Source organism: Leucothrix pacifica (assembly GCF_003172875.1).
Lineage (GTDB): Bacteria > Pseudomonadota > Gammaproteobacteria > Thiotrichales > Thiotrichaceae > Leucothrix > Leucothrix pacifica.
Genome location: NZ_QGKM01000008.1, coordinates 1 through 57,671, shown reverse-complemented (window position 1 = coordinate 57,671; position 57,671 = coordinate 1). Strand labels below are relative to the sequence as shown.

General features: G+C 46.4%; 52 protein-coding genes and 1 pseudogene (1 of these 53 running past the window's edge). 32 read left to right on the top strand and 21 right to left on the bottom strand.

Annotation, left to right across the window (positions count from 1 at the left end):
* The 5 genes from DKW60_RS04745 to DKW60_RS04725 all read left to right on the top strand — a co-directional run.
* A protein-coding gene (locus DKW60_RS04745; protein WP_109836519.1) for a hypothetical protein crosses the window boundary here: on the top strand, window positions 1–777 show its 3' portion. The gene continues 117 nt to the left of window position 1, outside the view; the window shows 777 of its 894 coding nt (coding positions 118–894); its start codon lies off the left edge, out of view; it ends in the stop codon at window positions 775–777.
* Between the two features lie 97 nt (window positions 778–874).
* On the top strand, window positions 875–2,422 hold the full coding sequence (gene pelF / locus DKW60_RS04740) for a GT4 family glycosyltransferase PelF (RefSeq protein WP_181389585.1): 1,548 nt from the start codon (window positions 875–877) through the stop codon (window positions 2,420–2,422).
* The gene (gene pelG / locus DKW60_RS04735) at window positions 2,403–3,782 is read left to right on the top strand and encodes an exopolysaccharide Pel transporter PelG (RefSeq protein ID WP_109836518.1); all 1,380 of its coding nucleotides are present in this window, start codon (window positions 2,403–2,405) and stop codon (window positions 3,780–3,782) included. Before pelF ends, pelG begins: the two co-directional genes overlap by 20 nt.
* Window positions 3,783–3,920: 138 nt before the next feature.
* On the top strand, window positions 3,921–4,862 hold the full coding sequence (locus tag DKW60_RS04730; protein ID WP_109836517.1) for a class I SAM-dependent methyltransferase: 942 nt from the start codon (window positions 3,921–3,923) through the stop codon (window positions 4,860–4,862).
* A 222-nt stretch (window positions 4,863–5,084) separates the two neighbouring features.
* A complete protein-coding gene (locus tag DKW60_RS04725) occupies window positions 5,085–8,105 on the top strand; it encodes a polysaccharide deacetylase family protein (RefSeq protein WP_109836516.1) in 3,021 nt (1,006 codons plus the stop codon).
* A gap of 37 nt (window positions 8,106–8,142) precedes the next feature.
* Here the strand turns inward: DKW60_RS04725 and DKW60_RS04720 are convergent, their stop codons facing one another.
* Window positions 8,143–8,931: a TatD family hydrolase gene (locus tag DKW60_RS04720; RefSeq protein ID WP_109836515.1), complete on the bottom strand. Its 789-nt coding sequence runs from the start codon at window positions 8,929–8,931 to the stop codon at window positions 8,143–8,145.
* Between the two features lie 72 nt (window positions 8,932–9,003).
* Between DKW60_RS04720 and DKW60_RS04715 the strand changes: the two genes are divergently transcribed.
* The gene (locus DKW60_RS04715; RefSeq protein WP_181389584.1) at window positions 9,004–10,674 is read left to right on the top strand and encodes a mucoidy inhibitor MuiA family protein; all 1,671 of its coding nucleotides are present in this window, start codon (window positions 9,004–9,006) and stop codon (window positions 10,672–10,674) included.
* Between the two features lie 73 nt (window positions 10,675–10,747).
* Here the strand turns inward: DKW60_RS04715 and DKW60_RS04710 are convergent, their stop codons facing one another.
* From DKW60_RS04710 to DKW60_RS04700, 4 genes are all read right to left on the bottom strand, one after another.
* A complete protein-coding gene (locus DKW60_RS04710) occupies window positions 10,748–11,737 on the bottom strand; it encodes an SGNH/GDSL hydrolase family protein (protein WP_109836513.1) in 990 nt (329 codons plus the stop codon).
* A 78-nt stretch (window positions 11,738–11,815) separates the two neighbouring features.
* Window positions 11,816–11,968, bottom strand: coding sequence for a DUF5989 family protein (locus tag DKW60_RS23595; protein ID WP_181389583.1), 153 nt, complete (start codon window positions 11,966–11,968; stop codon window positions 11,816–11,818).
* The gene (locus tag DKW60_RS04705) at window positions 11,968–12,384 is read right to left on the bottom strand and encodes an SxtJ family membrane protein (protein ID WP_109836512.1); all 417 of its coding nucleotides are present in this window, start codon (window positions 12,382–12,384) and stop codon (window positions 11,968–11,970) included. Before DKW60_RS04705 ends, DKW60_RS23595 begins: the two co-directional genes overlap by 1 nt.
* A 2-nt stretch (window positions 12,385–12,386) precedes the next feature.
* Window positions 12,387–14,243, bottom strand: a complete 1,857-nt coding sequence (locus DKW60_RS04700; RefSeq protein WP_109836511.1) for a carbamoyltransferase family protein — start codon at window positions 14,241–14,243, stop codon at window positions 12,387–12,389.
* Between the two features lie 315 nt (window positions 14,244–14,558).
* Here DKW60_RS04700 and DKW60_RS04695 point away from each other — a divergent pair, with 315 nt between their 5' ends.
* On the top strand, window positions 14,559–14,975 hold the full coding sequence (locus DKW60_RS04695) for a hypothetical protein (RefSeq protein ID WP_109836510.1): 417 nt from the start codon (window positions 14,559–14,561) through the stop codon (window positions 14,973–14,975).
* A 163-nt stretch (window positions 14,976–15,138) separates the two neighbouring features.
* On the opposite strand, the gene rpmA is transcribed toward DKW60_RS04695, so the two are convergent.
* A complete protein-coding gene (gene rpmA, locus DKW60_RS04690; RefSeq protein ID WP_109836509.1) occupies window positions 15,139–15,399 on the bottom strand; it encodes a 50S ribosomal protein L27 in 261 nt (86 codons plus the stop codon).
* A gap of 44 nt (window positions 15,400–15,443) precedes the next feature.
* On the bottom strand, window positions 15,444–15,755 hold the full coding sequence (gene rplU, locus DKW60_RS04685) for a 50S ribosomal protein L21 (protein ID WP_109836508.1): 312 nt from the start codon (window positions 15,753–15,755) through the stop codon (window positions 15,444–15,446).
* 179 nt (window positions 15,756–15,934) lie between these two features.
* Between rplU and ispB the strand changes: the two genes are divergently transcribed.
* The 4 genes from ispB (at window position 15,935) to DKW60_RS04665 (ending at window position 19,132) form a co-directional block, all read left to right on the top strand.
* Window positions 15,935–16,903, top strand: coding sequence for an octaprenyl diphosphate synthase (gene ispB / locus DKW60_RS04680; RefSeq protein WP_109836507.1), 969 nt, complete (start codon window positions 15,935–15,937; stop codon window positions 16,901–16,903).
* A gap of 111 nt (window positions 16,904–17,014) precedes the next feature.
* Window positions 17,015–17,443, top strand: a complete 429-nt coding sequence (locus DKW60_RS04675) for a hypothetical protein (RefSeq protein ID WP_109836506.1) — start codon at window positions 17,015–17,017, stop codon at window positions 17,441–17,443.
* Window positions 17,444–17,493: 50 nt separating this feature from the next.
* Complete coding sequence (locus DKW60_RS04670) at window positions 17,494–18,441, top strand: T6SS effector amidase Tae4 family protein (RefSeq protein WP_109836505.1); 948 nt, start codon at window positions 17,494–17,496, stop codon at window positions 18,439–18,441.
* Between the two features lie 13 nt (window positions 18,442–18,454).
* Window positions 18,455–19,132, top strand: coding sequence for a hypothetical protein (locus tag DKW60_RS04665; protein WP_109836504.1), 678 nt, complete (start codon window positions 18,455–18,457; stop codon window positions 19,130–19,132).
* Window positions 19,133–19,137: 5 nt separating this feature from the next.
* Here DKW60_RS04665 and DKW60_RS04660 read toward each other — a convergent pair whose 3' ends face one another.
* The 7 genes from DKW60_RS04660 to gshB form a co-directional block, all read right to left on the bottom strand.
* Window positions 19,138–19,680, bottom strand: coding sequence for a DUF4360 domain-containing protein (locus DKW60_RS04660; protein ID WP_109836503.1), 543 nt, complete (start codon window positions 19,678–19,680; stop codon window positions 19,138–19,140).
* A gap of 114 nt (window positions 19,681–19,794) precedes the next feature.
* Window positions 19,795–20,100 carry a hypothetical protein gene (locus DKW60_RS04655; protein WP_109836502.1) on the bottom strand — a complete coding sequence of 102 codons (306 nt, stop codon included), beginning with the start codon at window positions 20,098–20,100 and terminating at the stop codon, window positions 19,795–19,797.
* Between the two features lie 299 nt (window positions 20,101–20,399).
* On the bottom strand, window positions 20,400–21,029 hold the full coding sequence (locus DKW60_RS04650; RefSeq protein ID WP_109836501.1) for a DUF4360 domain-containing protein: 630 nt from the start codon (window positions 21,027–21,029) through the stop codon (window positions 20,400–20,402).
* Window positions 21,030–21,205: 176 nt separating this feature from the next.
* Window positions 21,206–23,554: a serine/threonine protein kinase gene (locus DKW60_RS04645; protein WP_109836500.1), complete on the bottom strand. Its 2,349-nt coding sequence runs from the start codon at window positions 23,552–23,554 to the stop codon at window positions 21,206–21,208.
* A complete protein-coding gene (locus DKW60_RS04640) occupies window positions 23,527–24,054 on the bottom strand; it encodes an ECF-type sigma factor (RefSeq protein ID WP_109836499.1) in 528 nt (175 codons plus the stop codon). The genes DKW60_RS04645 and DKW60_RS04640 overlap by 28 nt, the downstream gene beginning before the upstream one ends.
* Before the next feature lie 193 nt (window positions 24,055–24,247).
* Window positions 24,248–24,673, bottom strand: coding sequence for an OsmC family protein (locus DKW60_RS04635; protein WP_109836498.1), 426 nt, complete (start codon window positions 24,671–24,673; stop codon window positions 24,248–24,250).
* Window positions 24,670–25,635: a glutathione synthase gene (gshB, locus tag DKW60_RS04630; protein WP_219988635.1), complete on the bottom strand. Its 966-nt coding sequence runs from the start codon at window positions 25,633–25,635 to the stop codon at window positions 24,670–24,672. The genes DKW60_RS04635 and gshB overlap by 4 nt, the downstream gene beginning before the upstream one ends.
* A gap of 381 nt (window positions 25,636–26,016) precedes the next feature.
* On the opposite strand from gshB, the gene DKW60_RS04625 reads away from it, so the two are divergent.
* The 11 genes from DKW60_RS04625 (at window position 26,017) to DKW60_RS04570 (ending at window position 38,604) form a co-directional block, all read left to right on the top strand.
* Window positions 26,017–26,613: an RNA polymerase sigma factor gene (locus tag DKW60_RS04625; RefSeq protein ID WP_109836497.1), complete on the top strand. Its 597-nt coding sequence runs from the start codon at window positions 26,017–26,019 to the stop codon at window positions 26,611–26,613.
* 11 nt (window positions 26,614–26,624) lie between these two features.
* Entirely contained in the window at window positions 26,625–27,383 is a 759-nt protein-coding gene (locus tag DKW60_RS04620; RefSeq protein ID WP_109836496.1) for a hypothetical protein, read from the top strand.
* Entirely contained in the window at window positions 27,325–28,755 is a 1,431-nt protein-coding gene (locus DKW60_RS04615) for a S8 family peptidase (RefSeq protein WP_109836495.1), read from the top strand. The genes DKW60_RS04620 and DKW60_RS04615 overlap by 59 nt, the downstream gene beginning before the upstream one ends.
* A gap of 42 nt (window positions 28,756–28,797) precedes the next feature.
* Window positions 28,798–29,379 carry a signal peptidase I gene (gene lepB / locus DKW60_RS04610; RefSeq protein ID WP_109836494.1) on the top strand — a complete coding sequence of 194 codons (582 nt, stop codon included), beginning with the start codon at window positions 28,798–28,800 and terminating at the stop codon, window positions 29,377–29,379.
* Window positions 29,376–30,035 (top strand): dethiobiotin synthase, encoded by a 660-nt coding sequence (gene bioD / locus DKW60_RS04605; RefSeq protein ID WP_109836493.1) that lies wholly within the window; start codon window positions 29,376–29,378, stop codon window positions 30,033–30,035. Before lepB ends, bioD begins: the two co-directional genes overlap by 4 nt.
* 35 nt (window positions 30,036–30,070) lie before the next feature.
* On the top strand, window positions 30,071–31,963 hold the full coding sequence (gene mnmG, locus DKW60_RS04600) for a tRNA uridine-5-carboxymethylaminomethyl(34) synthesis enzyme MnmG (protein ID WP_109836492.1): 1,893 nt from the start codon (window positions 30,071–30,073) through the stop codon (window positions 31,961–31,963).
* Window positions 31,960–32,586 carry a 16S rRNA (guanine(527)-N(7))-methyltransferase RsmG gene (gene rsmG / locus DKW60_RS04595; RefSeq protein ID WP_109836491.1) on the top strand — a complete coding sequence of 209 codons (627 nt, stop codon included), beginning with the start codon at window positions 31,960–31,962 and terminating at the stop codon, window positions 32,584–32,586. Before mnmG ends, rsmG begins: the two co-directional genes overlap by 4 nt.
* Before the next feature lie 254 nt (window positions 32,587–32,840).
* Entirely contained in the window at window positions 32,841–33,752 is a 912-nt protein-coding gene (gene glyQ / locus DKW60_RS04590; protein WP_109836490.1) for a glycine--tRNA ligase subunit alpha, read from the top strand.
* A gap of 12 nt (window positions 33,753–33,764) precedes the next feature.
* On the top strand, window positions 33,765–35,840 hold the full coding sequence (gene glyS, locus DKW60_RS04585) for a glycine--tRNA ligase subunit beta (RefSeq protein ID WP_109836489.1): 2,076 nt from the start codon (window positions 33,765–33,767) through the stop codon (window positions 35,838–35,840).
* A 612-nt stretch (window positions 35,841–36,452) separates the two neighbouring features.
* Complete coding sequence (locus DKW60_RS04575; RefSeq protein WP_109836487.1) at window positions 36,453–37,094, top strand: precorrin-8X methylmutase; 642 nt, start codon at window positions 36,453–36,455, stop codon at window positions 37,092–37,094.
* 205 nt (window positions 37,095–37,299) lie between these two features.
* Entirely contained in the window at window positions 37,300–38,604 is a 1,305-nt protein-coding gene (locus DKW60_RS04570) for an ankyrin repeat domain-containing protein (RefSeq protein ID WP_109836486.1), read from the top strand.
* Window positions 38,605–38,616: 12 nt separating this feature from the next.
* Here the strand turns inward: DKW60_RS04570 and DKW60_RS04565 are convergent, their stop codons facing one another.
* Window positions 38,617–40,122 (bottom strand): YifB family Mg chelatase-like AAA ATPase, encoded by a 1,506-nt coding sequence (locus DKW60_RS04565; protein WP_109836485.1) that lies wholly within the window; start codon window positions 40,120–40,122, stop codon window positions 38,617–38,619.
* 184 nt (window positions 40,123–40,306) lie between these two features.
* Between DKW60_RS04565 and gpmI the strand changes: the two genes are divergently transcribed.
* Together gpmI and DKW60_RS04555 are read left to right on the top strand one after the other, a co-directional pair.
* Entirely contained in the window at window positions 40,307–41,845 is a 1,539-nt protein-coding gene (gpmI, locus tag DKW60_RS04560; RefSeq protein WP_219988634.1) for a 2,3-bisphosphoglycerate-independent phosphoglycerate mutase, read from the top strand.
* 69 nt (window positions 41,846–41,914) lie between these two features.
* Entirely contained in the window at window positions 41,915–42,550 is a 636-nt protein-coding gene (locus DKW60_RS04555; RefSeq protein ID WP_146203430.1) for a pathogenesis-related family 1 protein, read from the top strand.
* Here DKW60_RS04555 and DKW60_RS04550 read toward each other — a convergent pair.
* Window positions 42,547–43,188 carry a DsbA family protein gene (locus DKW60_RS04550; protein WP_109836484.1) on the bottom strand — a complete coding sequence of 214 codons (642 nt, stop codon included), beginning with the start codon at window positions 43,186–43,188 and terminating at the stop codon, window positions 42,547–42,549. The genes DKW60_RS04555 and DKW60_RS04550 overlap by 4 nt on opposite strands.
* Before the next feature lie 24 nt (window positions 43,189–43,212).
* Between DKW60_RS04550 and DKW60_RS04545 the strand changes: the two genes are divergently transcribed.
* Window positions 43,213–43,554, top strand: coding sequence for a hypothetical protein (locus DKW60_RS04545; RefSeq protein WP_109836483.1), 342 nt, complete (start codon window positions 43,213–43,215; stop codon window positions 43,552–43,554).
* A 96-nt stretch (window positions 43,555–43,650) separates the two neighbouring features.
* Entirely contained in the window at window positions 43,651–44,079 is a 429-nt protein-coding gene (locus DKW60_RS04540; protein WP_109836482.1) for an Mpo1 family 2-hydroxy fatty acid dioxygenase, read from the top strand.
* Between the two features lie 36 nt (window positions 44,080–44,115).
* Here DKW60_RS04540 and DKW60_RS04535 read toward each other — a convergent pair whose 3' ends face one another.
* The gene (locus tag DKW60_RS04535; RefSeq protein ID WP_109836481.1) at window positions 44,116–44,460 is read right to left on the bottom strand and encodes a P-loop NTPase family protein; all 345 of its coding nucleotides are present in this window, start codon (window positions 44,458–44,460) and stop codon (window positions 44,116–44,118) included.
* 136 nt (window positions 44,461–44,596) lie between these two features.
* Between DKW60_RS04535 and DKW60_RS04530 the strand changes: the two genes are divergently transcribed.
* Window positions 44,597–45,379 (top strand): helix-turn-helix domain-containing protein, encoded by a 783-nt coding sequence (locus DKW60_RS04530; protein WP_181389582.1) that lies wholly within the window; start codon window positions 44,597–44,599, stop codon window positions 45,377–45,379.
* 217 nt (window positions 45,380–45,596) lie between these two features.
* On the opposite strand, the gene DKW60_RS04525 is transcribed toward DKW60_RS04530, so the two are convergent.
* Complete coding sequence (locus tag DKW60_RS04525; RefSeq protein WP_109836479.1) at window positions 45,597–46,043, bottom strand: DUF2852 domain-containing protein; 447 nt, start codon at window positions 46,041–46,043, stop codon at window positions 45,597–45,599.
* Window positions 46,044–46,214: 171 nt separating this feature from the next.
* Between DKW60_RS04525 and DKW60_RS04520 the strand changes: the two genes are divergently transcribed.
* Both DKW60_RS04520 and DKW60_RS04515 read left to right on the top strand, forming a co-directional pair.
* Entirely contained in the window at window positions 46,215–46,838 is a 624-nt protein-coding gene (locus DKW60_RS04520; RefSeq protein ID WP_109836478.1) for a TetR/AcrR family transcriptional regulator, read from the top strand.
* Between the two features lie 10 nt (window positions 46,839–46,848).
* Entirely contained in the window at window positions 46,849–47,727 is an 879-nt protein-coding gene (locus DKW60_RS04515) for a GHMP family kinase ATP-binding protein (RefSeq protein WP_181389580.1), read from the top strand.
* On the opposite strand, the gene DKW60_RS04510 is transcribed toward DKW60_RS04515, so the two are convergent.
* Window positions 47,717–49,840 (bottom strand): molybdopterin-containing oxidoreductase family protein, encoded by a 2,124-nt coding sequence (locus DKW60_RS04510; protein ID WP_245929585.1) that lies wholly within the window; start codon window positions 49,838–49,840, stop codon window positions 47,717–47,719. The genes DKW60_RS04515 and DKW60_RS04510 overlap by 11 nt on opposite strands.
* 206 nt (window positions 49,841–50,046) lie before the next feature.
* On the opposite strand from DKW60_RS04510, the gene DKW60_RS04505 reads away from it, so the two are divergent.
* Window positions 50,047–50,676 (top strand): MBL fold metallo-hydrolase, encoded by a 630-nt coding sequence (locus DKW60_RS04505; RefSeq protein WP_109836476.1) that lies wholly within the window; start codon window positions 50,047–50,049, stop codon window positions 50,674–50,676.
* Here DKW60_RS04505 and DKW60_RS04500 read toward each other — a convergent pair.
* Window positions 50,673–51,344, bottom strand: a complete 672-nt coding sequence (locus DKW60_RS04500; protein ID WP_109836475.1) for a GntR family transcriptional regulator — start codon at window positions 51,342–51,344, stop codon at window positions 50,673–50,675. The two genes, DKW60_RS04505 and DKW60_RS04500, sit on opposite strands and share 4 nt — an antisense overlap.
* Before the next feature lie 175 nt (window positions 51,345–51,519).
* Here DKW60_RS04500 and acnA point away from each other — a divergent pair, with 175 nt between their 5' ends.
* Window positions 51,520–54,237, top strand: coding sequence for an aconitate hydratase AcnA (gene acnA, locus DKW60_RS04495; protein ID WP_109836592.1), 2,718 nt, complete (start codon window positions 51,520–51,522; stop codon window positions 54,235–54,237).
* A gap of 177 nt (window positions 54,238–54,414) precedes the next feature.
* Here the strand turns inward: acnA and katG are convergent, their stop codons facing one another.
* Entirely contained in the window at window positions 54,415–56,571 is a 2,157-nt protein-coding gene (gene katG, locus DKW60_RS04490; RefSeq protein ID WP_109836474.1) for a catalase/peroxidase HPI, read from the bottom strand.
* Between the two features lie 364 nt (window positions 56,572–56,935).
* Between katG and DKW60_RS04485 the strand changes: the two are divergent.
* Window positions 56,936–57,671: pseudogene (locus tag DKW60_RS04485) on the top strand (Fic family protein); the annotation flags it as partial.

The window sequence follows — 57,671 nt, the reverse complement described above, 5'->3', positions numbered from 1 at the left end:
GTGGTTGCTACATTAGCAGCTCAATGGTTCAGTATGCATTGGTCTGATCCTGCCACTAGCCCAAAACAAGTCTGGCTGTATGTCATTATGACCGTAGCGCTTCTGCCTGTGGTTGGCAGTCTGCTATTAGTACTTATCGAAAACCGGTCTATATTGCGTGAGCAAGGATTACGCGCAGGGCTTGGTGCTGAAGACCAAGAAAAACAGACTGCTAAAGATCTGCTTAATTACTTTACCGCTCCCGATTTCCACCAAAAAGGTAGTATTAGAAAAACACGTGATTTATTGTCTTCGTTAGATGATGAAGCTTACCTTGGTTTATTAATCGCATCACGTCACCTTCCGGATAAAGAGGCCTATGCTTTACTGAGCGAAGCACTTCTGAGTCCATTTGAAAGTGCTCGCTTGATGGCATATTCACTAAAAGGCAAGCTGGAAGAGCAAATGCAGAGCGACCTTCAGAAGAAGCTGGAAGCCTTAAACTCTGCCCCCAAGAAACGCTTGTCTGAACTACACTTAGCTGTCGCACATGATTATCTGCACCTATTAGATGTTGGTGTTGAGTCCAGCAGCAAAGAAGTTTTGTTACAGCAAGCGAGTGATCATTGTATCTCCGCCATTCGTGAAAATAATGAATCTGGCAGTGCCTATCAGACACTCAGTGAAATCCTTGAATATCAAGGTAAAAAAGCGGCAGCCCGTAAAGCTAAGCTTCGCGCCATGAATCTTGGAGTGACAAAAAATGAGACCGCGTTGTTTGACACTTTAACCGCCTGACTGAATTTGGCTGACATTCTCTGTGTGCAGATTATAATTGTGGTTAAAATTTACATACGCTCGAATTTACATTACCTATAATAATAAGAATAAAGCCGTGACTGAAGACGAATTCCCAAGACTTGGGCCATCCCAAAAAGCAGATATTTGCCTCTTGTTAGAAGGCACGTATCCTTATGTGCGTGGTGGTGTGTCAAGCTGGGTACATCAGTTAATGGTTGGACACCCCCAATATCAGTTCTCACTGATATTTGTGGGTGCGAGCAGTGAACATTACTCAGAGATGCACTTTGAGTTCCCTCCAAACGTATGTCATTTCGAACGTCACTTTCTGAATGACTCACTCGATTTGGGGGAACCAAAAGAACACAGTCTCGATAAAGAAACCGTCACTATACTGAAGTCTCTGTACGAGTTATTAGCTAAAGGCGGTCAAGCCCCGGCGTTAAAGCAGCTGTCCGGTTTACACAAACTGCTATCACGAGCATCTGATTATTCAGCGGATCAGTTTTTTTACAGTCCTGAAATATGGGACATGATCACCGATGCCTACCGAAATAATTGTCCTGACCTGCCATTTAATGAGTTTTTCTGGAATGTGCGGGCGATGCATGCGCCCATTCTTGCTTTATTGAAAATTGCTGTTCAAGTACCGATGGCAGACTGTTATCACACAATCTCGACCGGTTACGCTGGCCTGCTCGGTTTGTTTTTAAGATTGATGAAAAACAAACCATTGATGGTGACAGAGCATGGTATCTATACAAAAGAACGTCAGATCGATCTTTATCAAGTCGACTGGATTAAAGAAAACAACCCTTACCTCGCTGCAGGCCTTGATGACCGAATCAGCTATATTCGTCAGCTATGGATGCAGTTCTTTGAAGGTTTAGGTCGTCTTACTTACAGTGGTTGTCTGGTCATCGTTACCTTGTATGGTCAGAACAGACAGAAGCAAATTGATTTGGGTGCTCCACCGGAACGTTCTATCGTTATTCCCAATGGCGTAAAAATAGAACGCTTTGTGCCCCTCAGAGATGAACGGAGCGACACGATACCGCCGGTATTGTGTTTATTGGGGCGAGTTGTCCCAATCAAAGACATTAAGACATACATTCGCGCCATCGGCATTCTCAAAGATAAAATCCCGGATGTGGAAGGCTGGATTGTAGGGCCCGAGGAAGAAGAGCCAGAATATGCCGCAGAGTGCCATACTCTTGTTGAGCAGCTGGGCTTGCAAGAACAGGTCAAGTTTCTTGGGTTTCAGAATATCAACGATATTCTACCAAAAATGAGTCTAATGACACTTAGCTCTATCAGCGAAGGTCAGCCCTTAGTAATCCTGGAAGGTTACGCCGCAGGCGTACCTGTATTATCCACCGATGTCGGCTCATGCCGTGAACTTGTTGAAGGTCGAACTGAGGAAGATCGCGCACTGGGATCAGCTGGCTCTATTGTGCCTATCGCCAACCCTCGCGCACTCGCCAATGCTGCGGCGGACCTATTAGCCGATGAAGACCGCTGGTATCAGGCACAAAAATCAGCAATCGCCCGTGTCGAACTACTTTATGGCGAACAGACATTCCTCGATAACTACAAAGAACTATATCAAAAGGTATTGAGTCATGGCCGGAATCGGGTTTGAGCTAAAGAAAATGCTCAAGGATGACAGCTGGTTTGGCCTGCTGAAAACCTATGCCTATGCCGGTGCCATCAGCTCTGGCCCTTGGGTATTATCAATTCTTGGGATTATGCTGGTTGGTGTTATCAGTATTGGGAACAAGGGCGCGACTGGTACTTGGCTTGGAGAGTTCTTAGTCTCAGTAACATGGCTGATGTCGTTTTCACTCGTTCTAAGCAGCCTGTTGCAACTCGTGTTCACCCGCTTCATGGCAGATCAACTGTACATGAAGAACGACCACCGAATACTGCCTAACTTCATTGCAGCTCTGGGACTGTCTACTTTAGTTAGCGGCATTTTTGGAATTATCTGTTGGCTAGTGTGGTTCAGGGCACTGGATTTTCTGTATTGCACACTAATGCTGATGAACTTTGTGTTGCTCTGCAATGTCTGGCTCGCCGTCATTTTTGTTGCGGGTATGCGTCGTTACAAAACTATCCTTGTCGTTTTTTTGATTAGTTATGTGAGTATTGCTGTTTTATCGACAGTGCTTCGTGCAGCAGGCTCAAACGGCCTGCTGACGGCTCTGCTGATCGGTCACACAATCTTGCTTGTCTCTATGCTGCTGATGATCTTTCAGGAGTACACGGCAGACCGTTTATTACGCTTTGATTTCTTAAAGCTTAAAAATATTTACCCCATTCTCATTTTTATCGGTCTGTTTTTTAACATGGGTGTGTGGGTTGATAAATGGATGTTCTGGTTCACCCCTGCCACTTCCGATGATGTGAATGGAGTCCTGCGCGCCTCCGTGATTTATGACTTGCCAATCTTTTTGGCTTACTTATCCATAATTCCGGGCATGGCAAGCTTCTTATTGAGAGTCGAGACTGACTTTGTATCAACTTATCAGGACTATTATTCCGCTGTTAACGATGGTGCAACACTGGGTCAAATCGAAGATAAACGACAAACCATGACACTGAGTATTCGCAATGCTTACACTGAAATCATCAAAGTTCAGGGTGTCACTGTTTTGTTGTTTTTTATTATGGCTGAGGACATTATCAACTGGCTGGAGCTATCCCCATTGTATGTCCACTTATACTACATCGACCTGCTATCCACAGCCATGCAGGTATTGTTTTTAGCCACGCTCAATATCTTCTTTTATTTCAACTTTTTAAAACAAGCATTTTGGATGAGTTTTGGCTTATTCGCTCTAAATACAATCTTCACGGGACTTAGTCTACTTTTGGGTCCGGCCTTTTATGGCTATGGTTTTGCACTGGCCATTTTCATTACGACTATCATCGGCATGGTCGTTCTCTCCAATAAAATTAATCGACTCGAATACATCACTTTTATGCTTCAACGCTCGTAGTTTTCAATGCACACCTGCCTCCGCCTTTTATCTATCACAAAAAACCAACCATCCTGATAGTCTGCCCAACACAGCCTTTGAAATGAGAAATTAGGAAAAAATAAGGATATTTATTCAATCAATAAAAAAGGCAAAATCATGTTACTTGAAAGGAATCAGGTCATAGAATTATTAAGATGCCCAAAACATCAAACTCCTCTGACGATCGATGGTCAGAATCTAATTTCACACACAGAAAACCCAGCACTCAGCTCAAAATACGAGTTCGTTGACCACTACCCCATTGTGATCGACTTTGATAAAAGCATACTCAATAAGAAGGATACCGAAGGCACAGCCTCAGTGATTAATCGCCCAGCCTATGAAGGGCTATCCGGCATAATCAAGCGCGTGCTTCTCCCCAGATCAAAAGCGACTAAGGATAATGTCGAGCTACTATTCAGCGAACTCCTGAAAAAGCATGCTAAACCACGGGTACTAATGGTAGGAGGTGGTACGCCAGGCCAGTCTATGGAGCCGTTCTATGAAGACCCTCGTATCGAACTGGTCTCATTTGATATCTATGCATCGGACTCTGTGCAGTTCGTTGCTGACGCGCACGATATACCATTACCTGATAATGCATTCGATGGCGTGATCATTCAGGCGGTTCTGGAGCATGTATTAGACCCTGAGAAAGTGGTTTCTGAGATTTACCGTGTGTTGAAAGATGATGGCATTGTCTATGCTGAAACTCCGTTTTTACAGCATGTCCATGAAGGTGCGTATGATTTCACTCGCTATACCGAAAGTGGTCATCGCTTTTTATTCAAAAACTTTGAGCTAATTAAATCGGGCACTACAGCCGGTGCTGGTACGCAATTACTGTGGGCCATTGAGTACTTTTCACGTGGAATTTTCAGGTCGCGTAATATAGGTAAAATATTCAAATTGCTTTTCTTCTGGCTGCAATATTTAGATAGCCTGATTCCTGAGTCATACAATATCGATGCAGCAAGTGGTGTGTTTTTTGCGGGGCGCAAACAAAGTAAATCAATCAGCGATGAAGCGATTGTTAGTCACTATGGTGGCGCTCAGTAAACGGCATTCATACGAGTGCTCACTTAAGCGGCTAAGCGCGTATCGCTGAGTGAGCACTATTACAGCACCCAAGAAATCTCAATCTCCCCATCAGTTAAAAGCAACCGTTCAGAGTGCATTTGATTCAAGACTAACGTGCGAAAGCATCTAATCTCATCATTACAATAAGGCAGTAGCCACTAACAATTATTTAGAATTTCGACTCCCCATAGGTAAGGCCCCATGAACCTCCGTAAAATATCCAAATGGATGAGCACTTATGCATTGCTCATTGCTTCGTTAGCCACGCTGGGCTCAGCCCATGCTGCACCAATCGTCATTGACGGTAATGTTTCTGACTGGACACAGGAAGACCGCTTAGAACTCCCTCCACGTAGTCCGGTGACGGGCTATGAGCTATTTGGTCGTTATGAAAACAATACATACAACGTATTGTTACGTAATCTTGATGGCCCAATCAGTACCAGTACCACTTTCTGGCTCAATACAGACCAAAATTCTGACACCGGTTATAAAATCTGGGGCTATGCCGGCGGTGCAGAATATAACGTCAATATTGCTGCGGATGGTAAACCTTATCTTTACACTGATGCTGACGGTCAGACCTTAGTATCTGGACCACTGACACACAGCATTGTCGCTGACGGTAGTGGCACTAATATCGAAATTGCGATTCCTGAAGCGCTGATTGGTAATCCTGCTGGTGCTGGTATCAACATGCTGATCGATGTTAACAACTCGACTTTTTTACCGGTTAGTTACTGGCCGCATGAGAACAATTACATCATTCTCAAGCAGACTGTTTTCTCAAACAGTGGTATTCAAATTGATGGACTAAAGTCAGACTGGAACAGTAGCGACCGAATGGATCTGGACCCGGTGAATGCAGTTGACGGCACTGAGTTATATGGTCGTTACGAAGGCGGAAAATATAAATTCCTTATTCATGATTTTAATCGCACAATCGGTTCCGGAACCACGATCTGGCTTAACACCGACCAGGACTACAACACAGGTCACAAAATCTGGGGCTATGCCGGTGGTGAAGAGTACAACATCAACTTCTTCACAGATGATAAACCTTATCTTTACAGCAACGATGCTGGTCAGACCTTTATTGCTGGCCCATTGAACTTTGCCACGACATCAGACGGCACTGGTGGCTCTATCATGGAGCTGGAAGTTGATGAAGCTGCTATCGGTACACCTGGTGGAGATGCAATCAGCCTGCTGTTTGATGTAAATAACGACAGCTACCTACCGCGTTCTTACTGGCCTAACACCAATGACTACGAGTTAAAGCGCGAGCAGAGCACAGCGCCTATTGCGATTGTTTATTCTGAAACATCTGAAGGCCAGTTCTTTGACACAAAAGCGTATGCTCAGTTGTTCATGAGCGTGCAGTCTCAGGCAATCATGGCAGGTCTGCCATTCGACCTGCTCAATGAAGACGACTTATTGGACCTTAGTAAAATCACGAAATACAAAACCATCGTGTTCCCTTATTTTGCTAATGTGAAATCATCATTACTTCCCGGTATCGAACAGAACCTGATTACGGCTGTTAGCGACTATAATGTTGGTATCGTTACTGCGGGTAACTTACTGACGAATGATGAGACGGGCGCCAGTCTACCGGGTGATGCTTACTCTCGTATGAAGGCATTGATGGGTGTGACTCGTGTTGATGGTGGTGGGCCGTTTACGATCAACTACAAGATCTCTAATAGTGCTCACCCTATCACTAGCAACGAGTACGCTTACAATGAAGTCTTAAGAAGCTACACAAATTCATTCACAGATTACTTCGTTCCGACCGGCAGCTATTCAAGTAACATCATTGCAACACAAGACATCACTGGTATTGGTACAAAGAATGCGTTAATTGTCACCGAAAACGGTGGTCGTCACGCACACTTTGGAACTGTACAGCAAATGACTGACCCTAATATCCTCTGGTCAGTGCTTCAGTGGAGTGTGTACGGTGAGAAGGCAGCAGCATCACTTCACATGACACGCAATAACTCGATCTTTGTTGCCCGAAATGACATGGATCAAAGCATGTTCATTGATGAAGTTGCTCCTGTGAATGGTGCCCTGTTACCAATCCTGCAGACCTGGAAGGATCAGTATGACTTTGTTGGCTCGTACTACATCAACATTGGTGCATACGCGCCTAATCAGGAAGAAACAGACTGGAGCTACTCAGCACCACTGTATCAGCAGTATCTGGCGCTAGGTAACGAGATGGGTACGCACTCTTACACTCATCCCCATGACACCAACATCCTGAACCCGGCTCAACTAAGCTGGGAGTTCTTAACATCTCGTCAGATTATTGAGCAGCAACTAGGCTTATCTAACTTGAGTGGTGCCGTACCAGGCGCACCGGAGAACTTAGCCACGTCACTAGAGATCATTCAGCACCTTGACTATCTGAGTGGTGGTTACTCAAGTTCTGGCGCGGGTTATCCGAATGCATTTGGCTTCCTGAATCCAACCATCAGTAAAGTATATCTGAGTCCAAACATGTCGTTTGACTTCACTTTGGTGCAGTTCCAACGCAGAACTGCCGAAGAAGCGAAGCAAGTATGGTTCAATGAGTTTGATACTTTAACAAAGCATTCGCCTCAAGGCTTGATCCACTGGCCTTGGCATGACTATGGTCCAATGGACTTTGGCGATGCCGGTTATAACTTCGATATGTTTGATAGCCTGATCAAGAAAGCTTATGAGTACGGTTCAGAATTTGCCACTGGTAAAGACTTTGCTGACCGAATCAAGGCATTTAAATCAGCAGGACTTGCAGTCAACAAATCAGGTAATACTGTAACTGCTACCGTCACGGCAGCTGATACGGGTAAGTTTGCGCTTAGAGTGGCAAATGGAACCACAATCCAGTCAGTTGATAACTGGTATGCCTACAGCGATTCACAAGTGCTGATGAGTAAAGGTGGTGGTACATTCAAGATCAACCTTGGTACTCCGGCAAACAATGTTAGCCGTATCACTAAGCTACCGTCACGTGGTGAGTTAATCTCACTAAATGGTGATGGCACAGACCTGAGCTTTGAGTTCAAAGGTAAAGGTACGGTAGAAGTTGAACTAAAATGTGCACCCACATCGTTCAATGTGACAGGTGGTAGTTATCAGTACCTATTCACCTCACCGAGCAAAGTTGGCATCAGGTTTAACGAAGACAAGCAGCATGCTATGACAACAGTGGATTCTACCTGCCCATAAACAGGTGTTTCACAACTAAGCTTTGAAAAATGCCTCGCTATTGCGGGGCATTTTTTATGCCAAACAACTCACAACTATTTTTAGTCGTCATCGCTGCGACAGCTTCAAGGCTATCCCCTCTCAACTCCGCAACCACTTTTGCTATATCTACCAGCCATGACGGTTGGTTTCGTTGATCACGGTGAGATGAGTCTGACTGATCTGGAGCATCTGTCTCCAATAATAAACCTTCCAGAGGCAGGTCTTTTACCAAGCGTCTCAGTTTGTTGGCTCGGGAATAAGTCACAGGGCCGCCAAAGCCCAGATAAAATCCCAGATCAATTAATTGCGTTGCTTGCTGATAACTGCCTGAGAAACTATGGATCACTCCCCTGAGCCCGGGTCTTAGCCGGATTTCTTTCAGCACTAAATCCAATGACTTTCTGGAATGAATAATCAGAGGCAACTGGAAGTGCAAGGCAAGATCCATTTGAGCAGTGAAATACTCCAGTTGATGCTGCTTGTCATGCGACTCAACGAAAAAGTCCAAGCCACACTCACCCACTGCCACCGCTTCTGACCGATTAAGCTGACGCTCCAACATCAACAGATCTTCTGGTTTATGTGATGACATAAACATTGGATGCAACCCATAAGCAGCATGCAGTTTTACTTTGGCATCGCGATGCTTAGCGCATAGTTGCTCCAGATCTTTCCAGGTGCCTGCTGTTACTCCGGGGATCACAATATCACTCACATTGTTTTGATGAGCAAGCGCTAAGAGTGTATCGCGGTCTTCATTGAAGACTGAGAAATCAAGGTGACAATGGCTATCAATTAATCGCATGATATGATGAACTACAGTAATAAACGCGGGCCTAATGGCTTAGCCACAATAATTAAACTTCGGGGGTCTTACATGAGCTTTCAAAGCATTTCTCGTCCTATAGTACTCACTATCATTAGCGGAAGCACCTTTGGCTTTCTAAGCTATGCTCAGGCCGCTGAGTTAATTACCACATCATCAATTCAGAGCATCACCGTATTTCCTGGCAGCGCTAAGGTTACACGGGTCGCCAAACTAGAGGTTCCTGCGGGTGAAAGTACACTCGAGATATCAGACCTGCCGATGAGACTGATCCAGTCATCACTTCGTGTGGATGGCTCAGCCGATGCCGATGTTACTCTGGGGAGTGTTTCTCTAAAAAGCAAAATCAACACAGAGCTCGTGTTAAAAGAGGAGCGCCTGCTTCGTGAAAAAATTGATACCTTAAATCTGCAACGCACTGCATTACAGGACAAAATTAAACGCCAACAATCTAAACTGGAATATATCGCTGCGATGGGGTCAGGCGGAAACAATGAGACTGGTAGTCGCTACCTACAACTACCGATGGAGCAATGGCAGGAAGCCTGGAAAACGCTCGAAGAGGCAACAGCTAATGCACAGGAGCTGATTAGAGATACTAATACTGAAGTAACGGCATTGGATGCTGAACTCAAAAAACTTAACAACCAATTGCGACTAGTCGCCAGCAATCAGCGCAGCACAAGAGTCGCCGGACTTAACCTCAAAGCATCAGCTGATACAACGCTTGAAATTGAAATCAGCTATCTCATTAATGGTGCATCATGGACTCCAGTTTACGATGCTGACTTAGATACTCAGTCCGGAAAATTAACCATCAAATCACAGGCTGAAATCAGTCAACGTACCGGTGAGAATTGGAACAAGACTAAAGTCACACTCTCCACGCTAAGACCCTCGCAATCCACTCAACTTGCGACACTAGAACCTTGGTCAATTGACTTTGCACCCGATTTTGAAGCTTTCCCAACCGCCAGAGGCATGGCAATGTCTGAGGAAATGGCGCCTATGATGGATGCCGAAGTAAGTATGATGGCAGCCCCGGCTGCTCCGGTTAAGCGAAAAGTGGTGGCCGAACAAAGCTTAATGGTGACTGCTGACTTTTCAGCGGATTACATCATTCCACAAACCGTATCTCTTGATTCAGGCTCAGAAAAGAAACGCTTTTCCCTATCCTCTGAAGAGCACAACAGCACAATTGAACTTGCAAGCACGCCTCGTATAGACCCAAGAGTACTGCTTACCACACACTTTAAGTATGACGGCGAGACGCCACTCCTAGCCGGTAATTTATCACTATACCGTGATGGATATTATGTCGGTAACACTTATCTAAGCCAGCAACAGCCCGGGCAGGAAATAAAACTCTCATTCGGTGAAGACGACAAGGTGAAACTCACATTTCAACCGGATCCGGATGCAAAAAGTGAGGATGGCATTTTCTTTGGTAAGCGCAAGGTAGTAAAAAGAGCTTATCAAGTGACGATGAACAACCAGCACCAACAAGCCTATCCCATTCAGCTGTACGACAACATACCCGTCGCCAGTCATGAAGATATTAATGTTGAATTAACTGGTGATGCACCGAGCGAAAAGGACATAGATGACAAGAAAGGCGTCATGAGCTGGAAACGCACACTTCAACCAAAGACCGAACTACGCCTACGCTATGGTTATAGCGTCAGCTACCCCGAAGATAAGAACGTCTATGGTTTGCAGTAGAAACGGATCTCAATCACTACGGACTAAGACTAAGATCGCTAAAGCGTTCTTCATAAAACCACAGAGGCACGGATTACGGCAACTCCTTAATCAGGAAATCAGCCAATAAACGGTTACCACTCATCGTGAAATGCCCATCTGCAGGGAAGAAATACTGCTGACTATCTTTCGAAAACAACTCACCTAATGATGTAATTTCACTGGGTGCAATTGCCTGCAGTTTCTCATCCATTTGTTTGAACACACCCAGTCTCACCTCAGGCTCTGGGTAAATCACAAAAATGCGGTAGTTAAACGCATATTCATCACTTAACACCTGAAGACGATCAAACGACTCTTTGGTTATCGCCAGTGCTTTTTCCAGCTGTGCTCTTTGACCGGAATTGTCACCCTGCTGACGGATCTCCGGTAATACTTTGTAGTAAAGCACTCGCAGAAGATTCGAGTACTTTAATGCTTTACTGATCAGTTGCTTATGCGGGGGTAGGCTATTATGAACTGCATCTTCTTGCTCGGGGCTCAACTCCAATGGCTCGTAGTTACGTCCATTGCGTCGTTGCTCGTCAGCCCACAAATTGTCGGTGAAGTCATTCCCGGTGAAAAAGAACAAGAATACATTATTCGGCGCCCAGCCTTTTACGTTCAGGTAATGTTCCAACCGCGAAATCGTGTAAATCGTGCTCGCACCCGGTACTGACAAGTTAGCACAATCCAGATTCTTAGCTTTGCAGTACAGATAAGGGAATGCCTGCTCATCCGTCACACCCTGCGCAAACGTAAATGAGTCACCTAAAAACAGCGTATCCGGATTTCCGGAAGATGCCGGTCCACGGTAGCCATCTTTCGTGATCGTTGTCAGCGCATCGAAATCGGGCGTAATAATCCGGTATTGACTGCTTGGCTCGACATAACTCTGCCGAATAGGCTTTCCATCTGTGCTCAATAAACTGGGGCCTGGCGAGATCGGCACCATGTAACGACTTGCAACCTCAGCTACACCGACTATCAGTCCTGCGCTAACAGCCATAAGCGCTAAATTAATCACCACTGACTTCAATTTCATCCGAACTTACCCCTGTTTTATATCTCGGTTACCTGAGCTGGCATCCTGCCAATCCAGGAGAACATATCGTGATTCACATCAAAATAAGGTGTAAATAAACGGTGCGATTGCGCTACCTTGTGCAAACACAAGCAATCCACCTAATAACACCATTAATAAAATAATTGGCGCGAGCCAGAACTTCTTACGCTCACGCATGAATGACCAAAGGTCTGACATTAAGTCCAACATTAGAAAGGTTTCTCCAAGTGATCTTTGTTTCTGTTTTTAGTGACGATACGGTAGCTTTCATCCGTCTCAGACCACTGATTATTCAGTGGGTCTTTTTTGAAAACCCGCACCAGTAAGCCGATCGGAACAATTAATAAAAAGAACATTATTCCCATCACTAACCGTGTGTTTACCCAACCTAATACGTCGCTGATTTTCAACCAGACGCGGTTAACCGGTGCCAGAATCAGTGGTTTAAGCAATGCTGCGACGACAAAGCCAAAAGCAGCGATGAACGGCCAATACGGTGTTGAAAAGCTAAACAACCACGGCAATACCAAACCAAACATGAGTATTAACATACCCGCCATAATCAACCCAAAGTCTCTGAGCTCTTTGGCGGTAAAGTCTGTTTTCTTTACTTCACTATTCATCATGACTAATCCAGATCGAACTCCTGTTTCCAATCAGTTTTTTCCTGCCAATTGGGTTGCGATGTTTTATCTATGAGGAAATTTTCTAAAACCAGAAAGTCCATTTCTGTTCGCATGAAACAACGATATGCATCCTCTGGTGTATTGACGATCGGCTCACCTCGAACGTTAAACGATGTGTTTACCAGGAGTGGACAGCCTGTTTTTGACTCAAAGGTATCCAGTAATTTGTAAAACCTCGGATTCGTCTGAGGGTGTACAGTTTGCAAACGTGCGGAGTAATCAACATGAGTTACGGCAGGGATTTCAGAACGCGGTATATTCAACTTATCGATGCCGAATAATTTTGTTTCCTCTTCAGTCATCAGCTTGCGTTTATCTTCACGTACCGGAGCGACGATTAACATGTAAGGGCTCGCCCCTTTGTGCTCAAACCACTCAGACACTTTGTCATGTTTAATGATCGGTGCAAATGGCCGGAATGATTCACGATACTTTATCTTGAGATTCATGATTGACTGCATTTTTTGACTGCGTGCATCACCGATGATCGAGCGCCCACCTAGCGCACGTGGACCAAACTCCATACGCCCTGCAAACCAACCGATCACTTTTTCATCATCAAGATGATTGGCAACCTGAGTAAATATTTCGTCATTACCTAATTCCTGATACTTAGCACCAACCGAATCCAGATACGACTTAATTTCCTCTGCTGAGTATTCAGGGCCAAGGTATGCGCCTTGCATCGCATCCATCTGACGGGCTTGTAATGGCCTGTGACGCGGCTTTTCCTGATATTCGTGATGTGCTGACAAAGCGGCACCGATGGCCCCACCAGCGTCACCGGAAGCCGGCTGAATCCATATCGACTCAAACGGCCCTTCCCGCAACAGTCGACCATTCGCCACACAATTTAATGCCACACCACCAGCTAAGCACAGATGCTTTTGTCCAGTCTCTTTGTGAACCGTGCGAGCAAGCCTTAATACAACTTCTTCCGTGACGACCTGAATAGAGCGAGCTATATCCATTTCGCGTTGTGTCAGCTCAGCTTCTGGCTCTCTGGCAGGTGCACCAAACAGATCTGCGAATCGCTTATTGGTCATCGTCAGACCCGTTGCGTAATTGAAATAGCGCATATTCAGACGGAACGTACCGTCGTCTTTTAAATCCAGAAGGTTCTCTAAGATCACATCAACATACTTAGGCTCACCGTAAGGCGCCAATCCCATCAGCTTATACTCGCCTGAGTTAACCCTAAAACCGGTGTAGTAAGTAAAAGCGGAGTACAGCAACCCCAGTGAATGCGGGAAGTCTATTTCCCACTGCGGCGTCAGCGTATTGCCATTACCAATCCAAACAGAAGTGGTAGCCCACTCCCCAACACCATCCAGACACATCACCGCAGCACTCTCATACGGACTGGGGAAAAATGCTGATGCGGCGTGTGATTGATGATGTTCGGTAAACAATAAACCCGGCAGTTCTGCTTCGGGAATGCCCGACAACTCAGACAATGAACGTCTCAATGTCTTTTTGAGAAACAACTTTTCTTTGATCCAAATCGGTATCGCCATCATAAAGGACCGAAATCCTCTCGGCGCATACGCCAGGTAGGTTTCAAGCAGACGTTCAAATTTAAGAAGTGGCTTGTCATAAAAGACAATGTGCGCAACATCACCAAGCTTGATATCTGCCTGCTTCAAGCAGTATTCAATGGATGCCTTGGGAAAGCCGGGATCATGTTTTTTGCGGCTGAATCGCTCTTCTTGTGCCGCAGATATCAGCTGTCCGTCACGGATTAGTGCCGCAGCACTGTCATGGTAGTAGGCTGAAATTCCCAAAATGTATTGCGGCATAAGGCGTAACTCGCGAACTTTATTAATTTTTAATTTATGCTATAAGCCCAGTTTGTGTTTCACTCTAGGGCGTACACATCTGAGATCTTTTGTAAGATAGTATTACAGGGGTTTGATCATGGCAGTGGCATGAGATAGATGGGATGGTTCTCTGGACAAAAGGAGTCAGCTATCTGACCTCCTGAGACCGACACATGACATTACCTATTTGCTTGGCTAAACATTTATTTTGGGAGAGGAGCGGCTTTCGCCGTCATTACGCATTTGAACTTTAAAAGTATACTAAGAGATAAACACAAATTTATTGCATTGATTATGGCTCCATTTCTGGGTATCGGTGGTTATGGTCTAATGGATCTGTACATGACCAATCGTGAGGATGCCAAGTACTATAAGTTAGTACCTAAAGGCGAATGCAAGCCAGTTCAGGACGCCTGTGAAGTTGAGGGGCGGGGACTCACACTACACATCCGATTCAATGAGGCACCAGAATCAGGGAAGCCGTTACCGGTCACTGTAACCTCAGCGACACGATTGGATGATGTGGCATTGTCAATTGTGAGTAATGGTAATGAGAGTCAGGCAGTTGGTGCTGGTCACGATGAGTATCGAAAGCTCTGGAACACCCTACCGATTATGCCTCAGCTAGATGCCGGAAATACCATTCTTCGTTTGGCTATTTCAGAAGATGGTCACATGCATTTAGGTGAAGTCTCTCTGGTGATCAACTGATCCTTAAAGCGAGTTAGTTGCGAGCAATACACACTGTATGTATCCGCGATTTATTGATACCTATAGAGCGCTTCTAACGCAACAAGTCACATAAATACAAATCACCCGGACACAAAAAAGCCCCATTCAATAGATGGGGCTTTTTCGATATACGCAGTAGCGATTAAGCAGAAGCTTGAATGCTTACGTATTTACGGTTCTGTGGGCCTTTTGTTTCGAAAACAACAACACCGTCTGCTTTTGCGAACAAAGTGTGGTCTTTACCACAGCCTACATCAGTACCCGGGTGGAAACGAGTTCCACGCTGACGTACGATAATGCTTCCAGCAGTTACAACCTGACCGCCAAAACGCTTAACACCAAGACGCTTCGATATCGAATCACGTCCGTTGCGAGTACTACCCGCCGCTTTCTTATGTGCCATTACTAAATCCTCTTTAGCTTAAAATAGAATTGAATCTATTTTAATTAAGCAGAGATCGCTGTGATCTCAACTTTTGTTAAATATTGACGATGACCAGTGCGTTTCTGGTGATGCTTGCGGCGTTTGAATTTTACAATTTCAACTTTCTTGCCACGGCCTTGCTTCGTTACTGTTGCAGTGACCTTGCCACCTTCAACATAAGGAGCACCGATCTGCACAGCGTCATCATTGCTAACCATAAGGACATTATCAAAATCGACGCTTGCGCCTTCTTCAACGTCCAACTTCTCAATATCCAGCACATCACCTTGTGATACGCGGTATTGTTTTCCACCAGTAGTAAAGATGGCGTACATGTTCTTGCTCCTAACTAAGCGAATAGAGTCTATCAATAAGCCGCGGGAGTATACTTTCTTCAGGTTACCCCGTCAATCGTCAGATTTGTTTTTATCGTTTTAATTGTACCCTTGACAGTACGCAGCCATCTACCTAGCATTCGCCCTTTATATCGCGACAGACGAGCACAGCCAGGATTATGGAATTTAAGGAAATTCAGGCACTAATCGCCGACGACATGGGCGACGTTAATTCATTAATACAAAAAAGATTACAATCGGATGTCGTGCTAATCAACCAGCTCAGTCACTACATTATAGGTAATGGTGGCAAACGTCTACGCCCAATGCTTGCACTTCTGACAGCCAGAGCTTGTGGCTACAAGGGTCAGCAGCATGTTGATATCGCTGCTATTGTAGAATTTATCCATACTGCCACCCTGCTCCATGACGACGTTGTTGATGAGTCGGACATGCGACGCGGCAAAGACACAGCCAATAATATATGGGGCAATCAAGCCGCTGTTTTAGTGGGTGACTTCCTTTATTCCCGGTCGTTTGAAATGATGGTGGATGTGGGCGAGATGCGCGTGATGCAAATCCTCTCACAAGCAACCAACGTCATTGCCGAAGGCGAAGTACTACAGTTACTTAATTGTAATGATGCGGATACTACGGAAGCGCGCTATCTCGAAGTAATCTACTCTAAAACGGCCAAGCTCTTTGAAGCAGCTTCTCAGCTCGGCGCTATCCTTGCCAAAAGACCGACTGACGAAGAAAAAGCCATGGCTGATTATGGCATGCATTTAGGAACTGCTTTTCAGGTTATTGACGACATTCTTGATTACAGTGCTTCGGCTGATGAAATGGGAAAGAATGTCGGCGACGACCTTGCTGAAGGTAAACCAACACTGCCATTAATTATCGCGTTGCAACGTAGCGAGGGCGAGGAAGCACAAATGATTCGCACTGCGATCGAGGAAGGCGGCCTTGATAGAATCGATGAAATCCTGACAGTCATCAACAAAACCGGCGCACTGGATTACGCCTACAATGCCGCGGAAAATGAGATAAAGCTCGCTGTTGAAAGCCTTAGTCATCTTGAAAATAGTCCGGAAAAAACGGCTTTAACTGAATTAGCCTGGTTCTCCATACAAAGACACCACTAACTCTCCAGGCAACGCCTCTAAACACTGTTTTTATTTTATGGCGCTGAGATGCTACACTCGGCGCATCATCGCGATTACTATAAAATAACAAGGATACGTTAGGAGAACCTCATGTTTGGAAAGTTTGGCGGCATCGTCATTATTGCATTAGCTGGAGCGATTATCGCTGGCCTTATTCTACGTCCCACACCAGATCTACCCCCTGCCATGAACCTTGGCTTGCCAGACACATCAGTTGTACCGGCTAACACTCTGGAACCGACTGCTGATAATCAAGATAAAAAGCCGGAAGAAATCAAACCCGTCACTGAAACAGTGGACGCTTCTGAAGACAAGTCGGAAGCAGCTGACAAGTCTGAAGAAAAACAAGCTGAGGCGACTGATGCAGAGGCAGAAAAAACTGCTGTTGAGTCAACAGTGGAATCAGCCGTAGAAAAAGTTGAAGCCGCTGCAGATGATGTCGCGACCGAGGCAACTGAAGCGGTAGAAAAAATGACTGGCGAAAAAGCTACGACTGAAGGAACCGAAAAGTCGGAGTAATATCTCGCTGATACAAAGAACGCTAGATCCGAATTTATGGAGAAATCGATATGTCGTTCAATGAGTTTATACAATGGCTGCGTAATCTGTTTAGTAAGAACAGGCAGCCTGATGTTTCTACACCGACTGCCCCTGTCGATGACACATCCTCATCACCTGAGGTAGCTCCACCAGCTGTCAGCACACCCACAGAGGCGCCAGAAACAGAAACAGAAACAGAAACACCGGCACCTCCAGCTCCAGCTCCAGCTCCAGCTCCAGCTCCAGCTCCAGCTCCAGCTCCAGCTCGCACGATTATCTCTGCGATTACGACAGAGGGAAATAAAGTTCCTGTAAACCGTAATGTGAATTTCCAGATTGTCACCGAACCAGCGGGAGATTACGCAGACTGCACACTCGACCTGAGTGGCACGCGTGATGCTAAGTTAGTAAACGATATCGATTCAAACGGTCAGTTTACGATCCAGTTCAGCAAAGTCTCGGCATCAGATAATGATACTCAGACCATCAAAGTAAGCAACCCGGAGAGTTCAATCGAGATAGTGGTCACTGTCTCATTGATGAAGTTATTCTGGGCGAACCACCCCGGGCGTAAAAACATCTGCGACGAAACCCTGTTTACTAATCAGTGCGCCATCCGTATGGGGGCAGCACTTGAGTTATCAGGCATCAAACTACCAGAAGACCGCGGTATTATCAGACGCTGCACTTCAGAGTACCGCGCCTTCAAACACCACAAAGACGGCTTAGTTAAAGGTCATGTGTTAGCGGCACAAGAGTTAGCGAACTGGATCAAGTCAGAACCCCGAACATTTGGATCACGCAGCATCGTTCACAGTCAGGAGGAAATATTGGGACGCACCGGTATTATTTTCTTCCGCGATGGATGGGGTACAACCGATCACATTGACGTCTGGGATGGCGAGGCCTTAGTCGGTGGCTTTCCGTCTTATTTCGACGCCAGCTTCAAAGAGCTTTGGTTTTGGGATATTTACTAAGCGTGGTGCTGACATGAAACAGTCAAATAAGTGCTCACTTGGAATTCTGTTGAGTGCAATATTGGTGAGCCAACCGGGCGTTGCTGATACCCATGCGTCAAAAAATTCAGAAACAAAGCCACTAACTTCCTTGCTTGCACTGGATAATAAGGATCGGGAGTGTAAATTAATCGTCAATCAAAATAATCAGGCAACACAGTCAATCAACTTATTGCTGGGTTCACCTTGTTATTGGGTAACAGCCGAAAACGACTCCAAGACCGAACCACTGACACATAGTTATCCAGACCTCAACATAGATGCGGTGGCACTCGTAGCGGGTGGCAAACTAGACTGGACTGACGAGAAAAAAACATATCACAAACTACCAACCGATCAACAATGCAGCCAATTTCTTCAAGGGGTGATCATCAGCAGCGACGAAGTTCTGGCTATAGATGCAAAAATGGAAGCACCACACTGCCAAGGGTTGAGTGTGGATGAAAAGGTATTTCGGCAGGTCACAGAGTCTGGTAATAGATACGCATCAACCCCACCGAGCCTAAGCACCGACATAGCTACACCAGAGACATTACCCGAAAAGCCCCCCTCTGAGAACCAACTTCAGATAACAGAAGAGCCAAGCAAAGATGACTCTCTGCTTGGCTCTATTCAGAAAACCATTAAAAAGCTATTCTCAAGTGGTGACTAGCAGTACTAACAAGGCGTGAAGTCGAGAATGAATTTCCAACCCCGTTCACCTCGATAATTCCGCTTCATAAGTTGATCAAATGAATCAATACCAACTTGTGACGAATTATCGGAACGACTTTTCAACTCGATCATACTATCGACCTGCAGCCTTACGTTCTTACCACACCTTTCCCAACTCGTATTAAACGGCTCTCGCTGATTAATCACACGGAAGCCTTTACCCTGTAAAGTTCTGTTAACCTGCTTAGTCTTGCTACCAAATCTATAGTTACGCACAAACTTAGTGTATGCATTCGCTGGTAGCTCGTAGAAACCGCGAAACCTGACCTGCCTCAAACGTACCCGCTTATTCTTAGGAACCTGAATACTCATGGAAAGCTTGCAGCGTTTTACTTGCTGACCTTGCTTGTTAGAGAGTGATGCATAAAAACGGTCAAATACTGCGTTTATGGCACCTTTATTAGGCGTCATACTGACAGACACTGACCCTATTGGGCAACCGGAACCCGCGTAATTTATGTCATAAATCTTTATATTTGGTTGCATCGCGCTAGCCCCGGTCGATAATAGCGCACAACAACAAACCCCTTGAATAAGCGTGTTTTTCAAAGCAGCCCCCTGTTTTAAACTTTTTAGATATTGCGGATCCTTGCTCGAATATTAGTCATATTTCTTCCTGAAAAGGTTCAGATCAAAATTCTTTATCTTAGAATCTAATGTAGCGGTCTCTGATTGACTTAACTTTTTGTCCTTGACATACGTAGTATACAATTTGTTCAACTTATTCCACTCAATTAACAGTGAGTCGCGTTCATTTTTATTAATTTGTGAATCACCATAGGCCTCATTGATCGACGTTTTTAGTGCCGTAATGCGCCCTTTGATTGCCGTATTAGCATATGCCGCCCCTGAAAAAGCCAACAACATAACCACTAATAAAGGTCCAAAAAATTTATTTGTATTCATTTTAAGCCATCCTATGCCTTAGAGCAGACAGTCCACGAGCTCCTCGGGGTTTGTGCGGATAAATCTGCCAAAAATTGCCTATGTGGCGATGCACCACTGTTTACACCCAGCTCAACAGAGGGAGTCTGTCTTGTCTGAGTCGGTAGCAACTGAAGCTTCTTCTGTGAATACTCCAAAAATCCTTATCTGGAATATTACTGATTGGTCTTTTGCATCCCTACTAGTTTGTTATGCGAAAACAGAATAAAAAAAGGCTCAAGACACTGAAAATAATTTACTTATTATTCCAATCCAAACAACTAATCACAAGCCACATAATCTAAATGATAATCGAATTGTGCTCGCCCTTTAAAATCAAGTGAATCGATAGCAATCTCGGAGGTATCACCATCGTCAGGTACTGATATGTACAGTGATGTATTAGTACGAAGAATGACATCCTCACCACAGTTAGACAGGCGACCACCATACTCCTCTAGTCCGTCGAATATTTGAACACTCTCATTAGAAAGCTCACCATCCCAGTGATCTGTCAGGATGGGACTAGAACCATCTGCAAAGAAATACTCCCGTTTAAACTCTGCAAAGGAACCGACATCCGGAAGTGACACATTCCCCCGAAAATCTGCATCTAACAACATCACACGGTAGCCCATTGGGACATCCAGTGATATTGCCATATTACACGTGACACGGCTTGAATTGACCGCCGTACCGTATCCGGCTTCTGCCCGATAGTCACCGAGTAACAAAGTAATGACTTTTTTATCCGCGGATATAAGATAGTCATCATCGTCACCGGGGCATCCGACACCAGAGAAGGTAGCACTGTTAATCGAAATATCAGAAAACGGTAATTCCTTTTTAGAACCACCACTATTACAGGCGACTAATGATATGCAGCTAAACAGGGCTAAAAACCATTTCATAAACAAACCTCTCTGAGTGTAGTACCTGACTAGGGTATGCGCTGAACTACCTTGATAAATTTTACATGCAGCTCAGCGGCATAAAAGCTCAGACAAACGAGCAATAAAAAAAGTTCTTATATTTCTGAAACTTGCGACAAGAAACCTGACGAACAACACTTACACTAAGCAAACTATTAATCTGTACTTGGGGGTAATTTTCGTAATGGGAACATCGACGACATTGGATCATCACAACCCAGCTGCTCTTCGAGTGACAACGTCTTATCTGTCAGGCGCTGTAAACGGAACTTATGGCGCTCTGAGCCGGGGTGCGCATAAATGAGCGCCTCATATCGTTGCTTTATCTGGTTGTACAACGCCTCAGCACGATCAGGCTGATTTGTTTTCAAGGCTATGCACGCCTGAATTGAATTGATTCTGCCATGCAAGGGCGTAAGACGAATATCAACCAATGTTGGCTCACCGACAGAGTTATAGTGTCGCTCTGCGGTCTGGAAATCATTACTAAGGAAGGCAATATGCCCCCTGTGTTCCTCACTTAATGCTTTTAGGTATCTGGCATCCTTCAGGGACTCAATTTGCTCCCTCTCTATACGCCTTGCCTCTTTACGGCTCTGCTTTAATTTCTCAAGCTCCTTCTTGCTAAGCGTAGACTCATCGATACCATCATCACCAGAGGGTGTAGTACCCCCCGTTTTCAATGTCTCTACTTTGCCGGTATAACTCTCTGCCCGCTCCAAATACTCAGTTGTGCGATCGTATTTTTTAATCCGCAGATTAAAGTTGGCCCATGCTAGTAAATCATGCATATGGGTTAACACTTGCTTGCGACTCTCTAAATTAAACTGACGCGCATTAAATTCCGACTCCAGAGATACCATCTGCCCGATTGACTCTACCCGGTCGCCTGAATAAAGCCCTAACTCAGCGATCAAGCGCTTAACCCGCAACAAATCATAGGCCAGCACATCTTCATTGACCTCATCATCCTGAACAATAGAGAAATCCGCCTCACCTTCTTCGACTAACTGTAACAGGCCTTCGAGCCTGACTTCAGCCTGTTTTAGGTAAGACGCTGCATCTTCCCGATTACCACGATTAAGGTATAAAGGATGCCCTTCAAGCTGGCCAAGTCGGACTAAACGTTCTGACAAGGCATGAATCGCGGGAATATTCCCTGGCGACCCCACGATAACCTTTTCGATATTTTGAATGGTCAGACCGGTCAGTTCAGCCTGTACATCGATAGACGGCTGAGTCCGGGAAAGTACCTCAGCCAAGTCAGTCGTTACCTTCTTAGCCCGCGCTGCTGCCTCACTTTGAGCCTCATTGAGATTCTTTTGATTCCAAAAGTACGCCACAATTAATAATGCAACGCAGACAGTCACTACTGCCCAGAAATTCCGGTTTCTGGTTATATTTTTGTAGAACGTATAAAGCTGCCAGTTCTTCCCCCCACTAACTGCTTCTACAGGTTTATTTTGTAAGAAATTTTGTAAATCAGCAGCCAATAAGTTTGCGGTTTGGTAGCGGTTCTCAGGCTCATCATCCGTGGCTTTTTTGATAACCATCCTCAACTCGTGAGAAGGCACCAGCTGAAGCATTTGCTCTATATCAATCTTCTTGTATTTCTTCTTAACCAATAATTCCGTTGCTACTCTTGGCAAGCTTTCACCAATCAGCAACTGTCCCAAAATAATACCTAAACTATAAATATCATCGGTGACATGTGGGACTTTATGCGCTTGTCTTTGAGGGCTGGCATATTCCGGCGTTAACGCCTGGGATTGTATTGAATCATTCTGACTATCTTGCGTTTTGATTAAGGTTTGCGAGATTCCAAAATCCAGTAATTTTAGAATACCGCGCTCTGTCACAAGAATATTTGCAGGCTTTAAGTCACAATGAATTACACCCTGCTGATGCGCCCGGCTTACCACTTCACATAAAGTACAGAATAATGTAATTAGCGCTTCACGATCTAACGCATGTGAAATATTGTACTGATCGATTGCTTGACCATCGACAAGCTCCATCACCAAATAGGGAAAACCTTCTTCCAGCGTTCCGCCATCCAGCAAGGTCACGATATTGGGATGTCCGAGATTTGCTAATGTTTGTCTTTCACGACGAAAAAGTTCGGCTTCAATGTTACCCAGCTCGACAACTTTGATAGCCACTCGCTGTTCATATTCACCATCGACACGGTCAGCAGAATAGATACGCCCCATTCCGCCTTTGGCAATTTCAGTGTCCACCTGATAACTGCCAAGGCGACGACCTGAAAGATCCGGACAAGCAGCAATCCCAGTGAGGTCTGGAGACTCGGACAGGAATTCCTCTGAAGAGACATGCGCTTCAAGCAGGGTTTGAACTTCCGTATAGATTTCCTGCCGATCCTGGCACTTTTCCTGAAGCCAGGTTTGACGCTGGTTAGGGGGGAGTTCCAGCGCATCAAAGAATAGATCCTCGACTTCGGCGAAATAACCGGGATCTACCGGTTCATTTCCTTGAACAGCCATGCTTTAGCCATAGTCCATTTGCGCTTTACCGTTGATAGGGATACTTCCAGAACATCCGAAATTTCTTCATTACTCATGCCTGAGAAGAAACGTAACTCAACCACTTTCACCTGAAGTGCATCGAGCGTTTCCAGCTTTGTCAAAAGCTCATCAAGCAACAACACATCCATGTCGGTTTCTGCCTGAAAGTCATCAACACCTTCAATTAATGTAACAGGTACCTGCCCACCGCCTCTTTTTGCAGCATTTTTAGTGCGGGCGTGTGATACCAATATTTGCCTGACACAATTCCCGCAAACCGCTAAAAAGTGCTGTTTGTCGTTGAACACCATACTTTCTTCGGCGCTCATCTTCAGATAGGCCTCATTCACTAATGCGGTTGGGCATAAGGTATGATTTGAACGCTCCCGCGACATCTGTATCGCAGCCAGACGTTTAATCTCCGGATAAAGCGTTTCCAGCAATTTTGAATGATGTTCTGACTGTGTCAGTAATTCCATAGAATCATGTTCCTTACATAAAGGGTGACCAGTGAAAATATCGGTAAACACCCCTTAAATATTAGCAATAAACCCAATCATAGCTTTGCTTAAGATAGCAATTCCTTGTGTAAAGCTCCAATGAAAAGCGTTTATAGTGCAAACTTTAATCTAGCAATCACAAAGAGCAGCCACGCTTTATAGCTGTTTCAGACTAATTCGTCGCTGGTCGCCTAACTTCATAGTCATGCGTAATTGTCGCTACTTTCTCCAGCATCTTCGCCGCTGAGCAATACTTTTCAGCAGACAGGCTGACCGCTCTTGCCACCCGCGCATCCGCCAAATCATTGCCTTCGACAATAAAATGGAGGTGGATATTGGTAAATACCTTTGGTTCAGTATCGGCACGCTCAGCGGTGATTTCAACCTCACAATTAGTAATTGCTTGGCGAGCTTTTTGCAAAATCATCACCACATCAAAGGAAGAGCACCCGCCTAACCCCAGCAATAGCATCTCCATTGGCCGAACGCCGAGATTACGACCACCAGACTCTGGTGCACCATCCATAACCACCGAGTGTCCGCTATCTGACTCGCCGACAAAACTCATGTGATCTAACCATTTAACGCGAGCCTTCATGCTGCTTTCTCCAATTTTGTTTCAATAGCATCCATTAATAGTCCTGCAATATTTGCCGAGTAAATGGCATCTAACTCTCGTATACAAGTTGGACTAGTCACATTAATTTCAGTCATGTAATCACCAATGACATCCAAACCAACAAACACTAAGCCCATCTCTTTTAAAGTCGGCCCCACTGCCGCACAAATCTCACGATCCCGCTCAGTCAACGAGACACCTTTTGAGGTTGCACCGGCAGCTAGATTTCCGCGACTTTCACCTGCTGCAGGTATTCTGGCAAGCGCATAGTCAAATGGTTCGCCGTCTATGAGTAAAATTCGCTTATCACCCTCTTTGAATTCAGGTAAAAAACGCTGCGCCATGGCCGTTACCTTTCCATGATCAGTTAAGGTCTCAATAATAACGCTGCGGTTCTGATCTCCTTCGCGGATTTGGAAGATCATAGAACCACCCATCCCATCCAGAGGTTTCACTACAATCCGCTTATGTTTTTCGTGGAAGGCTTTTATCAGAGCCATATCACGCGTCACCAACGTCTCGGGCGCATAGTCCGCAAACCAGGTGGTAAAAAACTTTTCGTTTGCACCGCGAATACTTGCTGGGCGATTCAATACCAAGCAGCCTTGCAGCTCGGCCAACTCTAATAGATAAGTACTGTAAATGTACTCCATGTCAAACGGAGGATCCTTACGCATGATCACGCAGTCCAACTCTCCCATCGGGAGTGTATGGTCGTCTTTAAAGTCAAACCAGTGATCATTATCATCCGTTAAGTGAACAGTCTTGCTGTTGCAGTAAACAATGCCACCCTCATTATATATACCGGACTGCAGTATATAATGAACCTCCCAACCTCTTCGCTGTGCTTCCAGCATCATGGCAAAGGAACTGTCTTTATAGGGCTTGATTGACTCAATCGGATCCATCACGACCCCGATTCTGATGATTGGTTTTGGCATGCCGGACCCTGAATACTGTTAGAAGAGCGGCAATTGTAGTCGCTCCAAACACAAAAAAAAAAGCGGACCAGAGGTCCGCTTAAAGTTGCGAGGGAGCTTGTATATTCATCCGATAAAGAAATAGGTAAGATGCTATGGTTTAGACATCTGTTGCAGAACACATTATCTGCCTGATTTGGCCTTTAAGTAGCTACTAGTAATTTTTCGGTTCAAAAATATGTTAAATTATTTTTTATTATTTTGGGGAGCTATGGCTTAATGCAGAATCTGTACGAATTGAGGCCATCACTTCTTAGATTAGTGGGCACCATTGCAATACAAACTATTTAAGAAGGTTTCGCAATAAAATGAACTTAATCACATCCTATAACGACTACCTCCATGAAAGCAGTGTTGAAGAAAGATAGCACCAAGCCCGGGCAGGATGACCGTTCGGAAGATGCGCAACTCCTAAAGCAGATTCAGGCAGGCGATCGAGATGCATTTTCAACGCTCTATCTAAAGTATCAACCACGGTTCCTCAAGTACTGTACCAGAGTGTTACAAAACGATGTTGCGCTGGCCGCAGATATTGTTGATGAAGCGATGATTGAGATTTGGAAGTCAGCAGGTAACTTTGCTGGCAAGTCGTTACCATCGACGTGGATGTATTCCATAATGCGTTTCCGTCTGATTGGCTATTTGCGTAAGAACAAGGAAATACTCCTTGAAGACGACTCAATAGCCATGAACATGGAAGACACTGCTTTACGACCTGATGAAGAATTAGAGCTAAGCCAAGCGAACTCATCGCTTGTTAAACAGATGGGACAGCTCAGTGATAAGCACCGCGAAGTTTTAGAACTGGTGTATTTCAAAGAGCTATCTGTCCGTGAAGTTTCTATTGCTCTGGATATTTCTGAAGGAACTGTAAAAACTCGCATGTTTTATGCAAGAAAGCATTTGAAAGAGATTCTCAGCCATTCTGAGATGCTCTAGGTCGCATTATTATGAACAACAATTTAAAACAAGAAGTCATAAATTTGTTGCCTTGGTACCACCTTGGCAAGCTAACTGACGAAGTAAACACACTTGTAGAAGAAGCGCTGGTGAATGACCCTTCCCTCAAAGAAGTGTCAGTGGCTGAAGAAAAAATGATGAGAAGTGTGCAAGCAGATAAGACACTTATGAACGGATCTATATTTGAAGATCCTACGGCACGTCTCGATAGTGTATTAGCCAAACTGGATGGGTTAGAGCAAGCTGCTCCTGTGGCTACCCAAGAACAAGAAACACCAGCCGTAGTAACCAAAAAGGCAAGTGTCTTCGCTCAGATTAAAGACTATCTTGATGAGCTATTATCGGGCAACTCGCGAAGCTTTACTTATGCAGTCTTCGCAGCACTTACGGTTGTGCAACTTGCTCTGTTAGTGCTCTTTATTGTTCCGTCTGATAACATTGACCACGAGGGGAGATCCTCATACGGTCTGGCGAGCCACGATACTCAGGCAGTAGAACAACCTTCTGTAGCATCTGCACCATCAGGCCAAATGGTATTGCTCATTGGAATGAATTCTCATTTCAACGCAGCCGGTTTTGATGAGATAATTGGTGACAATGTAGAAGTTAAGTTCTTACCCGATAGTCATGGTTACTATCGTGTTCGCGTTAATAAAAAGCTATCTGAGCAGGAAATTGAGGAACTGAAGCATGAGTTGTCGAAGAAACACGGAACAATCTGGTTCATTGGGGAAGAAACGCCTCAGTAATCGGATGATAACAGGTGCCTTATCGTTAGGTATCTGCTGTTTTTTTTCAACTTCGTTTGCTCATAACAACGGCTCTATTCACAGGCATCAGGTATTCGTACCAAAACCATTGAATGCTAAGGCTGGCCCACTCCGCCTTAGCAAGCCTCAGCTTCGTAATAACATTCGCTACTACGGTTACGGACTGCTACCAACATATCAAATTGCTCCTCCGATGACAGTGGCTCCACCGCCTGCACGCGTCAAACAAACACCGAAACCAGCTCCCCCAAAGCGATCAGATTTCGTGAAGGATGAGCTTTTACTGGTATATGATTTTGGTATGACGCGTCAACAAGTAGAGGCAGTCACCAAAAAATATAACCTCAAACGTAAAGGTGGCATGGCAATCGGTGCACTGAGAAAAAGTGTTGTGGTTGCTGACACTCAGGGACAAAACCCTCTTGAGCTGCAAGACATCATTAATAAGGCTCAAAAACAGTTTAGTGCTACAACTAACAACTTCTTTACTCTGGCAGCAAATACGGTAGCAACACCTACACTTAATTATCCACTTGCGCAAACCGGCATCGGCCGAGCACAAACGATTTCACGTGGCCGTGGTGTTGTGATTGGTTTAGTAGACACTCCGGTTGACCGAAACCACCCAACTCTACGTGGCTCCAACATAGAACAACACGTGATTGTTGACCCTAAAACAGTTGAGAGCAAAGTGCACGGCACATCAATAGCAGGAATTTTGGTCAGCAAAAACCCGCAAATTGGAGTAGCACCTGAAGCAAAGTTATTATCAGTCAGCGCCTTCTCTTCACAGCCCGGACACCCTAAAAACCTGCGTGGCACATCAGCCGATATCGTTGCAGCTATCGCTTATTGTATTGAGCGTAACGTTGATGTACTGAATCTTAGTTTCACGGGTGGCCGCGATAAGTTCGTAGAACAAATCGTGCGTGCTGCGGTTCGCAGAAACATTACTGTTGTAGCAGCAGGTGGCAACAAGGGACGCATTGGAAGCAGCGTTTATCCTGCCGTCATCGATGGAGTGGTAGGGGTCACTGCAGTAGACAGGCACCAGCGCTTATTCAAATTTGCTGACCGGGGACGGTTCATTGATATCGCGGCTCCTGGTGTTGGCGTTCTGACAACAGCTCCAAACGGGAAATATCAAATTTCTACGGGAACCTCTATGGCTGCGGCTCACATCTCAGGTGTCATGGCGCTCCTCAAGTCATATCGCCGAGGTTATTCGCCAAATCAGCTAAGCAGGACTGCCTATGATCTGGGCAGAAGAGGACGGGACGATGCTTTCGGCCATGGCCTTGTAAATGCCAGTGCAGCATTGCGTGAGCTTGGCGCTCCTCTCCCCTACTAACACCTCTGATGGGCTAAACAGTGAGTCTTAGTGTCGGTAACAATGATGAGAATTAAGCGTCGTTATTGGCTTTTCGCCATCTTTATACTCGTTGGCTCCGTTGCTTCAGGCCTTACCTTCGAGCAAAACCCATTCAAAACAGCCGCTGACACCTTCAGGGGGCGGGTATTAGGGTTTGAGCTATTTAAAATCCCCAGCAACTCCATGCTGCCTACGCTGATGCCAGGTGACTTTATTTGGGTATCAACCAGCGCCTACCGCAATGAAGCACCCCAAATCAATGATGTCATCACCTTTCTTTATCCAAAAGACAAGAGTATTAATTATATTAAGCGACTGATCGGCCGCCCCGGTGACACCGTCCGCATCGAAGACTTCAAGGTTTATGTCAATGAGCAGCAGATCTCTCAGTCTTACCTCAATAAATCACTGGTGAAACAACCATATTCTCGCTACATGCCACCCGTGGTAATACCAGAAGGCAAACTTTTTGTGATGGGCGACAACCGTGACAACAGTAATGACGGCCGTTTTTTTGGTTTAGTGAATCAAGCGGATGTTATCGGCAAAGCAACCACAATCTTATTTGGCAAAGACAACCGAACAGGCAGCAGCATTCAATGAAAGGACTTTTCGTTAGCGGCACGGATACCGATGTAGGGAAAACCTGGGTTGGTACACGTCTAATTCAGGCATTGAGCGCGCGCGGTCTGACAGTTTCACCTCGAAAACCCATTGAGTCAGGGTGGCCAGCACTCGCTGAAGACCTGCCATCAACAGACACATGGAAACTTGCGGCAGCTGCCGGCCTTGCTGAACAGCTGGATACAATATGCCCTAACCGCTTTCCAGCTCCACTCTCTCCGGTACGCGCTGCCAGAATGGTTGATCGGTCGCTGACCTTAGATGACATTACAAAACAATGCATGACTGACATTAGCAGCGATGACTTTATCTATGTTGAGGGTGCTGGCGGCTTTTATTCACCACTGGTCGAGGATGGCCTGAATGCTGACCTCGCTTCGCAGTTAAATCTACCAATAGTATTGATCGCGAATAACAAGCTAGGCTGCATTAGTCAGGTACTGCTATGCTGTGAAGCTATGGAAAAACGCAATCTGGATTTACGGGCAATCATTCTGAATCAGGTCACCCCTGTGACAGAATCCACCGCCATGAACAATCAGGAAGACATTGCAGAGTATGTCACCCAGCCCGTATTTAGCCTACATCACGCACAAGACAACTTGCCAGCCCCCCTGATTGATTTGCTATACTAGCCGGTTACTTAAGTAAGCTTGCTGGATAGATACCCATGTTATACCCAAAACAATATGATGTAATTGTCATCGGCGGCGGCCATGCAGGTACCGAGGCTGCACTTGCTGCGGCTCGTATGGGGCAGCAAACGCTACTGCTAACACATAACATCGAAACCATCGGCGCCATGAGCTGTAACCCTGCGATTGGCGGTATCGGTAAAGGTCATTTGGTAAAAGAAATTGATGCGCTAGGCGGTGCCATGGCTCACGCCGCAGACCGTGGCGGCATACAGTTTCGAATTTTGAATGCCCGCAAAGGACCTGCGGTTCGTGCGACTCGTGCACAAGCTGATCGTGTGCGCTATAAGGCGGCAGTACTGGAAATCGTTCAGGCACAGGAAAACCTTGACCTGTTCATGCAAGCTGCTGATGACCTGATAGTTGAGAATAACCGGGTTTGTGGTGTTCGCACACAAATGGGCCTCAACTTCAAAGCTAAAGCCGTTGTGCTGACTGTGGGTACTTTTTTGGGTGGTAAAATTCATATTGGCATGGAGAATCACTCTGGTGGACGCGCCGGTGATCCCCCATCGATCGCACTGGCACAACGCTTACGAGAATTACCATTTCGGGTTGAGCGTCTGAAAACCGGTACTCCGCCACGCATTGATGCCCGCAGTATTGATTATAGCTTGTTACAAGCACAACCTGGTGACACGCCAACTCCGGTATTCTCATACCTTGGAAGCCGTGATGATCACCCGGCGCAAGTCGCTTGTCATATAACGTATACCAATCAGCAAACGCATGACATTATCCTGTCATCACTGGACCGTTCACCGCTCTACTCTGGGGTTATTGAAGGAACTGGTCCGCGCTACTGCCCTTCTATCGAAGATAAGGTCGTTCGTTTTGCGGAGAAAGATAAGCATCAGATCTTTATCGAACCTGAAGGCCTGGATACTTATGAGGTCTACCCAAATGGTATCTCGACCAGCCTGCCATTTGATACACAACTCAGCTTAGTACGATCCATTGTCGGCTTTGAAAATGCTCATATTACACGTCCTGGTTATGCGATCGAATATGACTACTTTGATCCGCGCGATTTAAAGCCTAGTCTGGAAACTAAGTTCATTGATGGCTTGTTCTTTGCCGGTCAAATCAACGGTACAACAGGCTACGAAGAAGCTGGTGCACAAGGCCTGCTTGCGGGTATGAATGCAGCACTACAAATACAGGACAAAGAAGCATGGTGTCCCAAGCGAAACGAAGCTTATATCGGCGTCTTAGTTGATGATTTAATCACCTGTGGCACACAAGAGCCGTACCGGATGTTTACCAGTCGCGCTGAACACCGGCTGCTGTTGCGTGAAGATAATGCCGACTTACGACTTACTGAAATAGGTCACAATCTTGGTTTAGTCGATGAGACACGCTGGCGCTTGTTTAGTGAGAAACAGGAACAGATTGAGCAAGAACTTCAACGCCTGCGTGACACCTGCATTCATCCTTCACAAATTTCAGATGAGCAAACACAAGATGTCTTCGGCGGCAAATTAAGCCGTGAATATCACATGGACGAGTTGCTACGTCGCCCTAATGTGACCTATGAAAGCCTAACCAGTATTGAGGGTGCCGGCCCTGCCGTAGAAGATGACGCCATCGCCGAGCAAGTCGAAGTACAAATTAAATACGCCGGCTACATCGAGCGCCAGCAACAGGAAGTGAGTCGCCAACTACGTCAGGAAAACACAGCCCTGCCTGAACAATTGGATTATAGTGATGTTTCAGGCTTGTCGAATGAAGTTCGTCAGAAATTCATGGATCAGCGTCCAACCACGATCGGACAAGCATCACGTATTCCGGGAATTACCCCAGCGGCTATCTCGATTTTGCTCGTTCATCTCAAGAAGAACCAATACCAGCAAAAGGTCAGCGCATGAGTGACACACTCTGGAAACGAGGCATAGCCGCTTTAGACATTGAGATTACTGACGCGCAACTCGACAAGCTCAAGCAATATGTATCGTTACTTCAACGTTGGAATAAGACCTACAACCTGACCGCTATTCGTGATCCAAATGAAATGATTCCGGCACACATATTCGATAGCTTAGTGGTTGCTCCCTATATCGAAGGCAAACAATGTCTGGATGTAGGGAGTGGTGCAGGCCTTCCGGGAATTCCATTAGCGATACTTCAGCCCGGTCGACACTTCACCATGCTCGATACTAATGGTAAAAAGACACGCTTTATTCAACAGGCAATTATCGATTTGGGTCTGGGGAACGCGGATGTGGTTCAGTCTCGTGTTGAGGAATGGCAACCAGAACACAAATACGCGGGCATTATCAGCCGCGCTTTCTCATCCATCAGTGATTTCATTAATGGCTGTCACATGCATCTGGCTGAGGGCGGTACTTTTTATGCTATGAAGGGCCAATTACCGCATGAAGAAATGGCCTTACTACCCGACGGCTTCGCGCTAGTTGGACAACACGCCCTTGAGGTACCATTTCTGACTGGTGAAAGGCATTTATTAAAGATCATTAATACTTCAGAATAAGCCATCCATACTTTGAGAAAAACGGTCTTCCTAGTGTATAATATTCATCAATGCGGTATTAATTGTTAATCAAAACGGTTATTGCGGTATTTTTTCATTTTTTCTCCTTAGACTAGTCAATCATGTAGATGGTTGTTTGGCGCCCGCACCTTGTGTCGGGCGTCTTTTTAGTTGTTTTTCACACGTCAGAAACACTCCCCGCAAAAAATACCGTATAATGCGCTGCTTTACCGAAACTGCTGAATTCATTGCAAATGTCTGAATACAACGTCTCCACCTTTCAGGGGCAAATCTTTGCTCTTCAGGATTACTGGTCCAAGCAAGGCTGTGCCATTCTTCAACCCTACGATATGCCGATGGGCGCGGGTACTTTTCACCCCGCAACCTTCTTACGCGCAGTAGGCCCGGAGCCATGGAGAGCGGCGTATGTTCAACCGTCACGCCGCCCAACGGACGGACGCTACGGTGAAAACCCAAATCGCCTGCAGCATTACTACCAGTTTCAGGTACTGCTGAAACCATCTCCGGATAATTTTCAGGAGCTATACCTTGGCTCATTAGAAGCGATGGGTATCGACCCTCTGAAATACGACATTCGTTTCGTCGAAGATAACTGGGAATCGCCAACGCTTGGCGCCTGGGGACTAGGCTGGGAGATCTGGCTCAATGGTATGGAAGTATCTCAGTTTACTTACTTCCAGCAAGTCGGTGGTATTGACTGCAAGCCTGTTTCAGGCGAGATCACGTACGGTCTTGAGCGTATCGCGATGTACGTGCAAAACGTTGAGAATGTTTACGACTTAATTTGGACAGACAGTGAACAAGGCGTGATCACCTACGGTGACGTGTATCATCAAAATGAGGTCGAGCAGTCAACCTACAACTTCGAAAAAGCAAATATAGAAGAACTATTTCATCAGTTTGACGAAGCTGAAAAAGTCAGTCTGCAAATGGTTGAAGACGGACTACCGTTACCTGCTTATGAGCAGATGCTAACGGCCTCTCACTTATTCAACTTATTGGATGCTCGCCACGCTCTGTCCGTAACGGAGAGACAACGCTACATACTCCGTGTGCGTACGCTGTCCCGGGGTATTGCACAAGCTTATTACGACTCGCGTGAGAAGCTCGGCTTCCCAATGCTTAAATCTGATGCAACGGAATAAGGAGATCTGGCAATGACAACAACAGCGGACTTGCTGATCGAGATCGGCACCGAAGAACTACCTCCAAAAACGCTGAATAAATTATCTGCAGCGCTGACCGAACACTTTTGCAACAGCCTGAAAGAAGCGGGTATCAGCTATAATGACGTCACAACTTACTCATCACCGCGCCGTTTGGCTCTCATGATTAGTGACGTTACAGAGTTTCAGGCAGATCAACAGGTTGAAAAGCGTGGCCCTGCTGTCAAAGCGGCTTTTGACAAAGAAGGGAATCCAAGCAAAGCAGCCATGGGATTTGCTCGCTCTTGTGGCGTTGAGTTTGACCAATTGCAGCAAATCGAAACGGACAAAGGCGCATACCTGAACTTTAAGCAAGAAATCAAAGGCTCAGCGTCACGTGACTTAGTCGCAGACATGTTGACCAAAGCACTTGCGGCGCTGCCAATTGCTAAGCGTATGCGTTGGGGTGACAGCGACACTGAATTTGTACGCCCGGTACATTGGGTCGTTTTCCTATTAGGCAATGATGTTGTTGATGCGGAAATTCTTGGCATCAAGACTGGCCGCGAAAGCCGCGGACACCGTTTCCATCATCCTGAAACCATTAGCATCAGTACACCTGCCGATTACGCACCAGCATTAAAGCAAGGCTATGTATTGGTTGATCAACAAGAAAGACGTGCCACCATCGCAGATCAGGCTAAGGCTAGTGCCGCCTCCATTGGGGGGGAAGCCGTTATTGATGAAGACCTGCTTGATGAAGTGACCAACTTAGTTGAGTGGCCAATGGCAGTAGACGGTTGTTTTGGTGCAGAATTCCTTGAGGTTCCTCAGGAATGTCTGATTAGCTCCATGCAAGATCACCAGAAATATTTCCCGGTTGTTGATGCCAATGGCAATCTAATGCCTCACTTCATCACTATTTCAAATATACAAAGTAGTGACCCTAGTGTGGTGCGTGATGGTAATGAACGAGTCATTCGCCCACGTTTCAGCGATGCCGCCTTCTTCTGGCAACAAGATTGCAAAGTCCCCTTAGCATCTCACCGTGAAGCCACTAAGAAAATCGTATTCCAGCAAAAACTCGGTACTTTGTTTGAAAAGACTGAGCGCGTTTCACAATTAGCTGGCCACATCGCCACAGCACTTGGTGAAAATGCAGATCATGCAACACGTGCGGCTCAACTTTGTAAGTGCGACCTTGCCAGCGACATGGTTAACGAGTTCAGTGACCTGCAGGGCATTATGGGCCGTTACTACGCACTAAAAGATGGCGAGCCTGAGTCTGTTGCTTATGCCATCGAAGAGCAATACAAGCCTGGCTTTGCCGGTGATGACATTCCTGCTTACATGACGGGTAAAATCCTGTCATTGTCAGATAAGCTGGATACGATTCTGGGGATCTTCGCCATTGGCCAAAAGCCAACCGGTACCAAAGATCCGTTCGCATTGCGCCGTGCTGCCTTAGGTGTATTACGTATTATCATTGAAGGTGACTTGTCTCTTGATCTGAGAGAGCTATTAACCTTCGCAGCAGGCAATCTGCAGGATAAAGTGGACGCTACCGCTGCTGTTGAAGACACTTACCAGTACATCATGGAACGTCTTCGCGCTTACTACCAAGATCAAAACGTTGGTATGGATGTTGTGGATGCGGTCTCTGCACTGAATATTCATTCGCCAATTGATTTTGACCACCGGGTTAAAGCGGTTAACACCTTCAAAGAGTTACCGGAAGCGGTGCCATTGGCTGCGGCCAATAAGCGTATTGCGAATATTCTTAAGAAGCTGGACAAAACACCAGATACCACGATTAACGCTCACTTATTTGTAGAAGCGCAGGAATCAGCACTAAATGAAGCGATTGCTTTGCAACAAAACAAAGTCGCCCCACTGCTTGCCAACAATGCCTATACAGATGCACTCAGCTCATTGGCCGCAATACGCCCTGAGGTCGATGCATTTTTTGATGGCGTTATGATCATGAGTGATGATGAAGCGTTGAAAAACAATCGCTTAGCTTTGTTAACCTCGTTACGTGGATTGTTTCTGCAAGTTGCTGATTTATCTAGCTTGCAAGGAGCATAACAACAGACGAGCGGTAGTTCTTAAAAATAGACTACAGCTCGTACCCAGAATCTGGCAAGTGGTCTAGTGCTGATAGCCACAAAGTATTGGCAACCTTAAGATACACACATCTTAAGGAACTAGAGCACTTGTTCAGAGTAAGGAAGCTTTGGCAATGCAAAAAGATGCTCAGGGATTGAGCATCGACTTAGATATAAAAAAGCGCCCTTTGCCGGGGGAAGCAAAGAGCGCGGGGGTTGAGATTGGCGGTGGTTTTATTTTTATTATTGTTAGACCACTTGTCATCTCGGGGGCTTGCTTTTATTGGTTATCATCGTGTTGCCTGTTGTATTAGGTAGGTTGCAACGTCGATGCCAAACTTAGTCAAATAAACATAAGCTTCTGATTTTATTTGACTAAGTATTTTTTCTTACCTTGCCAAGCAGATAAATAATACGTCGCAAGCTGACATTTCATCACCGAGTTGTCATCATGTGACAGCAATCACTTCAATCTATGTCACCTCTGTTTTGCTTTGATGACACTCGCGAATCCTGTAATATCAAATCCACGGAACTCAGTTCCGGATGTGTCACACTACTTAATTGCGTTAATACCCTGAGGCCTCGGTAAATGATCAAATACGAACGTGACCCGAAGCTTATCCAACAGTCTTCTATAGCCTCCATCCGCGAGATCCATGATCTAAGTGATCCGCACATTCCGGAACAACAACTGCTAATTCGCATGGTATTGGCCTACGGTGATGATCTGGTGATTCCAAATGCACGAATAAGTGATAATGCAATTGAGGCGGGCCTGTTAGCACTAAAGAAAAATGCCAACATTGTGTGCGACTCTGGCATGGTCACGGAAGGTATCAAGCAACAATATCTCAAGAAGGAACCAATCTGCCTGATCGACCGCCCAAATGTCATCTCTCAGGCTAAGTCCAAAAAATTGACACGTGCCATGGTGTCCGTTGAGAACTGGAAACGCTTTACTGAAGGCAGTATTGTACTGATCGGCAATGAGGCGACTGCGCTTTTACGTCTGATGGAGCTGATCGAGCAAGAAGAAATCAATAAGCCCGCACTGATTATCGGCATGCCAAGAGGCTATACTGGCGCGACTGATGCAAAGCAGTATCTGTGGAAAAACTCAGCCCAACTGGGCGTTCCCTGCATAACCATGGATGGGACGATGGGTGGTAGCACTCTCGCCGCAGCGGCAATGAATGGGCTTATTTATCTGCATCAAGGTATTTTGATTTAAATAGGCACACTTCCACCCGTTTTAGTACCACTATTAAATGGCAAGCAGTAAGTTTTTAAGCTATATTGATGAGGCTAAAAATTTGCTGGACCTCCCTACAACTCCTTAGTTCACCTTGGAATCGGTTGACTAGGCGAAATAATTATTTTTGCCAGCAATTTAAAATTAGACTAATAAAATAGACTACTATGGAAAGGGTCAATACATGATTTCTATAAGACTCATGTCTGCTGTCGTACTACCTACCGCTTTGCTAATTAGCGCGTGTGGAGGAGAGTCATCTACTATACCTTCAGCACCATCAGCAATTACGCCAGATACAACGGCTACAGCACCTGTAACGCCTTCGGCTGGAGCTCCTGATACAGCGAAAAAGAGTGCGGCGGGTTTTGGAGAACCAGACTATGCAACGGTTAAGAAAGGTTTACAGCGTCGCGCTGTACCAGCAAGACCGTCTGGCGGACCAGTGGTATCAAAAGCACTATCAGACAATCTAAACGCTGGCAGCATGAAAGAAGCAGAACGCTTCCTGAAAATGGGTGCTGACGTTAACTACATTAACGCCAACCGCGAGCCTGTGCTTTACACTGCAATACGACGCGGTAATTATGACTTTGCAGACAGTTTGATTCTGTATGGCGCAGATCCAAATGTAAAAAATGGCAATGGCATGACACCTCTGCATTTAGCCATCAGCAAAGGCCATCAGCCAACAATTGATTTACTGCTAAAAAATGGTGCTGATGCAAGCGCCCAAGGCCCGCAAGGCAGTCCACTCTATATGGCAATTGAGCGTGGCAATGCAGGCTTAGTCAAACAACTACTTGAATACTCCGGTAGCCCAAGCTCTAGCGGTCCACGTGGCCCTGTGTTGTATGCAGCGGTTACTAACGGCCAACCAACCATCACGCGCCACCTACTCAGCTACAGAGCTGACCCAAACACCAGAGGTGCTGAGGGTCAGGTGCTGCACACAGCGATTGCACGTGGTCATACCGGTATCGTTCAAGACTTGTTGAAATATGGTGCTAATCCAAATACGGGTAGCAATAAAGGAACGCCAATTCAGATCGCTATCCGCGCTGGAAACGCACCGGTTGTAGCACTACTGACCAGAGCAGGTGCCTCTTCTAATGTGTCCGACGGTATTGGTGAATCACTACTTCACAAAGCAGCTGCCAAAGGCTTACTTGCTGTGGCTAAGTCATTGATCGACGGAGGCGCAGATGTTAACGCTGTCGATAAGTACCAGGAAACACCATTGCATGAAGCGGCAGCGAAAGGTCAATTAGAAGTCGTTAAGCTGTTGCTTGCAAGTGGTGCTAACAAACATGCACTGACTGAAAAGAAATGGACAGCGTTACACGAGTCTGCACGCTTTGGCCATGCTGAAACCTCGGCTTATCTCATTAGCCAAGGGTTAAGCCGCAGTGCTAAAACCACTGATGGAATGACGCCAAAAGCATTGGCTGCTCACCTGAATCATCAGGCGGTCATGCCAATGCTGTGATGCCCTAAGGCACTACTGCTGGCGATCCATCGCACGATATGAGACGGCTTCACTCAGGTGAGCCGTCTTTATTTTGTCTGAAAGGTCTAAATCAGCAATCGTTCGGGCTACTTTCAAAATTCGATGGCAAGCGCGTGCCGACAGTTTAAAACTCTCCAACACCTGTCCTAGTAAAGCGTCATCTGCTTTTGACAAGCCACAATGAGCTTCAACTCCCTTAGCATTTAACAGGTGATTTGGCTGTTGCTGTCTAGCTTGTTGACGTTCACGGGCAGCACATACCCTTTCCCTGACTTGCTCACTGGTCTCGGCTTTTTCAGAACGCGTCAGATCAGCATGAGCCATGCGCGGTACATCAATCTGGATATCAATACGATCTAAAAATGGTGCCGATAAACGTTGTCGGTAACGTCTTTGTTGTTCCAATGTACACTGGCAGCGCTCTTTTTGATCACAATCCAAACCTTGTGGGCATGGGTTCATCGCCGCCACTAATTGAAATTGTGCAGGGTAATCTGCCTGCCTGGCCGCACGAGACAAGACAATCCGCCCTGTCTCCAGAGGCTCACGCAATACATCCAACACCGGCCCTTTGAACTCCGTCAACTCATCCAGAAACAACACACCATTATGTGCCAGAGAAATTTCGCCCGGCATCACCTTTGCACCGCCGCCAACCAAGGCCACGGCAGAGGCTGTATGATGAGGCTCACGAAAAGGCCGCTTAGACCACGCCACCGGATCAAAACCCTGATGACTTACTGAGGCGATTGACGCAGACTCAAGAGCCTCTTGCTCAGTCATCTCAGGTAAAATGGTCGACAAGCGACTAGCCAGCATCGTTTTACCTGTCCCCGGTGGCCCGACCATTAACAAGTGATGGCCACCTGCTGCGGCTATTTCCAAGGCACGTTTCGCCTGAAACTGCCCTTTCACATCTGACAAATCCACATCATAGCGGCTCGCCTCAGCGGCATTACTTTGGCGTTCGTAGTAATCGATACGTTGTTGATGATTTAAATGGGCAGCGACTTCTTTTAAATGCTCACAGGGGAAAATTAAAGCATTCTCAATAATACCCGCCTCATCTGCATTAGCCTTAGGCAACAAGATCGCACGCCCGGTGTGGTGTGCTGCAAACGCGGTGGGTAATACCGCTTTGACTGAGCGTAACTCACCACCTAGTGCCAACTCACCAATGAACTCATATTGGTCCAAAGCGGCTTGTTCAATTTGCCTGGAAGCTGCCAAAATTCCGATGGCGATGGGTAGATCAAAACGACCACCTTGTTTGGGATGATCTGCAGGTGCCAGATTGACAGTGATGCGGTTATTAGGAAAATCAAAACCGGAATTAATAATAGCCGAACGCACGCGATCCTTACTTTCACGCACCGCCGCCTCCGGCAATCCAACAATAGAAAAGCCCGGCAAACCGTGACTCAAATCTACTTCAACACTCACTTGTGGAGCATTAATGCCATCATTGGTGCGGGTATAAGCAACTGCAAGACTCATAGTATCGACTGTTATTATTGTTAGAAAGTATGATGCTAACAAACACACCGTGATCACTATAGCCCGACCGGATAAGAGGCCAATACCCCACAAAAAGCATCTTTAACAGGCTTCAAGGTGCACAAAATTTTTAAATCACTTAAAATCATCGCATCCTACAAAATTTACTAAAGGCCTATTGATCGTGACCAAGCAAACAGCTCCACGCCGTAATACATTATTAATTATTCTGGATGGCTTTGGGGTCAACCCAAGCAAGCAAAACAACGCAGTCTACGAAGCCAATACGCCTAATCTCGACCGCTATTTCGGGTCAAACACTCACACAACACTTCAAGCTTCCGGAGGCCCTGTTGGTCTTCCAGAGGGTCAAATGGGCAACTCTGAAGTAGGCCACCTGACCATCGGCTGCGGAACCATCATTAAACAGAATCTGGTCAAGGTAGACGATGCGATTGAAGATGGCAGCTTTGCTAAAAATAGCGTAGTGCTTGATGCAATTGGTGCTGCAAAGTCGGCCAACCGTCCATTACATTTAGTTGGCTTAGTCTCTGACGGTGGCGTACATAGCCATATTAGTCATCTCTGCGCTTTGATTGAGATTTGCGCCGCTGAAGGCGTTACGCCAATGGTTCACGCCTACACCGACGGCCGCGACACCTCACCAAAATCAGGGAAGCGTTTTATTGAAACCGTACAGGCCTCGCTTGATCAGCACGGTGGAAAGATCGCGACTATTAGTGGCCGTTTCTATGCCATGGATCGCGACCAACGCTGGGAGCGTACCGAAGAAGCATGGCAGGCTATGGTAAATCACAAAGGTCTGAGTTTTGACACCGCAGCTGCTGCAATGGACGCAGCCTATGCAGATGGTGCAACCGATGAATTTGTGCCGCCTTGTGTGATTGCTGGTGCAGAAAAAGTGGCTTCAAACGACACGGCCCTATTCTTCAACTTCCGTAATGACCGTCCACGCCAAATGGCCGCTGCATTGTCACATAAGTCATTTGATCATTTTGATCGTGGCGACTTTGAAGCCGTTACACTAACCACCATGACGGAATACGATAAAACCCTCACCGGCCCGATCGTATTCAAACCAGAGCAGCCTGAAACCTGCCTGTCTCAGGTGATTAGTGAAGCTGGTTTGACACAGTTACATTGTGCCGAAACAGAGAAATACGCGCACGTTACCTTCTTCTTCAATGGCGGCAAAGAAGCACCTTATGAAGGTGAAGAGCGTATTGTTGTCGACTCTCCAAAGGTGACAACATACGACGAATGCCCGGAAATGAGCGCCGCTGAAGTGGCAACCACGGTGGTTGATGCACTTAACAAACAAGAACATGCCTTCATCGTGGTCAACTTTGCCAATGGTGACATGGTTGGCCACACGGCGATTCCTGAAGCCATTATTAAAGCTGTTGAAGCAATGGATACTGAAGTGGGCCGGGTACTCGATGCCGCTGCTGAAAACGACTACTCCGTCATTCTGACCGCGGATCATGGCAACTGTGACGAATACGTTGACCCGATCAGCAAACAGCCAAATACACAACATACCGTTTATCCTGTACCATGTCTGATAATTGACCAAAAATATTGGACACTCAGCACCAGCGGAGGCTTAGGCAATCTGGCCCCGACTGTTCTGCAATTAATGGGACTTGAGCAGCCAAAGGCGATGAGCTGCAAGTCACTATTACTGAGTGAACTAACCTAAGAAACGGTTTGCAAAAGGATGCGCAGACCTATTTTAAGAAGGAGTTGAATAAATGGGGATAAGCGCAACATGTTCAGGACATCTTCCTTAGCAATCACCACTGCCATCACAGTCGGACTTTTTGTGTCTGCCTGTGGTGGTGCTAGTGAAAAAACCGTTAAACAAACCACTGAGATGCATGCGGAAAGCATGCAACCGGATCCACACACACACAATAAACCTACAGCAAAGCCAATCAGTAATAATGGCCAACGTTTCGCACGCACACTAGATGCACACAACAAAGTGCGAAGAGCGCATGGCTTATCGGATCTGACATGGTCGGCCAGTTTGGCTTCCTATGCACAGGAGTGGGCCAATCATTTAGCATCGACTAATAATTGCCATATGCGGCATCGCCCTAGTGGCAGTCCGCATGGTGAGAATTTGTGGTGGGCAAGTCCGCGCAGATGGTCGAACGGTTTACGCGAGTTGCAAGAAATCGATATTCAACGCGTCGTGAAGGACTGGGCAGATGAAAAGCAGTTCTATAACTACCGCAATAATAGTTGTAAGCGCGGCGAGCAATGCGGTCACTATACTCAAATCGTCTGGAAAGAAACCACACAAGTAGGCTGTGCCTATCAACAATGTGGTGACCTTTCCCAACTTTGGGTCTGTAACTACAACCCACCGGGGAATTACATCGGTGAGCGTCCTTACTAGCTCGCTGCCTCTAGCAACGGCTTGAGCTGGTCTAACACCACTTCAGGTCGGTTATAATCCAGAGGGATATAGCGATATCCTTCTGGTGTTTGCAGAATCAGACTCGGGAAACCTTGCGCACCCATTCGTGCTCCCAGATCCATTTCAGCATCAAACTCTTGCTGAGTCTCCGCACTGTTTAAATCAACCGCAAACTGCTCAGCATCCAAACCCAATGCATCCGCGATATTGATGAGCACTTCATCATCTGAAGGATTCATCGCCTCTAAATAATACACCTCCTGAATACCTTGTATCATCGCTTTTTCCAACTCAGGCTGCTGCTTTCTGGCTGCAATCACGGCCCGACATGAAGGATAAGTTGACCGTCTGGGCGTACAAACCTTCCAAAAGTCATGATTGAAATATGTACCAGGAACACGTTCTTCAATCGTTTTCCAGTAGCCACTGATCGCCTTTTGCATTTCTTGCGGCATAATTTGATCCGAATCCGGTGCTAAACCACCTAACAGATAACGAATATCAAGCTTACCTTCTAATTCGTCTTGGATTTTGGTCCATGTCGGAACAAATGCCCAGCACCAGCTGCACATTGGGTCATGAACGTAGTATAGTATTTTTTGATTATTCTGAATCATTAGCCGAGCCTATAAGGAAAAGAAATGTTACGTAAAATCATATTATTAGCTGTACTGAGTACATTATTAGCTGCCTGTACTCAAGAAACTCAAAACCGCATTGGCCGTTCCATTAATAACTGGACCGGAACCGACGGTATTATTGAAATCTATGCAGGCGACAAACTTGCCAAGCGCTTTATGAAGATCGACAAGCTATCAACTGCTGCAGGTACAACTAATGACGCTGACCGTCCTTACCGCTTTGGCTATGGCGTACTCGACGCAAACCTTAACGGTAAAGTAGATTCTGGCGAGAAGAAAGTGTACTTCGAATTCAGCGACTACTCTACTTCTTATATCTTCTACGAAGACCCTAACTCATAAGGTACATACAGCAGCTTGATGCCATGACATTGAGCTGCTTTTGGCAGACCGTATAATTGTTTGAAACAACCAATCAGTACAAGGAAGGAAGAAAACATGAGAACGTTTGATCAATGGATGACGGAGTATTCTGTATCACACCAGAATCCAACCAACAAAATGATCCATAATATTTGCATACCAGTGATATTTTTCACGGTTGTCGCACTACTTTGGAAGCTCTCAATCTTCTTATTTATCCCTGTTGCTTTAGCCGCCATTGCTTTTTACTGGACGATGGGCAAGAAGGTAGCCATTTTAGGCGCAGTGATGATTGGTCTTGCGCTCGTTCTGCAGCTGGCGCTTGGTTTTGGCTATATCATGCTGATACTGCTATTTGCAGCCGCATGGGCCGGACAATTCTATGGCCACAAAATTGAGGGGCAAAAGCCCAGCTTTCTTGAAGACCTGATGTTCTTGTTCATTGGGCCACTATGGGTTGCCTATCCAACATTGCAAAAAGCAGGCTTCACAGTAGAAAACTGATCACCTGCAATCTATTGACACACTCTGACGGGGTTATCATTCATTACGGTAGTGCGCCCCCAACAGAAACGCTTTCACATTCCCTTTGGCGACATAGCTTTCGTAGACCAGATATGCAAAAGCGAACATGCCTCCCATAAAGACACTCAGCAAGCCACAAACTAGTCCCTTCATCGTTGAGGCTTCACGCCAGTTAATCCATAAAAATAAAATCAGTAACAGTACCGAGAAGTCCACGTAAAACTGGGAACGCCAATTAAACTCAAACAAATCACCGATGAAGACCACTGGCCAATTAAGGCCATGCGCACTGACCACGTGGATAGTCAGTGCCATGATCAGCACCCAGGAAATAGCCATTAACACTCTGAAACACTTCATTATTTACTCCTTTCAATAAATTCTCAGAGCAAATAATTACACCTGCAGGTATCGCTAACAATTACCTCAGAGGTACAGTTTTTAACTCATGCATCCAGTACAATGTTATCTTTGCCGCAATATCAAAGGCTGCCTGATGACGACATTTAGCACCCAACTTCGCTCTTTCAGAAAGGCCAAAGGCTTTAGTCAATTGAGCTTAGCTATGGAAGCGGGCATGAGTAGCAAGCATGTTAGCTTTATTGAAAATGAGCGATCCAAACCCAGCAAAGAAGCGGTATTAAGGCTCGCAGAAGCACTGGATCTACCACTTAGAACCCGTAATGAATTGCTATCCCTGGCAGGCTTTGCAGAACACTACTCGCGCACCCCGCTGGATCAGCGCAATATGGACAGAGTGTCGAAAACCCTGCAGATCATCCTGGATAAACATGAGCCTTATCCGGCAATTGTGCTGGATTGGCACTGGAATATCATTTTGCAAAGTGACGGCTTCCAGCGTTTATTTGATATATGCAAAGCTGCCTGTCCACACTTTCCGGACACGCAAAATATTGCGGAAATGATTTTTGATCCCAATGCGGTGAAGCCATTCATTGGTAACTGGCAGGAGATAGCCAACACCACTTTACTGCGTTTACAACATGAGCAACAAGCAGCGCCCGGACGCCATGATAACTTGCTCAAGAGCCTGGCTCGCCACCCGGACTTCCCCAGTGACCCGCAACCGATTGATCTTAATATCAGGACTGAGCCATTTGTGTATCTGGACTTTCAACTCGGTGGGCAGTCACTAAAATTTCTCACTACCCTCACCTCATTTGGTACACCAACTGACATTACGGCTGCTGAGATATTAATCGAGCAATACTATCCTGCTGATGACTTTACTCAGACTTTTTTAGAGATGAATAGCTGAATAATCGGGGATTTTTGTCAGCGCTTGTCTTCATCAAAGTACACCTGAAAGACCTGTCACAAACGCAAACTGACTAAAAGCGCACATTAAAAAAGGCCGCTATTGTGAAAATAGCGACCTTGATCTATCAAGTGTCATTGAGTCGTACGTAACCAAAGTCACACAATATCCCGCGCAACCAGCAAACTACGATCCTCTTCGACCTACTTACTGCTCGTTAATTACCCGAGCGCTCCGGACTATTCGCCATAAAGCTGTTGAACTCTTCCTCATCAGCCCGACGCTTAGCATCCGCACGGAACGCTTTGAAACGATTCGAACGGTCTTTTATCTCCTCCTTAATCTCACGAATCCGATCGTACTGCGTCTGTTGAAATTCGTTAAACAAAGAATTATCAGTTGTCTCTGCTGAATGGTGGTGATTCTTTTTTGCTCGTAGCATTGCCCACTTCTCCTTTGTGGCTGCCGGAAGGTCGCGTACGTCGCGGCCCGTAATATTCCAATATAAAAGTACCAGCCCTAATGGCCAGAATGCGATAAAGCCAAGCACCATCGCACCCGTATTCATTGGTGACCAGTTACCCTTTCCAGAATCGCGCTTACCTTTAAAACCAAAGGCACATGCACTCGATTTATCAGTAGCAGAACCATTTGATGAAGTCATAAACCTACCCTCTTCTCTAAGAATGGCGCAGCTTACTTCCGGTCTCTTCAGTGACTTCCCGGCAAGTGCTGCGACTTGATTGACAAATGTTATCACTGTTCACATAATAGTATAGGAACATTAATCCGAAATGCAAGACCTCTGACTAAAAAAAGTGAACGGTGTTTACATATGTCCGTAATGAAGAAACAAAAAAGTAGTTACCACCACGGTAATTTGAGCGAATCGCTATTAGATGCGGTTGACGATATTGCCACCAAGTTTGGTTTGGAGGCTGTAACACTTCGCGCCTGCGCCAAATTGGTTGGAGTCTCCCCTTCCTCAGCGTTTCGTCATTATGCGGATAAACGTGCGCTACTCACCTCATTTGCCACTCGTGCGCTGCATCAGCTTACTGACTCAATGGCGCGCGCTAAAACAGATGCACAGGAAAATTCCGGTGATGAGTTCTCTGCGGTCAGTCTCGCTTATATTGAATTCGCACTCGCCAAACCCGCTTTCTTTCGCGCGATGTGGCGGGAAGAAACGATTTATGTGAACGATGAGAACTATGAAGCTGCCGTCAAATTACTCAGCAGTTTTATGCAAGCCGGGTTCGCCGCTACCATTGATGATGTCGATCCGAATAGTTTCAGCTCACAGGAATTATTGGCATGGTCGTCCGTGCATGGATTGGCGCATTTATTTGTCGAGGGGCCGGTCGGTAAAGGTATGGACAAGGCCCAGCAAATGGAAATGGCGAGAGGTATGATAAAGAGCCTTGCCGACTCCTTATCATCCGTCAAAACAAGTTAGGTCGTATCCTTTGGATCTTCGCAAGCGCGATACTTCTTCTTTTACTGCCTACGGCAAATCGTTCGCCAGTTTTGGTGAAATTGCGCAGGGCAGATTATCCAGTGGTAAGGACTTTTTAGTATCGCTGCCGATTGATTTATGGAGTGAATGCAAGCTTGTTTGCAAGGCGACACATGGAAATACACTGATTGATGCACCTCGTGCCAAAGCAAGACAATTGGCTGAGCTGCTCGTCACTAAGTTGGAGTTACAGCAAGGCCTTTCAATACAACTAGGCTTTGAAAGTAATATTCCAATCGGTAAAGGTTTGAGTTCTAGTACTGCTGATTTATTGGCTGTGATTCGTGCATTTGAGTCTGGATTCGACTTTCAACTCATACAAACAGCTATTTCGGAATTGTTGGTTAAGATCGAGCAACACGACCCGCTGCACTATGAAAGTTGTGTGGCTTACGATCACCGCCGTGGGAAACTGCTACAAGACTTTAAGTATATACCGGACTATCAGATCATTGGCATTGATCAGGGCGGTACGCTATCAACTCAGGCTTACAATTCTACGCTCAGATTTGATGATGACTACATCACAAGCTACGACCAGCTATATCATTCTTTAGCAGAAGCTTTTATGCAACGAGATGACCTTAAAATAGCCCGGTGCGCTACAAAATCCGCAGCGATTCATGCCCGAAGAACCCATAATCACTGGCTAAAGAACGTGCTATCACATGCTGAAAGCTGGGATATTTTAGGGGTAGTTGCCACGCACAGCGGAACCTGTGCGGGAGTGATATTACCGCCTGATACTTCACAAAGTACGTGTGACAAAATCATTCATCAGGCACAACAATATGGTGAGGTTTTTATGACACGTACACTCAGGCTGTAGTATCAGAGACTTTCACCTCACACAATAGAGACTTAAACGCCGGAAACCCACTAATCGGATCAAGACACGAATCATCCGTCAGATCATTCACATTCGCCTCATTCCAGCCATGGAAACAATGCACCACGCCCGGCTTCATTACATCGGTGACATCCGCATAAAACGTCACCATACCGCGACGTGTGCTGACTTCCACCTTATCATCGTGCTTAATCCCACGAGCAGCAGCATCAGTAGGGTGAATCTGAATACGCGGCTTGGGGTCAAAGTCTAATAGCTTGGCAATATTGTGTTGTTGCGAATGCGTGAAGTACTTCTGACGACCACCCGAGGTCAGTACCAAAGGATAATCTGCAAACACATCCGGACTGGAAACAGGGCTCTCCACTGGCTCTTTATACAGCGGCAAACCATCATAGTCTTGCTCGCGTAACTCCTGAGAATCAAACTCAATCTTACCCGTGACGGTTTTAAAACCGTGCAAACGCCATTGACGATCCGCATCCATATAACCGGCATCCACCAGCTCATCGATGACATCACTATACACCGTGACCCCCTCTGGCTTTTCATACGCCTCCTCACGCACCTCATCCGGCAATCCCTCGGCCATCTCGGCCCAGGAAGCATCCAAGTCACCATTCCAGAACTGGTCTGCCATGCCCATTTTCACGCCCAACTCCAAAAAGATTTGTGCATCAGGCTTGGCTTCACCGCGTGGTGGCAAGGCTTGGCGACGGTATTTCACTTCCCCCTGATAAGCACAGCCGGGATAGGCAATCAGCGCACTACGCTCCAGGCTGGTCGCCGCAGGTAATACAATATCCGCCTGCAAGGTCGCCGGATTATGAAAGAAGTCCGATACCGCAAAGAAATCCAGCTCACCCAGCGCGCGCTCCATGCGTTTGGAGTTTGCCCACATCGCGGTGTTAATACCCATCGCCAATAAGGTACGCAACTTTTGTGGCTTTCCTTCCAGAATACAATCCGGCATCAGCATGCTTTGTGCAGCTGGCCAGTATTTCGTCCAGATCGGGAACACCTCATCACCAATGCGTGGCGGCAACTCCTTCAGGCACACATCAAACATTTCAATTGGCTTAGGCAACACCTTGTCGTTAAAGAAGCGATTTCCGCCCTCTTTATCAATCATTCCCAGTGAGGCCGATAACAAGATCATCGCCCGATGGTTCTGGAAACCATTACTATGCTGCACCGTGGAGGTCGGTGACATGGCAATTTGCGAGGGTAACTCCGTCGCAAACATCTCAACCGCAGCACGCAAGTCCGCCTCATCTATCCCACAAATCTCAGCGACTCGTGACGGCGTGAAGTCTTTAATGTACTCACGAAAAGCCTCCAGACCATTGGCCCACTCATCCAGAAAATCCTGATCCTGCCAGCCGTTTTCAAAGATCAAATGATGAAAACCTAACGCCAATGCGCCATCCGTGCCGGGACGAATTTGTAAATGGATATCTGCAAGCTCTGCTGTTTCTGTTCTGCGTGGATCAACCACCACCATTTTACGCCCACGCTTCTTTTCATTTAGGTGATGATTTTCAAATGGCGGAATCGACCCCGACGCATTAGTCGACCACACCAGTACACAGCGCGTTTTAGGCGATGATACCGTGGAGGTTGTTTTGACTTTGTAGCCAAATGTCAGCTTTTCCGCGACCATGGTTGAGGAGAAACAACAGCCCGACTCCGTCAGGTAATTAGGACTCCCAAAGGCATGAGCAAGGCGCTGTAACTGCGGACGCGCTTCCTTGGTATAACCTGCAAAAAAGCCCACTGCGGGCGCACCATGTTGCTGCTTGCCTTCTTCCAGTTTTTCGGCAATCGTCGTCAATGCCTCATCCCAGCTAATTCGCTCAAATCCACCAGAACCGCGCGGCCCCACTCGCTTTAGTGGATATAACAAACGATCCGGATGATATTGGCGCTCCAGCTGCAGCTGACCACGCGGGCAATTCGGCAAACCCTCAACGTTAGTGGCGACGCCTTCGGGATTTATAGTCACGGTAAAAGCACAGTTCGCATCACACTCATAACAAGTGGTGTGCTTGATGGTATCGTTTTGCAGCGTTGCAGTGTCGTTAGTAGTCACAAGGAGGTCTCGAACTGAAATAGTATGTGCCGGATTTTATCGGTTTTATATGAGTTTGCCAGTATGCACCTACGTTTCTGGGTGTATTTATCAAGCCCACCGAAACAGTGCCGCAATACTTCAATGTTGCGCCATTCACCGGGGCATTGATTTTTACCAAACAGCTCCCTAGTATTCACGCATACCTTCACTCAGGACAGCAGCATATGAAATACCAATCCGTTCCCGTCACGCCTTTCGAGCAAAACTGTAGCGTCATCTGGTGCGAAAAAACTAAAGAGTGTGCCTTTGTCGATCCCGGTGGTGATATCGACAAGTTGACCGCTGTTGTCGAAAAAGAAGGACTGAAACCGGTTGCGATTTGGCTAACTCACGGTCATTTGGATCATGTAGGCGGGACTGTGCCACTGGCTGAGCGTTACAAGCTGCCGATCATTGGCCCGCAGGAAGAAGATGCGTTTTGGCTGGACGCCCTACCCCAGCAATCACAGATGTTCGGCTTCCCTCCACATGAAGCATTTCGTCCAACACAATGGTTAAACCACGGCGATACACTGACACTAGGCGAGGAAACTTTTGAAGTGCGCTTCACGCCAGGCCATACACCGGGACATGTTGTGCTGCTCAATGAATCGGCAAAAATTGTGTTTGTGGGGGATGTGTTGTTTGCTGGTTCAGTGGGACGTACTGACTTTCCACGGGGTAATCATCAGGAGTTGATGGAATCGATTAAAAGCCAGCTTTGGACGATGGATGATGAGGTCGTGGTGGTGTCAGGCCATGGTCCGAATACGAGTATTGGGCATGAGAAAAAGACTAATGCTTATGTGAGTTAATATTTAAGTTTGAGCACAACCTGCTCTACTTGCTTCCATGCGCCACTAATATGTCGACGCATCAGTAACTCAGCCAATTCGGGGTCTCGACTTTCAATTGCCATCGCAATATTTCTATGCTCCGCCAATGCCTTGTGCGGTCTATTTGGGATTTGACATGTGTGGTGACGGCTGACTCGTAGTAACTGATATAGTTCTCCACTCAGCAAGTCACGAAGCCAATTATTGTTACTCGCCTCAGCGATTTTATAGTGAAAGTCTAAGTCACCCTCATTCTGAAAATAGAGCTTGCCCCGTTTCTTGTGAATTTCTTCCTCATGAGCGTCAAGCAGCGAAAACAACTCCCCAACCTGTTTTGCGGTCATATTCTCAGCCGCCAAACGCGCAGACATGCCTTCCAGTGCTTCACGCATAACGTAAACATCTTTCATTAAGTCTTTTGTGAGCGTCACAACACGAATACCAGCATGCGGAATACGATTAACCAATCGGTCGCTTTCCAGATGACGCAACGCTTCACGCAAAGGGCCACGACTGATACCAAACTCTTTTGAAAGGCTATCCTCGGTAATTTTACTACCTTGGGCAATCTCACCGCTGATGATTTTTTCTTTCACCGTTTCGTAGACTTTAGAGGAAAGTGTCATTTGTTTTTCTGTCTTTTTCATGGATACCCAAGCTACTTGCTACCGACACATTGTTGACAATTGCTCAGCTTAAAGCACTGTATTAGATAATATTCTGTTAATTGACACATCAATTGTCAACAATTACATTGGGTTTAAGAATATTTGAAGCATTTGAAATAAACACTCTTTAACCTTGAATATGGCACTTCTGAAAATGACGTATCCCAATAATTTTGACCCTTCCCAGTCTATAAAAAAACTCTCAGGAACAACCCACAGTTACCACAGCTTGCCTGTGACGGCAGAATTATTTGGTTTCAACCTCGACGACATTCCTTTCTCCCTTCGTCCAATACTGGAAGGTATCGCTCGCAATGTCGGGAAAAACGGCGTCACTGCCGAACAGGTTCACGCGCTCGGCACATGGCCAGAACATCAAGGTAAAAAGCCAGTCGAAATACCATTTGCTGCGGGCCGTGTCATTATGCACGACCTCAGTGGCACACCCGCCATTGTCGACTTTGCGGCCATGCGCTCGACCATAGAGCGCATGGGATTAGATCCCAAAATTATAGAGCCATTAGTACGTGCTGATCTGGTCATTGACCACACAGTGACGATGGATAACACAGGCAGCCCTGCGTCACTTAAAATAAATGGGCAACTTGAGGCCTTCAGAAACAAAGAACGCTATACCTTTTTAAAATGGGGGGCTCAGGCATTCAAGACGATTCGCATCATTCCGCCACAAACGGGGATTGTGCATCAGGTCAACTTAGAGTATCTGGCGCAAGGCTACCTAGAAATTAATGACTTAATGGTGCCTGATACACTAATTGGCATGGACAGTCACACACCAATGGCAAATGCGCTAGGCACAGTTGGCTGGGGAGTGGGAGGCATTGAAGCAGGCGCTGCCATGCTTGGACAGCCCATGCAAATGCTCGCGCCAGAAGTCGTCGGTGTCGAACTGACAGGGCAATTGAGAGAAGGTGTTACGGCAACCGATCTTGTACTGACCATTACCGAAATGCTAAGAAAATACCCAGGCGGTGTTGTGGGCAAATTCGTTGAATATATCGGCGAAGGCAGCGCGAACCTTTCCTTACCTGACCGTGCAACCATCGCCAATATGTCACCCGAGTATGGCGCGACCATGGGCTTCTTCCCCTTCGATGGTATTTCCGCAGAATACCTAAAGTCGACGGGGCGTGATGGTGAGCTCCCATTGGCTTTTTACAAAGCACAAAACATGACATGGTCACCCGGCCAGCCACTGCCGAAATACACTGACTTGCTAAAACTGGATTTATCTACCGTAAAACCCTCAGTTGCAGGGCCAAAAAAACCACAGGACAGACTGCCATTAGCACAGATTGGTCATGTTTTTCAAAAAGCAGCCGCTGAAGGCGATCGCACACCCGAAATCGCCACAGTAACGCCGATGAAAACGGAAGACGATGGTAGCTTCTCTCCGTTGCCCGGTCGTAAGTTAAAAGATGGCGATATTGTCATCGCAGCGATTACCTCCTGTACTAATACCTCCAACCCAAGCTTGCTGGTCGCAGCTGGCCTAGTGGCCAAGAAAGCCAATGAACGCGGTATGAAAGTGCCCGATGGTGTAAAAACATCCTTAGCCCCTGGTTCACCGGTGGCGACCGACTTTTTAACCAAAGCTGGACTACAGCAACACCTGAATTCACTCGGTTTTAATACTGCAGGTTATGGTTGCACCACCTGTGTGGGTAACTCTGGCCCGCTTGCACCAAGCATTGAAGACGCTTTACAAACTCACGATATCGTGGTGGCATCCGTGCTGTCAGGTAATCGAAACTTTGAGGGTCGTGTACACCCTGACGTGGACGCTAATTTTCTCATGTCGCCACCGTTAGTGGTCGCAATGGCGCTGGCGGGGAATGTCAATATTGACGTGACTCAATCACCGCTTGGGCAAGACGCAACAGGCAATGATGTGTTCTTAACAGACATCTGGCCGAGTGATGCCGAAATTAGACAAACCATGCAGTCTTGTATGGACCCTGACGCTTTCATTGACACCTATGAAAACTCGTTAGACGGCCCAGACACGTGGCGCGCGCTCCAAGCACCCACAGGCCCCGTGTACGATTGGAACCCAGACTCTACCTACATTCAAGAAATCCCCTTCTTTGACGATTTCTCAGTAGAGCCTCCAAAGGATGCACTTGATAACATTACTGGTGCACGCATGTTGGTGATGTGTGATGACAACACAACCACTGACCATATTTCGCCAGTTAGCCGTATTCGTCCCGACTCGTCGCCAGGAGAGTATTTAGTCTCTCAAGGTGTCGCCGAAGACGACCTAACCTCGCTCGGCGCGCGCCGTGGTAATCACCATGTCATGTTACGCAGTATTTTCGGTAACGTGAAAGCCAGAAACCTTATGCTGCCGGGAACAACGGGTGCAGTAACAACGCATTACTCCCCCGATGGCAAACCCACTAATATGTCTATTTATGATGCTGCTGCTCGCTATCGTAAGGAAGGCACACCAAGTGTCGTATTCGGTGGCAAGCTCTACGGCACAGGATCTTCACGCGATTGGGCAGCCAAAGGCCCAGCGCTACTTGGTGTCAGGGCTATCATCGCTGACAGCTTTGAGCGTATCCATAAATCCAATCTAGTCGGCATGGGAATACTGCCGTTGCAATTGCCTGATGGCGTTACTATGCACTCGCTAAGTTTGGATGGATCAGAAACGTTTGATCTCAATAGCATTGACACGTTGGAGCCTAGGGGCAAAGTGGAGTTGGTTATCCATAGAACTGATGGCTCTTCAGAAACCTTAGCGTTACATTCTCGTGTGGATACTTCCTCAGAGCTTGATCAGATTAAGCACAAAGGAATCTTACCCATGGTGTTGCGAGATATTATTAAGGCTAATACGTAAGCAAGGAAGAAGAGTTATCCCTGCTAATTTAAGACAACAACTAGCAATTAAAGCAGGGGCTCACTAATTACTTGGGTTGAAAACGGCCGCTTGATATTAGAAACAACAGGTAATAAAAAAGCCCGCGCCACAAAAAACGCGACGCGGGCTCTCTCAGCCTAAACAAACTATCAGCAATTAAGCCAGATCAAACCGATCCGCATTCATCACTTTAGTCCATGCTGCGACGAAGTCTTTAACAAACTTCTCTTTATTGTCATCCTGAGCATACACCTCAGCATAAGCACGCAGAATAGAGTTAGAACCAAACACCAAGTCAACGCGAGTTGCCGTGAACTTAGTCTCGCCAGAAGCGCGATCTACAATCGCATACTCGCTTTTGCTAGTTGGCTTCCATGTGTAAGCCATGTCCGTCAGATTAACAAAGAAGTCATTGCTTAAGGCGCCGACATTATCTGTAAACACACCGTGCTTGGTATCACCGTAGTTCGTACCAATCACGCGCATACCACCAACTAATGCCGTCATTTCAGCAGCCGTCAGGCCCATTAACTGAGCGCGATCTAACAACAACTCTTCAGCAGTCACCACGTAATCTTTCTTCATCCAGTTACGGAATCCGTCGCTCACAGGCTCTAGCACGTCGAATGCATCTTCGTCAGTCATCTCGCTCGTCGCATCACCACGACCTGGCTCGAATGGTACCGGGACATCGAAACCAGCTGCTTTAGCCGCTTGCTCTACACCCACAACACCCGCCAGTACAATCACGTCAGCAATGCTTGCGCCCTTGTCAGCAGCGATTGGCTCGAGTACAGATAATACCTTTTGTAAACGAGCCGGCTCATTGCCTTCCCAGTCTTTTTGAGGCGCTAAGCGAATACGTGCACCGTTCGCACCACCACGTAGGTCTGAACCACGGAATGTTCTTGCACTGTCCCAAGCCGTTGAAACCATCTCGCTTACGCTCAGACCACTATCAGCAATCTTCGCTTTTACAGCATCAACATCGTAGCTCTTATTACCCGCTGGAACAGGGTCTTGCCAGATCAAATCTTCTTGTGGTGCGTCTGGGCCTATATAACGCTCCTTCGGGCCCATATCACGGTGAGTCAGTTTGAACCAAGCGCGTGCAAACACTTCTGAGAAATATTCCTGATCATTGTGGAAACGCTCAGAAATCTTACGATACTCAGGGTCCATCTTCATCGCCATATCCGCATCTGTCATAATCGGATTTTTACGGATGGATGAATCTTCTACATCAACCGGCTTTTTCTCTTCCGGAAGGTTAATTGGCTCGTACTGCCAAGCTCCTGCAGGACTCTTCTTTAACTCCCAGTCGTAGTTCAAAAGCAGATCAAAGTAGCCGCCATCCCATTTGGTTGGATTAGATGTCCATGCACCTTCAATACCACTCGAAACAGTATCGCGACCAATACCACGCTTGGTGTTGTTCATCCAGCCAAAGCCCTGCTCTTCGATATCTGCACCTTCAGGATCAGCACCTAACAGATCCGCATCACCATTACCGTGACACTTACCGACCGTGTGACCACCGGCTGCCAGCGCAACCGTCTCTTCATCGTTCATCGCCATCCGATCAAACGTCACGCGAATATCATGTGCTGTCTTGAGTGGATCAGGGTTACCATCAACCCCCTCAGGGTTAACATAAATCAGACCCATCATTACTGCGGCCAGTGGATTCTCAAGATCACGCTCGCCAGAATAACGGCTGCCTTCACTACCACTTGGTGCTAACCACTCTTTCTCAGAACCCCAGTAAACATCTTTCTCAGGGTGCCAAATGTCTTCACGACCAAACGCAAAACCGTAAGTCTTCAGACCCATTGACTCATAAGCGATGGTTCCGGCGTAAGCTAGCAAATCAGCCCAGCTCAACTTGTTGCCGTACTTCTTCTTGATAGGCCAAAGCAGGCGACGTGCTTTATCGAGGTTGACGTTGTCAGGCCATGAATTTAATGGGGCAAAACGTTGGTTACCGGTAGAAGCTCCACCTCGACCGTCAGTAGTACGGTATGAACCCGCTGCGTGCCACGTCATGCGGATCATCAAGCCACCGTAGTGACCCCAGTCTGCTGGCCACCAGTCCTGGCTGTCTGTCATCAGTGCCGTCAGGTCTTTTTTCAAGCCTTCAACATCGAGTGTTTTCACCGCTTCACGGTAGTTGAAATCTTCACCGAGTGGATTCGTTTTTGTATCGTGCTGGTGCAGGATGTCGAGGTTCAGCGCGTTTGGCCACCACTCCATCACTGATTGATTGGTCTCTGTTGCACCGCCGTGCATTACTGGGCATTTACCTGCAGACATTGTCTACCTCCGATTTCAATTATTGTGAGTTAGCTTGATTACATAGATGTGTCTATGTGATGGCTTAACTATGGATTATTAGTTTACTTCTGTAAAATGACTTATTGCGAATGATTCATTCTATTTTTACGATCGATGAAATTTCCTGTCCACCGCTAATGTATTTCTATCGCTTGTCTCGCGGTGAATATAGATTAATTCACCTGCATTCATACGTTCAAATGGTAATGGAGCACCGGTAACTAAAGTATATCTCAAGCTAAAAGATTTCCAGCTTTAATGATCACACTCTATTGCGTGATTATTTTTAAAGTTGCGCGATTCGCGATATAATTGCGTATAAAACATTATCACGCAAACCAATATGAATTACGCAAACATCCCATCAAACCAAGAAAACACTATCCTGAACTGCCTCAAAGCCAATCAGGAAAGCCTTTCTGCGCAACAAATACTTGCGCAACTCCCCAAAGCACTCCCCCTGCGCACACTTCAATACCAGCTCAAGAAACTCGTCCAGCAACAACGCATTGCCCAACAAGGCAAAGGTCGCGCAACTAAGTATGTGCTTGCGACACAAATTTACGACACCACTATGCCTGAAAAACCATCGTCGGTTAACGAGTCAGAGCCAGTGCTTCCCGTGTCTGATGAAGCAAAAAAAAGCCAGCAATACCTACGCCAAGCGCTACATAAGCGCAAAGTGGTGGGCTACAACTATGACTTTTTGAATCACTACCGACCGAATGTCAGCCAATACCTGAGTGACACTGAGCGGCAACACCTCCAGTCAATTGGGGCACAAAAAATTGCGCCTCAACCTGCGGGAACCTATGCAAAACACATCATCAATCGCTTATTGATCGACCTGTCGTGGAATTCTAGCCGCCTCGAAGGTAACACTTACTCGCTACTCGACTCGCGCCGCTTAATCGACTTCGGGCAAATAGCCTCAGGCCACAAACCGCTTGAAGCGCAAATGATTTTAAACCACAAAGATGCTATCGAGTTTTTGGTCAACTCTGCTGAGGACATTAGTTTCAACCGCTACACCCTACTCAACCTACACGCGCTACTCGCCCCCCTATGTCAGGATAGTT

Bases quoted from the DNA above. Each gene is read 5' to 3' on its own strand.
- pelG (WP_109836518.1), top strand. From the start codon at position 2,403: ATGGCCGGAATCGGGTTTGAGCTAAAGAAAATGCTCAAGGATGACAGC.
- DKW60_RS04730 (WP_109836517.1), top strand. From the start codon at position 3,921: ATGTTACTTGAAAGGAATCAGGTCATAGAATTATTAAGATGCCCAAAA.
- DKW60_RS04725 (WP_109836516.1), top strand. From the start codon at position 5,085: ATGAACCTCCGTAAAATATCCAAATGGATGAGCACTTATGCATTGCTC.
- DKW60_RS04720 (WP_109836515.1), bottom strand. From the start codon at position 8,931: ATGCGATTAATTGATAGCCATTGTCACCTTGATTTCTCAGTCTTCAAT.
- DKW60_RS04715 (WP_181389584.1), top strand. From the start codon at position 9,004: ATGAGCTTTCAAAGCATTTCTCGTCCTATAGTACTCACTATCATTAGC.
- DKW60_RS04710 (WP_109836513.1), bottom strand. From the start codon at position 11,737: ATGAAATTGAAGTCAGTGGTGATTAATTTAGCGCTTATGGCTGTTAGC.
- DKW60_RS23595 (WP_181389583.1), bottom strand. From the start codon at position 11,968: ATGTTGGACTTAATGTCAGACCTTTGGTCATTCATGCGTGAGCGTAAG.
- DKW60_RS04705 (WP_109836512.1), bottom strand. From the start codon at position 12,384: ATGATGAATAGTGAAGTAAAGAAAACAGACTTTACCGCCAAAGAGCTC.
- DKW60_RS04700 (WP_109836511.1), bottom strand. From the start codon at position 14,243: ATGCCGCAATACATTTTGGGAATTTCAGCCTACTACCATGACAGTGCT.
- DKW60_RS04695 (WP_109836510.1), top strand. From the start codon at position 14,559: ATGGCTCCATTTCTGGGTATCGGTGGTTATGGTCTAATGGATCTGTAC.
- rpmA (WP_109836509.1), bottom strand. From the start codon at position 15,399: ATGGCACATAAGAAAGCGGCGGGTAGTACTCGCAACGGACGTGATTCG.
- rplU (WP_109836508.1), bottom strand. From the start codon at position 15,755: ATGTACGCCATCTTTACTACTGGTGGAAAACAATACCGCGTATCACAA.
- ispB (WP_109836507.1), top strand. From the start codon at position 15,935: ATGGAATTTAAGGAAATTCAGGCACTAATCGCCGACGACATGGGCGAC.
- DKW60_RS04675 (WP_109836506.1), top strand. From the start codon at position 17,015: ATGTTTGGAAAGTTTGGCGGCATCGTCATTATTGCATTAGCTGGAGCG.
- DKW60_RS04670 (WP_109836505.1), top strand. From the start codon at position 17,494: ATGTCGTTCAATGAGTTTATACAATGGCTGCGTAATCTGTTTAGTAAG.
- DKW60_RS04665 (WP_109836504.1), top strand. From the start codon at position 18,455: ATGAAACAGTCAAATAAGTGCTCACTTGGAATTCTGTTGAGTGCAATA.
- DKW60_RS04660 (WP_109836503.1), bottom strand. From the start codon at position 19,680: ATGCAACCAAATATAAAGATTTATGACATAAATTACGCGGGTTCCGGT.
- DKW60_RS04655 (WP_109836502.1), bottom strand. From the start codon at position 20,100: ATGAATACAAATAAATTTTTTGGACCTTTATTAGTGGTTATGTTGTTG.
- DKW60_RS04650 (WP_109836501.1), bottom strand. From the start codon at position 21,029: ATGAAATGGTTTTTAGCCCTGTTTAGCTGCATATCATTAGTCGCCTGT.
- DKW60_RS04645 (WP_109836500.1), bottom strand. From the start codon at position 23,554: ATGGCTGTTCAAGGAAATGAACCGGTAGATCCCGGTTATTTCGCCGAA.
- DKW60_RS04640 (WP_109836499.1), bottom strand. From the start codon at position 24,054: ATGGAATTACTGACACAGTCAGAACATCATTCAAAATTGCTGGAAACG.
- DKW60_RS04635 (WP_109836498.1), bottom strand. From the start codon at position 24,673: ATGAAGGCTCGCGTTAAATGGTTAGATCACATGAGTTTTGTCGGCGAG.
- gshB (WP_219988635.1), bottom strand. From the start codon at position 25,635: ATGCCAAAACCAATCATCAGAATCGGGGTCGTGATGGATCCGATTGAG.
- DKW60_RS04625 (WP_109836497.1), top strand. From the start codon at position 26,017: ATGAAAGCAGTGTTGAAGAAAGATAGCACCAAGCCCGGGCAGGATGAC.
- DKW60_RS04620 (WP_109836496.1), top strand. From the start codon at position 26,625: ATGAACAACAATTTAAAACAAGAAGTCATAAATTTGTTGCCTTGGTAC.
- DKW60_RS04615 (WP_109836495.1), top strand. From the start codon at position 27,325: ATGAGTTGTCGAAGAAACACGGAACAATCTGGTTCATTGGGGAAGAAA.
- lepB (WP_109836494.1), top strand. From the start codon at position 28,798: ATGATGAGAATTAAGCGTCGTTATTGGCTTTTCGCCATCTTTATACTC.
- bioD (WP_109836493.1), top strand. From the start codon at position 29,376: ATGAAAGGACTTTTCGTTAGCGGCACGGATACCGATGTAGGGAAAACC.
- mnmG (WP_109836492.1), top strand. From the start codon at position 30,071: ATGTTATACCCAAAACAATATGATGTAATTGTCATCGGCGGCGGCCAT.
- rsmG (WP_109836491.1), top strand. From the start codon at position 31,960: ATGAGTGACACACTCTGGAAACGAGGCATAGCCGCTTTAGACATTGAG.
- glyQ (WP_109836490.1), top strand. From the start codon at position 32,841: ATGTCTGAATACAACGTCTCCACCTTTCAGGGGCAAATCTTTGCTCTT.
- glyS (WP_109836489.1), top strand. From the start codon at position 33,765: ATGACAACAACAGCGGACTTGCTGATCGAGATCGGCACCGAAGAACTA.
- DKW60_RS04575 (WP_109836487.1), top strand. From the start codon at position 36,453: ATGATCAAATACGAACGTGACCCGAAGCTTATCCAACAGTCTTCTATA.
- DKW60_RS04570 (WP_109836486.1), top strand. From the start codon at position 37,300: ATGATTTCTATAAGACTCATGTCTGCTGTCGTACTACCTACCGCTTTG.
- DKW60_RS04565 (WP_109836485.1), bottom strand. From the start codon at position 40,122: ATGAGTCTTGCAGTTGCTTATACCCGCACCAATGATGGCATTAATGCT.
- DKW60_RS04555 (WP_146203430.1), top strand. From the start codon at position 41,915: ATGTTCAGGACATCTTCCTTAGCAATCACCACTGCCATCACAGTCGGA.
- DKW60_RS04550 (WP_109836484.1), bottom strand. From the start codon at position 43,188: ATGATTCAGAATAATCAAAAAATACTATACTACGTTCATGACCCAATG.
- DKW60_RS04545 (WP_109836483.1), top strand. From the start codon at position 43,213: ATGTTACGTAAAATCATATTATTAGCTGTACTGAGTACATTATTAGCT.
- DKW60_RS04540 (WP_109836482.1), top strand. From the start codon at position 43,651: ATGAGAACGTTTGATCAATGGATGACGGAGTATTCTGTATCACACCAG.
- DKW60_RS04535 (WP_109836481.1), bottom strand. From the start codon at position 44,460: ATGAAGTGTTTCAGAGTGTTAATGGCTATTTCCTGGGTGCTGATCATG.
- DKW60_RS04530 (WP_181389582.1), top strand. From the start codon at position 44,597: ATGACGACATTTAGCACCCAACTTCGCTCTTTCAGAAAGGCCAAAGGC.
- DKW60_RS04525 (WP_109836479.1), bottom strand. From the start codon at position 46,043: ATGACTTCATCAAATGGTTCTGCTACTGATAAATCGAGTGCATGTGCC.
- DKW60_RS04520 (WP_109836478.1), top strand. From the start codon at position 46,215: ATGTCCGTAATGAAGAAACAAAAAAGTAGTTACCACCACGGTAATTTG.
- DKW60_RS04505 (WP_109836476.1), top strand. From the start codon at position 50,047: ATGAAATACCAATCCGTTCCCGTCACGCCTTTCGAGCAAAACTGTAGC.
- DKW60_RS04500 (WP_109836475.1), bottom strand. From the start codon at position 51,344: ATGAAAAAGACAGAAAAACAAATGACACTTTCCTCTAAAGTCTACGAA.
- acnA (WP_109836592.1), top strand. From the start codon at position 51,520: ATGACGTATCCCAATAATTTTGACCCTTCCCAGTCTATAAAAAAACTC.
- katG (WP_109836474.1), bottom strand. From the start codon at position 56,571: ATGTCTGCAGGTAAATGCCCAGTAATGCACGGCGGTGCAACAGAGACC.